The organism is Gaetbulibacter sp. S0825 (genome assembly GCF_011777505.1).
GTDB lineage: Bacteria > Bacteroidota > Bacteroidia > Flavobacteriales > Flavobacteriaceae > Pontimicrobium.
Genome location: NZ_JAATJT010000001.1, coordinates 1 through 57,671 on the forward strand (window position 1 = coordinate 1; position 57,671 = coordinate 57,671).

A 57,671-nucleotide genomic window follows, 5' to 3' on the forward strand; every position below is an offset into this window, starting at 1 on the left:
AAATCCCATACCAATCCAAATCGAATACTCAAATCCCGATGAATACTATTGGGGGAAGTGTAATAATTGTAACCTGTAAATGGAGCATTGAAATGCTCTAACTTAAAAAAGATACGTGTTTGCTTAACTTTAGCATTTATAAAGAAGCCTAATCTAGGGAAACCACCTAGTTGCTTTTCGTTTTGAACGTAGAATTCTGCTAAAACTGGATCGTACGCATTCATATTATATTTGGAGAAGTAATTAAAAGTTATTCCTGTTTGAAGAAATAAGGCTTTATCAAAAAAATGACTAGTGTAATAAAAGGTATTCCTTGTAATAAAATCTGGAACATTTAAAACGTCAGCTCCATCTATAACTGTTTGGTAAAGCAATGTATTATTAAGAGCGAATTTCCCAAACTTCAACTCTTTTTCTAATCTTGCTCTAAAATAATTGACCGTACCATTATATTGATTCGCTTTCAAAAGCGGTTCGACTCCAGATTTATCGAAATAAGTATAGTTATTAATTGTAGTATAGTCCAAATCAACATTAATCAACCTTTTTGATTTGAATTTAAAACCTAGTTGCTTTGTTTGGACATTATCAAACGAGTTTTGCCAATTGTAATTTATATAGTCACTCTGATATAATAGATAGTTATAATTGGGTGCTTTGGAACTTATATTAACTGTGGCACCAACTTTAGAATCCTCATTAATGCTATACTTTGCTTTTCCATTTAAAAAATTTCCATCAAAATCTCCTGAAATATTCAATCCAAAATCTCCTTGAATTAGAAATTTACCAATGGTGTTTTTATATCCTCCCCCAACAGAAACCACATTCCCTTTTAAACGGTTAGTAATATCATTACCATTTATAGATACTAAGGTGTTATAACCATAATTATATTGATTATAAGCGACATTAAACTTTAACTCTCCAAGAGTATTACTTCTATATCTTGTGTTGGCTTCAACATACACATTCTCTAAAGTAGTTTTATCATTTAAATTGGAGCTTGAAAAAGCATCACCAAAGTAATCGGTATAAGGCGAAGTTTGTTCGTATTGATAATACTTGCTTTCGTAAGACACTATATTTCCAAGGCTTAATGTGTTTTGGCTTGATGAGTCTTTTTGCTGGATAAGATTATAATAATGGTCAAAATGGAATCTTTTTCCTTTTAAAACATTTTCGGCATCTTCAAAAGCTGGATCAAAAACCGAACGATCCAAAAATCTAGGATTTCCTGATTCAAATTCATCAAGATCCTTATCTAAAATACCTCCATTTTCTTCATTCATTAGGTCTTGAATTACAGAATGTGCCCTAACATTATACTTGCCATTTTTGGTTTTATAATTAGTTGTAAATCTAAAATTTCCAGTACTTGTTAATATATGCTGATACTTACCTAACGACCTAAGTCCTTTATAAGCTATTGAAAAGTTAAATTGCGGCGTCGTATTTACAGTAAAAAAAGCATCCAATAACTGACCTTGCTCAAAAGCTGTTTTAAACATTAGCTCGGTAAAAGGTGTAGGCACATAATAATAATTAACATCCTCTATCTCCATAAAATTGAAATGTCTTGCACGAGCTCCAAAAACTGGCATTAATGAATTGTTTTCAAAATTATAACTTAAAGTGTTATAGGTTTGTCCAATATTTGAAAATGGTAAGACATTAAAATTATCTCTTCTTAAATAGTTGAATTTATAGTCTTTGTATATAGTAAGAGTTGTATCTACAAAAATTGTATCATGCTCTTTAGAAATAATTTTATAAAGGTCAATAGTTGCGTTTTCGTTTTTACGAATTCTCTTGGAATCATCTAAACTCAATGAATCTTTTTGTAGCGTGAAATTCCCACCTCCTTCTGCACGTTTTAAAGGTGGTTTAGTTTGAGCGCTCATAGCAGCTATACTAAAAAAAGAAAACAACAATAAAACTATACGATTCATAAATATTTTATAATCTTGTAAATACAAGTTTTGTGACGTAAAAACTTCGTGCAAAAATAGTAATTATCAAATGTAATCACTTTTTTTATACGAGAAAGAAAATTACTAAATACCATAACGGTTTTAACAATGATTTATTAAAATGCTTGGACTAAAATATTCGGAATTTGAATTTGAATGCGGCACAGATGAAGCTGGTCGAGGATGTCTTGCTGGTCCAGTTACTGCTGCTGCTGTCATTTTACCAATAGATTTTGAGAATGATATATTGAACGATTCCAAGCAACTATCACATAAAAAAAGAGACGTTTTAAAACCTATTATTGAAAGCGCAGCAGTAAGTTTTGGAGTAACACATATTTTTGAAAAAGAAATTGACAACATCAACATATTGAATGCTTCTATTTTGGCGATGCATCAATCAATTGAAAAACTATCAACTATAACAGAATTTATTGCTGTGGATGGTAACAAATTTAAGCCTTTTAAAGACATACCTCATAAAACTATTATTAAAGGTGATGGTAAATATTTAAATATTGCTGCTGCTTCAGTTTTAGCAAAAACGTATCGTGATACTTATATGCTAAAAATTCACGAAGAATTCCCTATGTATAATTGGAAACAAAACAAAGGTTATCCTACTGCGGAGCATCGCGAAGCTATAAAAAAACATGGCATAACTAAATATCATCGAAAATCCTTCAAGCTCTTGCCAGAGCAATTAACTTTTGAATTTTAAGTTATACCTTTGCATGAAATTGCATTAATTAGTCCTAATGAAAAAGTTTTTTGTTTCCCTTATTATTCTATCAATATGCTTTAGTTGTAATAATTCTAGAGGAAACAAAACCAGTATTACTCAGCTTATTCCAGATTCAACTTCGGTTATTCTAAAAATAAATACGCTCGAAACATTTAAAAGCGACATTAAAAACAGTGCCTTCATAAAAGGACTATCATCAACAGATTTTTACGAAAACTTCAACTCTTCTTTAGAAAGCTTAGAAAGTTTTAACACAAATAATGAAATACTAGTTTGCTATAATAATTCAGGCGATTCTTTAAACTATACTTTCATCACTAAATATCATGATAGTTTATTACAAAAAAACGATTCGCTTAAACTATATAACACAATATTAGATAGTGTTTTTGTAGCCTCAAACTCAAATAGTATTATTACTAATTTAAGTGTTCAAAAAAGCAATAGCTTTAATACTTTCAGTAAAGCTCTAAGTACCGATAAGTCCTTCTCATTGTTACTTAATAACAAGAGCGTTAACAACTTTGGGAAAGGTGCTTTTGGCCTTCCAAATAATAATTTCGCAAACACTATTGCTTTTGATGCTGAAATTACTCCAGACCAACTTATACTTAATGGCGTAAGTATTAATAATGATTCTGTTAGAAAATTTATTGACGTTTTTAAAAACACCATACCTCAAGAAAACACCATCCAAAACATCACCCCTTTAACAAGTGATGGCTTTTTAAGTTTTACTTATAACGATTTTCAAACACTGCATCAAAACTTAGCGACTTACAAGAAACAAATAGTTGACAGCACACAACATTTTGAACTTTTAGAAACGCTAACCGAAGTTGGGTTGATTTATTTAGACGATAAAAAAGTCTTAGCACTTAAATCTATAGATGCTTTTAGTACAAACGCCATTTTAAATAGCGAAGAAAACAAAACAGGAAGTTTTAGAAATACAGACATCTTCTCTTTTAATAGTCCAAGCTACTTCAAAAACATATTTGCTCCTATTGTTTCATTTAAAGATGCTTTAAAATACATTAACATCGATGACTTTTTTGTATTTGCCAATGACGAAGAGCTACTTAAGACTATTATAACCAATATCCAAAACGGAAGCACTTACAACACCGATACTAATTACTCGAACTTACAAAAATCATTAAGTGACGAAGCATCATTATTAGTAATTGCAAATTCCAAACAATTAGAATCCATTTTAGAAAGCACTTTTAATGAAACGGCAATAAGCCTAAATCTAAGCAATCATAAATTTTCTGGATTTCAAATAGTGCAAGATGATGGTTTTGTGCATATTAATACTGCTATAAAAAAGAACAAATCTAGGAGACAACAAAATACCATAAGCGAAGAGTTTAATGTGTCTTTAGAATCTGATATTTTAACCAATCCGCAATTTGTAATTAACCATCGTACTAAACAAAAAGACATTGTTGTACAAGATATAAACAACAACTTATATTTAATTTCTAATAAAGGAAAAGTCCTTTGGAAAAAGCAACTACAAGGCACAATTCTCGGTAGCATTGCGCAAGTAGACCTTTATAAAAATGGCCGCTTGCAACTTGCCTTTGCAACACCAAATCGTGTTTATATTTTAGATAGAAATGGAAAAGATGTGAGTCCTTTCCCATTAAAATTCAATAACGAAATTACCCAACCATTGAGCGTTTTCGATTATGACAACAACAAAAATTATCGCTTTATTGTAGCGCAAAACAATGTGCTTATTATGTACAATAAAAATGGTAAACGGGTTAATGGTTTTAAATATCAAAATACTTCAAACGATATTCTAACCCAACCAAAACATTTTAGAATAAACAATAGAGATTATATTGTATTTGCTGCTGGAAAAACATTAAAAGTTTTAAACCGTCGTGGACAATCTAGAATAAACGTTAACGAGAACATCGATTTTTCAGGCAACGATATTTACAAGTATAATGACGTATTTACAACCACTACCAAAAGTGGCGAGTTAGTACAAATAAACCTTAGTGGTGCTGTTAGCAAACAAGCGTTAAACCTAAGTAGCAACCATTATATTACAACTACAAGCAAAACTTTAGCTTCTGTCGATGAAAATAAATTAACTATTAAGCAACGTACTCAAGAATTGGATTTTGGTAATTACACAGCACCAAAAATATTTTACATAAACGATAAAATTTATATCACGCTTACCGATTTACAAGCTCAAAAAATCTATATGTTCGACAGTCAATCTAAACCCATTAATAATTTTCCAGTCTATGGTACTTCTATAATTGACTTTGCAAATATTGATGGAGACAGCAACTTAGAGTTTGTAACAAAGGGCGAATCAAACTCAATAATAATTTATCAAAAAAATTAAGCTAATTATTTAATTTATAACGGTTTAATTTTGTAGATTTGACCTATTCCCAAGAGAATATTTATTATTAGCACTTTTAGCCATTAGTTTTTGGTTTTTGCCCCACATTTTTAATTTATAAAATTTACAACTAGCAACGATAACCAAATCGAAAGCCGAATCTATTATGAGGTGCCAAGGTAGAAATACCTTGGCATTTTTTATTGAATTCTATTTGTAATTTACTAGTATTGCACTTCTAAATTTTACACATGATTAAACGTACAAAAGCCTCGATTTCAAAATGTATTTTGCATAAAGTTGGCAACAAATTTAACGACACCAAAAACGCTTTTTCGGAGCAACCTATAGATTTTGATGAAGCTAGTTACGATTTAATACTACCATATTTGTTACGTGCTTTTGGTAGCGTTGCAGAGAGCTACAGGTTTAACCATCACGCAAACATAGATCTTAATGAAATTAATAGTTATGCTAGTCAATTATTAAACGACGATACCAATTTTGTTGATGTTTCAAAGCACATAGTGATGCATTTATTTGAGCAATCAAATTCTGCACAAATAAAAACTGGTGATGTTATTGTGTGTATGTTTCATGATATTCAATACGAAGATTACCTTACCGATGCCATTGGCATTTTTAAAATTGAAAACAAGTCGCATTTTTTTCAAACGCATTTAGAAAATAATAGCTACGATTTGTATGTACAAAAAGGAGTTCAGACCAAAAAAGTAGATAAAGGCTGTTTAATTTTAAATGCTGCCGATGGTGAAGGCAAGATTGTATTGAGTGTCGATAATAATAATTACGATGCGCAATATTGGATTAAAAGCTTCTTAAATATAAAGTATCCTGACGACTCCAACCAACACACCAAAAACTATATTGAGATGTGTAGAGAGTTTTCTAAAGAAGTGATGCAACCACAATTTGGCATGCAAGAGCAAAGTAGTTTTTTAGCAAAAACAGTAGATTTTTTCAAGGAAAATGAGGTGGTAAATATTGAAACCTTTAAAGACGATGTTTTTGAAGAGGAAGACCAAATACAACTATTTGAGGACTACAAAAAAACGTTTGAAAGCGATAACAACGTCCTCATCAGAAATCAGTTTGATGTTTCGGAAGTTGTGCTAAAAAAGCAAAAACAGAAAATAAAAACAGAAATAAAACTCGATACCAACATTCAAATAAAATTAGATGTCGATGCACCTGATGCCTCCGCCGAATATCTAGAACGTGGTTACGACGAGGATAAAAAAATGCACTACTACAAAGTGTATTTTAATGCGGAAGGGTAAACTTCTAAAACTCAGCTTCAAAAAGTTGAGAGAAATGCTTCAAGAGCCAACAATTTAATGCAAGGAGGAACTAGATTGCTCGATAATGCATATAACTCTGATCAAAATGCTACTTAAATAAGTTTCGTAATCAATTCTCTTTCATCAACAAATATTGATTTAGAATACACTTTTACAAGAGAGGGTGGTGTAATAATTAATGGAAATTATTCTGAAGAATATATTAATGTTAGTGAATAATAACTACTTTTTTTTACATTGTTTTAACAACGTTCTGGAGCAGTCTAATAATGCCTTATTAATAGGAATAAGTATTGATTAATTGTAATAACTACTATCTTTGTTTTGTCACAAACTACTTAAAGAATGAAAAAAATAATACTTATACTATTAATTATCACTCAAGTTTCATGTAATACAGATGACAGCAATAATGATGATTCATGCGTTTTTGAAGGAGATGTTACTTTAACCACGCAAGAAGAAATCAACACTTTTATTCTAAATGATTATTGCGAAATAAATGGTGATTTAATAATTGGCGATCTATTTCTTAATGACGAAATAAATGATTTAACAGGTTTTATTGGGCTTACAAAAATAAATGGGAGATTAAGAATAGTTGGTAATTCTGTTTTAACTAACCTTAATGGGCTACAAAACATTAAAGAAATTGAAAAGTCTCTTCTAATAGATCGCAACAATTCACTACAAAACATAGATGCACTTTCAGAACTAAAAACCATTGGACAAGACCTTGCTATAGCGTATAATAATTCTTTAAACAATATAAACGTTTTTCATAACATCACCTCTTTAGGAAATGTTAGCATTGTAAACAATCCTTCTATATCTAATTTGTTAGGTTTAAACAATTTAATTTCAGTAAATAGTATTGAAATTAAAGTTAATGAATCTTTAGTTACTCTTGAAGGACTTAATAGCTTAGTTAGTACTGAAAGATATATAGTTATAAGAGACAATATTTCATTAACTACAATACAAGCTTTTGAAAACCTAAGTGTTATTGGGGGAGATTTAGGTATATTGAATAATCCTTTATTAACCTCTTTACATGGACTGGAAGGTGTTAGCTCATTAGTTGGTTTTGAATTATTTAATAATAATTCACTTGAATCATTATCTGGCTTAGAGAATGTGCAATTCATGAGGAAGCTAATAATTAGAAATAACAACTCCCTATTGTCTTTATCAAATTTAGCCAACTTATCATCTATTGGTGACAATATTAGTGGTCGAATTGAGATCCTTTCTAATAATTCGCTGAATTCCTTAGTTGGATTACAAAACGTTGAATCGTTTATAGGAAATATTTGGGTTACAGACAACGATAGTCTAGTGAATCTTTGTAATCTGCAAAATATCTTGGCAAATGGAGTTTATGATTCTGTGAATATCCATTCTAACAATTATAATCCATCAGTAGAAGATATTATTAATGGAACTAATTGTAGTATTTGATTTCATATTTTACAAAACGTCATGAAAGTAATTACTAAACTTGTTTACTTACATAATTTCAAATATCAGCCTCAAAAAGCACTCTAAAGTGTTTAAGAAGTTTTTCTTTCACTTCAGCTTCATCTACCTCTTTTTTACCAAGTTCCACATTAAGAGACGTAACTGCTTTACCTCTAATGCCACAAGGAATCATCAAATCGAAATAACCCAAATTGGCATTCACATTTAATGCAAAACCATGCATCGTTACCCAGCGACTTGCACGAACTCCCATAGCACATATTTTACGTGCAAAAGGGGTTCCTACATCCAACCAGACACCTGTTTCGCCTTTACTACGTTCAGCTTTTAAACCATATTCGGCAAGGGTTAAAATAATCATTTCTTCTAGTAAGCGTAAGTACTTATGAATATCTGTAAAGAAATTATCTAAGTCTAAAATAGGATAACCAACAATTTGCCCAGGACCATGATAAGTGATGTCACCTCCACGATTTACTTTATAAAACGACGCACCTTTTTCTGCAAGTTGCACTTCATCAACCAGTAAGTTACTCATATCGCCACTTTTACCTAAAGTATAAACGTGCGGATGTTCTACGAATAAAAAATAATTGTTTGTGTCTAGATTAGCATCTTCCCTTCTATTCTTAATTTTAGTATCGACAATACTTTTAAACAAGACTTCTTGGTAATCCCAAGTGTCTTTGTAATCTTTAAGTCCTAAATCTTGAAGTTCTATTTTCTTATTCATAGAGCGCAAAATTACGACTTATTTGGAATATACTTCAACTTTGACTAACTGGAAACTTAATACTACGACTGCAAACTATCTTTCAGGATTATTTAAAATAACTAAGGCAGCAATAACACCAGGAACCCAGCCACAAAGCCACAATAAAAAGACGATAAAAATTGAACCACATCCTTTATCTAAGACTGCTAGAGGTGGGCAAAAAATAGAAAGTAAGACTCTCCAAATACTCATAAGATTGATTTTTTTAATTGATGATTACCTATTTGACGCATTTCAAACAGTTTTGTTACATCAACATAAACCATAATTGAAGAGCTTTATTGTTTACTCAACCTATTTACAAACAGCCTTTAAAGCATCTTTAATATCTCCAGGTGTGCTCATTATTTTCATAAATGTTCCCATGGTTAAATCTGGCCAATGCAGTGCTATTCTATACCTACCATGTAACATTGTTGCTTCATTACCTTGTAAAATTATTTCGTACGGCAACGCTGCAGCATGAGATTCTCCAATTTTATGTAAAAAATTAGCTTCTCCTTTTTCTGCACTTTGCAAGCCTACTCCAAAAACAGCTACCTTTTTATTTGGATATACCAATTTGTAGACTTCTATAGAATTTCCTTTTTTAGCTTTTAAATTAGCCTCTATAGTTTTAAGCCCTTCTTCAAAAGAGGCATATTCGTTTAACTCAACTGGATCGGTAAAATATGGCATTGCTATTTTGTAGTGATACTTTTTTAATTTATCTGCTTTAACCGTTCCCCCAAATGGCGCAAATTCTTTTCCAATTGATGAAAAAGTTGTTTTAACATCTGCACTAAACTTTTCAAAAGTAGATTGAAAAGTCACATAATTATCTCTTAAATATGCTCTGAATATATAATCTGGATTCGTATATGAAACCACTACTTTCCCGTCTAATTTAACCAAGCCAACTTTAAAAGCAGCAGCTAAAGCACCTCTATCGGCAATTTGAACTACTTTGTTTTTAATATCGCTTCTAGTAAATACAACTACTTTTAGAGATGATTTATTTGAAGGGTTATAAGTTCCTAAAATTGTAAAATTATCGCCTTCTAAAGTAGAAATCACCTTATCATAAGCACTTTGTATAGATTCTGTTAATTCGCCAACTTTTATATAAGGCGATAGTTCTTGTGAAAATGAATAATACCCAATTACTAGGGTTGCTACTAAACTTAAAATTACTTTTTTCATTTCTTTATAATTTATTTATATGCTATCTCATGTTTATTTCTCAATAATGCACCTAAATGAGGTTTAAATTTGAATAATTAAGCAAAATAACAACCGAAATGGTTTTTAATCTATGACTATAGTCATAATTATTAAAAAGATGCTTTCCCTTTTTTCTAAATAGTTTAATTTTGGCGTTTTAAAACCTTAATTATCATGCAGCTTTCTGAACAAGAAATAGTACGACGCGAAAAGCTTAAAAATTTAAGAGCTTTAGGTATCGACCCTTATCCAGCAAATTTATATCCAGTAGACCATACATCTAAACAGATAAAACAGGATTTCACTGAAGGGAAACAGGTTGTTATTGCTGGTAGATTAATGTCTAGACGTATTCAAGGAAAGGCGTCGTTTGCTGAGCTACAGGATAGCGAAGGTCGTATACAAGTCTATTTTAATCGCGACGAAATTTGCACTGGAGAAGACAAAACATTATACAATGATGTCTACAAAAAACTACTAGATATTGGTGATTTTATTGGTATTGAAGGTGAATTGTTCACAACACAAGTAGGTGAAAAAACAGTGATGGTTAAAAACTTTATCGTGTTAAGTAAATCGCTAAAACCATTGCCATTACCAAAAACAGATGCCGAAGGAAACACGCATGATGAGTTCAACGACCCTGAAATGCGTTACAGACAACGCTATGCCGATTTAGTAGTGAACCCAAAAGTAAAAGACACGTTTGTAAAACGTACGCAAATAACCAATACCATTCGTGAGTTTTATAACGACATGGGCTTTTTGGAAGTAGAAACACCTATTTTACAACCCATTCCTGGTGGCGCAGCTGCAAGACCTTTTATGACGCATCACAATGCATTAAATATTCCTTTATACTTACGAATTGCTAACGAACTATATTTAAAACGATTGATTGTTGGTGGTTTTGATGGTGTATATGAGTTTGCCAAAGATTTCAGAAATGAAGGCATGGACAGAACGCATAACCCAGAATTTACGGTTATGGAAATGTATGCTGCTTACAAAGATTATAACTGGATGATGGACACCACAGAAGAGCTTCTAGAAAAGATTGCTATGAAATTACATGGCACTACTGAAGTGGAGTTCAATGGTAAAATGATTGACTATAAAGCACCTTATAAGCGTATTGGAATTCTGGACGCCATAAAAGAGCATACAGGTTTTGATTTATATCAAAAATCGGAAGATGAGATACGCAACGCTTGTAAAGCATTAGACATTGAAGTAGATGAAACATTTGGTATTGGTAAAATGATTGATGAAATTTTTGGAGAAAAATGTGAACCACATTACATTCAACCAACATTTATTATTGATTACCCAACCGAAATGAGTCCGCTGACTAAAAAGCATCGCTCTAAAGAAGGTTTAACCGAGCGCTTTGAGCTAATGGTAAATGGAAAAGAATTAGCGAATGCTTATTCTGAGTTAAATGACCCAATTGAGCAGCGCGAACGTTTTGAAGACCAATTAAAACTCTCTGAAAAAGGTGATGATGAAGCTATGTTTATAGACCACGACTTTTTACGTGCTTTAGAATACGGAATGCCTCCAACATCTGGTATTGGTATTGGTATTGACAGACTAACAATGTTTATGACAAATAACCCATCAATACAAGAAGTGTTGTTTTTTCCTCAAATGAAACCTGAGAAAAAAGCTATTGAGATGAGCGATAACGAAAAAGCTATTTTCGAGATTTTAAAAACTCAAAAAAGCATGAACCTCAACGATCTTAAAACACAATCTGGTTTAAGTAATAAAGGTTGGGATAAAGGCATAAAAGGGTTGGCAAAACATGGACTTACTAAAGTCACTAAAACGGATGATGCTTTAATTGTGGAGTTACAAGATTAAGTGCTTATTATAGCATTCGTTGCATTATCTCATTATATAAAAAAAAGGAATCACACATTGGTGATTCCTTTTTTTTTCTCTCTTAAATTGATGTTTAGTGGTTTACAACAACTTCAATAGTTTCCTTTGACATGCCTTTATAAGGATCAAATCCTTCAGGTAAATAAGCCTTAACATCAAAATTAATTTCTATGTCTTCTTCTATCTCAATTAACTCAATAGTATTCCAGTCCAAATCGTTTTTCCCTTTTAAGGCATTAAAGTTTTTTGGAAGGTACTTTGAAGTATCAAAACCTATCTCCACTTCTTCTTCAATTTCTATTAATTCAATAGTACTCCAATCTAAATCGTTTTTCCCTTCTAAGGCGTTAAAGTTATCTGGCAGATACATTGTAGTATCAAAATCTAATTGTACTTCCTCCTCTACTTCAACAACTTCAATCTCATTAACTTCTAGATTTTCAGTATTTGTATATTCCTCATTAGTGAAAATTCGTTTTTCTAATTTGTGCATTTCAGTACTCAAATTATCATTTATTGTGTCACCTGTTATATTAATCTTAGCAGATATATTTACTGTAAATAATACACTAAGTAAAAGAGTTAATAGGTTTTTATTAAAACTTTTTATGCGGTTTGTTTTTGGTTCAATTGTTTTCATTTTTTTGGTGTTTTTGATTTGATTGATACTTAATAGACGACTCAAAATCAAATCTGTTACAGTACTATGTATTACACAATAGTAAATTAACAAATTTTAACTATTTAAAAGCATATACTAAGGCCAAAACAACAAATAATTAAATCACATTAAGATTATAGAATTACATAATTATCATCCTAAACTTGTTTCAATACCACATCGCATATAAAAAAGGAAGCGCCATGTTGCTTCCTTTTTTTGTATTTTTAAGCATCTATCACTAAAACAATCATTATGCGTAAAATTTCTCTATTATTAATCTTATTTGTTATACTCTTTACTTGTAAAGAAGAACCACAAGAAAATAATGATAAGGACATAACTATTATAGAAAATGGTCTATTAAAAGGCATACAGGTAAAAGGAGCAACTCCTGAAACTTTCAATATAGAAGAACGCATGAAAGCTCATAATGTTCCTGGAGTAAGTATTGCAGTTATAGAAAATGGTAAGTTAAAATGGGCAAAAGGTTATGGTTATGCAAATACAAACACCAATCAAAAAGTGGATGTGCATACTTTGTTTCAAGCAGGTTCTATTAGTAAGCCAGTTGCTGCATTAGCTGCTTTAAAACTTGTTGACGAAGGTATATTGGATTTAGATGCAGATGTAAGCACTTATCTTAAAAGCTGGAAATTACCAGATTCAAAATTTACAGAAATTGAAAAAGTGACTCTTAGACGTTTACTTACGCATACTGCTGGCATGACCGTACATGGGTTTCCTGGTTACACTCAAAAAGATTCATTTCCAAGTATTAATGCCGTTTTAAATGGAAAAGGGAATACTCCTGTTATTTATGTTGATACCATACCAGGTAGTATATGGAGATATTCTGGAGGTGGTTATACCGTTATGGAAAAAATAGTAGAAGATGTGAGTGGATTACCTTTAGAAGACTTCATGGCTAAAAATATTTTACCACAAATGAATATGACCAATAGTACATATAGCCAACCAATAAAAGAAAGCATGCAAAATAATATAAGTGCTGCTTATTATGGTGACGGAAAAATTATTGAAGGGCTTTGGCATAATTATCCTGAGCAAGCGGCGGCTGGATTATGGACCACACCTTCCGATTTATCAAAATATCTTATTGAAATACATAATATATATGAAAATGGAACTAAAGGAATTCTTTCAAAACACATGGTTACTCAAATGCTAACAAAGGACAAAAATAATTGGGGACTTGGACCCTCTTTACGCGAAAATGATAATGCCTTAATTTTTGGACATGGAGGTAAAAACGCAGGCTTTACAAACGATATGATGGCTTTTGCCAAAAGTGGCGATGGCGTTATAGTAATGACAAGCGCTGACAATGGCGGAAGGCTTATTGGTGAAATTCTCCGTTCGGTTTCTAGATATTATGATTGGGGAACACACAACCCAAGAGAAGTTAACATCGTAAAAATACCTAACGATGAACTTGAAAAATATACAGGAAAATATCTTTTAGACTTTCAAGTACCAAACATTGGAGATTATATTATTGATGTAACAATAGTAGATGGTAAAATTCGTGCTATAGACCCAGATAATGAAGTGAATTTATTTACACCAACTGAAAAAACAAAATTTATAGATTTAGATAAAGGTGATCGCATTGAGGCAAAAACCGACGACTCAGGAAACATTAGTTTTCTATTAAATGGTCAATATAATTTTAATAAAATAAATGAGTAAAAAACTAATAGTTGTTATTTCTATTTTATCCTCAATATATGGGTGTGCTCAGCAAAATAAAATAGCTAAAAACAATGACTCAAAATTAATTAGTGCTGCAAAAGAAATAATGCAGAGCGCTAAAACTTGTGCGCTGGTTACAATAGATGATAAAGGAAGTCCAAGGGTAAGAACTATGGATCCATTTACTCCTGAAGACGGTTTAATCGTTTGGTTTGGGACCAACAGCAGTTCAAGAAAAGTAAAGCAAATACAAGAAAATCCTAATGTGACTTTATACTACGAAGACGTCGATAAAAAAGGTTATGTAATGATACATGGCATTGCAAACATAGTAAATGATAATACCGAAAAAGAAAAACATTGGAAACCAAAATGGAAAGATTTTTATCCTAATTATCCAGATGATTACTTATTAATTAAAGTATCGCCTAATTGGATGGAAATTGTTAGTGAAACACGAGGCATTTTAGGAAACCCTAAAACTTGGGAACCACAAAGAGTTACATTTTAATCCTCAAAGGCAATTCAATAAACATGATACAATCGTACAAACAAAATCCAACTCTTGAAGAAAAGTATGACACAATAATCATAGGTTCAGGGATGGGAAGTTTAACTTGTGGTGCCATTCTAGCAAAAGAAGGTCAAAAAGTATTAGTCCTAGAGCAGCATTATACGGCTGGTGGTTTTACTCATGTTTTTAAGCGTAAAGGATACGAATGGGATGTTGGTATTCATTATATTGGCGAAGTAGGTCGCCCAAAAAGTGCTGTGAAAAAATTATTTGACTATATCACGAATGCAGAATTGAAATGGGCTGATATGGGAGATGTATATGATCGAATTATAATTGGTGATAAATCTTATGATTTTGTAAAAGGTACTGCCAATTTTAAAGCTAAACTTATCTCCTATTTCCCAGAAGAAGAAAATGCTATTACTGAATACATTAAACTCGCATTTGAAGCAAATAAAGCAAGTAGAAAGTTTTTTATGGAAAAAGCAGCTCCTAAATGGATAAGTAATCTTTTTGGTGGCTTCATGCGTAAATCATATCTAAAATATGCTAACCAAACCACGCATCAAGTTTTAAGTTCCTTAACCACCAATCAAGAACTAATAAAAGTGCTTTCAGGGCAATATGGCGATTATGGCTTACCTCCTAAACAAAGTAGTTTTGTGATGCATGCAAGCGTAGTAAGACATTATTTAAGTGGTGGTAATTTCCCTGTTGGAGGCTCTTCTCGAATTGTTGCAACTATAGATCCAGTAATTGAATCTGCTGGCGGAATCATATTAGTTAAAGCTGAGGTTGATGAAATTATCATAAAAAACAATACTGCTATTGGTGTGAAAATGACTGATGGAAAAGTTATAAATGCCAATAATATAATTAGTGGTGCAGGAATAATAACTACCTATAATAAACTCTTGCCCAAACAAGAATTATTAAAACATAATCTTAAAAATAAACTACAAAAAGTAACCCCTTCAGTAGCTCATATATGTTTATACATTGGATTAAATGGCACGCCAGAAGAACTAAATTTATCAAAAACTAATTTATGGATTTACCCTGATGATGGTGATCATGATTTATGTGTTGAGCGCTATTTAAATGACAATGATGCTCCTTTTCCGTTAGTTTATATTTCATTTCCTGCTGCTAAAGATCCAGATTGGAACAATCGCTATCCAGGGAAAAGCACCATTGATGTGCTTACACTAATGCCTTATGAGTTAGTTGAAAAATGGGAAAATAGTAAATGGATGAAACGTGGTAATGAATATGATATTTTTAAAGAAAAATTATCACAGCGGCTTTTAAAGATTCTTTTTGAGCATGAACCTCAACTGGTTGATAAAATTGATCATTACGAACTTTCCACGCCATTAACCACAAAACATTTTGTGAATTACGACAAAGGAGAAATTTATGGTTTAGATCATACACCAAAACGTTATCATCAACGGTTTCTTCAGCCAAGAACACCTATTAAAAATTTATACCTTACTGGACAAGATATTGTAACCGCTGGAGTTGCAGCTGCATTATTTTCGGGTGTTTTAACTACGTCTGCGATGATAGGAAAAAATTTAATAAAAAAGATTATGGCTAAAAATTAATCTCTGATTATGAAAAAATCTGTAAAAATTTTAATCATCTTCGTTCTTCTCATTGTTATTTTTGTTGCTTATACTTTTATTTCAACAGGTTATTTTAGAACTATTGAAAACACTTTTAATGGTAGCATTGTTAAACAAATTAACCTTCCAGGAGCTGAAGACATAACTATTAGCCACCAAGATAGTTTTGCAATCATATCATCAACAAAAAGAGGCATGTATCCTCCCAAAGAAAACGAAATTGGTGGCTTATATTTTATGGATTTAAAGAATCAAGAATTCAACGTTATTCCATTAACATCTTCTTTTAATAAACCGTTTGCACCTCATGGTATTTCATTAAAAAAACTTAATAGCTCCTATAAAATTATGGCAATTAACCATACGTTGTCTGGGCATTCTATTGAGGTGTTCAATCTTAAAAACAAAACTTTAACACATGAAGAAACTTTGAAAGATGAGTCAATGATAAGTCCAAATGATGTTGTTATGATTAACGATAATACGTTTTATTTTACCAACGACCACAAGTACGCTGAAGGTTTTGGGAGGCTTACCGAAGATTATATAGGACGCTCTTTATCCAACGTTATCTATTTCGATGGAACATCTTATAGAGAAGTTGCTAATGGAATTGCATATGCCAATGGTATTAATTATGATGCAAAACGCAATTTGCTTTTTGTTGCTTCACCTAGAAAATTTCTAATCAAAGTTTACAATGTGTTAACTGATGGTTCATTAGAGTTTATTGAAGATATTGATTGTGGAACTGGAGTCGATAATATTGAATTCGATAAAGAAGGACAATTGTGGGTTGGAGCTCATCCTAACTTGTTGAGATTTACGTCTTATGCTAAAGGAAAAAAGGAGTATTCTCCTTCAGAAATTATTAAAATTGATTATAGAGGAACAAATGATTATTCAGTAGAAATCATTTACCTTGAAGATGGTAAAACCATGTCTGGCTCAACTGTGGCTGCTCCGTTTGACAAATATATACTTACGGGAAATGTAATGGATGATACTTTCTTACTGCTTAAACAAAAATAAAAAAGCCAGCACAATGTGCTGGCCTGGGATCTTTATTAATAATCTTTGGCAAAATTAATAAAGACTCACTACTATATTTTCTTTTTCACATTTCATTCCTCTATAAGGATTAAATCCTCTTGGTAAATATTTACTTGTGTCAAATCCAAGTTCAATCTCCTCTTCAATTTCTACTATTTCAATTTTTGACCAATCAATATCATTTTTTCCTTCTAATGCATTAAAATTTTCAGGTAGATATTGCGCTGTATCAAAATCTATTTCAATAGTTTCTTCAATCTCAACTAATTCAATTGTAGACCAATCGATATCGTTTTTCCCTTCTAAAGGATTAAAATCTTCTGGCAAATACTTTTTTGTATCAAAATCGATATATACTTCTTCTTCAATTTCATAAACCTCAAAAAGACTTTCGTCTGTGTCACTTTCAAAAAGTGTAGCTTCAAGGTTTATTTGTACTAACGTTTTATAATTTTTTTTAGTATTATCGGGACTCATTCCAGATAATGCACTAGCATTGGTTGCTATAAATACTGCTAATAATAAGATTAATCGGTTCATAATATTTTTGGTTTTTTTGTTTTGTTTTTATACTCTATTGACGTTTAAAAAACCAAAACGTTACTGGTATTTAGAAATGTTTAACACATTTAAATCCTTTTTAATTCTTTTTTAAGAATAGTAGTTTGAAATGTTAATTTTTTAAGACAATTATTGTAGAATCTCTTTGATAAGTTTATGATACTCATCAAACTCATTTAGGTTATTGTGACCTCCGTTTTCTATAACTGTAAAGGTCGTTTTGTCTTTTGGTGATTCTTTGTGCAATTTTTCTCCACTGCTAAAAGGCACAACAAAATCATTTGTACCATGAATTATTGAAATGGGACATTTAGCATGTTTAATATGTTGGTTGTTTTGCAACCTGTATTTAAGCAGATTCTTAATAGGAAATATTGGAAACCGTTTTTTGGCAACATCTTCAATATTATAAAAGGGAGATTCTAAAATTAGTTTTTTTGGATTTTTTATTGATGCCATTTTCGTCGCCATTGCAGACCCTAATGAACGTCCATAAACAATAATATGTTCTTCGTTCCAAAATTGTTCTAAATGCTCATAGCATACTTTTGCATCATTATATAATGCTTCTTCACTCAAAACACCCTTGCTTTTCCCATAAGTTCTATAGTCCATAACATAAACATCATAATCCATGGCCACTAAGTACTCAACAATCTTACTCCATCGTTGTAAACTTCCAGCGTTTCCATGAAAATATAATATTGCTCCTTTCGGATTGTTTGCCTTTATGTGCAAAGTATTTATAACACCATTATTTGGTGTGTCTAGAAAATACTCGTCATACTCATAAGCTAATTCATACGTATAATCTAGAGGCAACGTTTCTGGTAAAAACAAAAATTTCTCTTGTAATACATAAAGGGCAGTTCCAACCATAATATAAAGCCCTAAAAGAATTAGAGCGAATTTTTTAAGCTTTTGCTTTAGATTTTTTGGACGAGTGTATGACATTTATACTTGTTGTTGAAAAATCGATATCTACTGGTTTCGAATTAATGATTTCTTCAATCATTTTATGGTAAGACTCAAAATTATTCAAATTTTTATGCCCTCCACCAATTACTGTGTGTAATTTAGTTTGTTTGGGATTAACTTGAGATAGCTTAACACTAGATTTATAAGGAATTAACTTATCATGAGTACCGTGAATAATATGAATTGGACACTGTACGTATTTTAACCATTTGTAAGTTGGTAAAGGATATTTCATTAACAATGACAAAGGCATAAAAGGCATATAACGCCCAGTAACTTTAGTTAAACTGTAATATGGCGCATCCAATATTAAAAGTCTGGGATTATTAATGGACGCTAACTTAGCTGCGAAGCCTGAACCTAACGAACGACCATACAAAATAATATGCTCCTCTGGAGTTCGCTCTTTTAACTTATTATAAACTTCTTGCAAATCTCTTTTAATCGCTTTTTGCGAACGTCTTCCTGTGCTTTTACCAAATCCTCGATAGTCAACCATAAACACACTGTAATCATGTCGTGTAAAATCTACAGCAAATTTCCCCCAACCTTTAATACTTTTAGAATTTCCTTTTAAATACAGTACAATACCTTTTGGCTGATTTTTACTTTTAAATAGCAGCCCATTTATTTTGGCGCCATCACGTGTTTCTAGAAAGTATTCTTTAGTGTCTTGGTTTTCGTAAGCGAATTGAAAATCCTTATCTAGCTTTTCTGGTTTAAACAACAAATAATCTTGTAAATAATACAAGGCTATACTTATCACGATATACGCAACAAGAATAATCAAAACAATTTGCAACCAATAAGGCATTTTTAATAATTTCTATACAATATATGAAATTTCAATCTATGATATGATTAATACACCACTACTCATTAAACATAAGGTTTGAGTCAAAACAAAGTAGATTTACAGTAAATATTGACAGCATATCGGTTTTTTTAGGGCTTTTTATGGCATTTTTATTATTTTCCGCATCTATTATTAAAACCCAAATTAATGAAACGCCTTATTATTGCCTTAGTGGTAACTTCACTTTTTACGTCATGTTTAAATGATTCGGATGATTATGTAGTATTACAAGATGATCCAATTATTGCTGAGTTTTTACCAAACCTTTCTCAATTAAACCTGTTTATAGGAGATTTAAACACATTAACCGTAAACTCCAATATGTTTAAATATGAGTTAAATACTGAGTTATTTACGGATTACGCACATAAATTAAGAATTATTGGACTTCCAGATGGTACTGCATTGCAGTATGAAGATGATGGGTTTCCAATATTTCCAACAGGAACACTTATTGCAAAAACGTTTTATTATAATTTAGATGAAACCAACCCAGGCTCTGAACAACAAATTATTGAAACACGTGTACTTATTAAAGAAGAAACTGAGTGGACTATTGGAAACTATGTATGGAACGAAGAGCAAACCGATGCTGTTTTAGATACAAATGAGCATCAAGTGAAAGTGGATTTTGTAAATAGTGAAGGTGAAGATGTTGAAGTAAACTATATTGTTCCTAGTGCAAACGATTGTATAAAATGCCATAGCAACAATAATAATGTAACCCCAATTGGCCCAAAATTGCGCACTATGAATTTTAACATAAATAGCATTAACCAATTACAGCAGTTTATAGACAATGGCCAACTAATAAATGCTCCTAACCCTGCAGAAATTGTTGCGTTACCAAACTGGAAAGATGACGTGAATTATAGCTTAGAAGAACGTTCACGTGCTTATTTTGATATTAATTGTGCGCACTGCCATACAGCTGGAGGTTTTTGTGAATTTCAATCTACTTTAGATTTAGCTTTTGAAACCGATTTTAATGACACGAATATCTTTCAAAGACGCTTTAGTATTTCTAATAGAATGAGCAATTATACTCCAGGAACTAGCATGCCTCTTATTGGCACAACCATGGTACATAGTCAAGGCTACAATTTAATTCAAGAGTATTTAGATTCTTTAGATTAATTCCCTTAAGGTAATACATCAATTTTTTAGTTAAATAAATACTAATATTTGTTAACAAAAAACAAGGATTTGTTTAGTATTTGCTATTTTCACCTACTAAACCAAAAATCTAGATAAATTGAAACATTCTATTAAAGTGTTACTATTAGCTTTAACGCTAATTGTATCTTCATGTAACACATCAAAAAAAGCAGCTGAAGCTGAAGCTGCAAAAAAGGCAGCAGCAGCGAAAAAAGCAGCTTCAACACCAAAACCTAAAAAAGGCGATATTCAGCCTTATAGTAAAGTAGTTACCAAAGACGCTAAAACAGACGATGGTCTTTTTAAAGTCCATAAAATTGATGGAAAATATCTATATGAAATTCCAGACTCTCTCTTAGGAAGAGAAATGTTGGTTGTTTCTAGAATTGCTAAGAACACATCTAATAATAGAAATTTTGGCGGGCAAAAAGCAAATACGCAAGTATTGCGTTGGCAAAAAAAGGATAAGCAAATTGTTGTTCGTATAGTATCGCACAGTATTGTTGCAGATGAAGACAAACCTGTTCACGAAGCTGTTGTAAACTCCAATTTCGAGCCTGTTTTGTATACCTTCCCAATTAAAGCTTTTAACGACGATAAAACAGCTACAGTTATTGATGTAACAGAATTATATAGTACTGATGTTAAGGCTTTAGGATTACCACAGTACCTTAGAACTAGCTACAAAATAAGTAGATTAGACTCCAAAAAATCTTTCATTGAAAGTGTGAAAAGTTATCCTATTAACATTGAAGCTAGACATGTAAAAACATATGTAGCTAATGCCGCACCTTCAAATAGTTCTACAGGAACAGTATCTGTAGAAATGAATACTTCTATGCTATTATTACCAAAAGAGCAAATGAAAAGACGCCACTTTGATGAGCGTGTTGGATGGTTTGCTAGATCTCAAGTCGATTATGGTCTTGAAGATCAAAAAAGCAAAAGAGTGACCTATTTGAATCGTTGGAGACTAGAAGTAAAAGATGAAGATATTGAAAAATTTAAGCGTGGCGAACTAGTTGAGCCTAAAAAACAAATTGTTTATTATATAGACAGAGCGACACCAAAAAAGTGGCGTAAATACATCAAGCAAGGTATTGACGACTGGCAAGTAGCTTTTGAAGCCGCTGGATTTAAAAATGCCATTATTGGAAAATATCCTCCAACCGTTGAGGAAGATCCTGAGTGGACACCTGAAGATGCTCGTTATTCAGTAGTGCGATATTTGGCATCTCCAATTCCTAATGCCAATGGACCTCACGTTGCAGATCCTCGTTCGGGCGAAATATTAGAGTCAGATATTAACTGGTATCATAATGTTATGAGTTTATTACAAGGTTGGTTCTTTGTTCAAACGGCGGCTATAAATCCAGAGGCACAAATGGTTGGATTTAAAGACGAAGTAATGGGTGAGCTTATCAAGTTTGTATCTTCACATGAAGTTGGACATACTTTAGGATTGCCTCATAACATGGGAAGTAGTAGTGCTTACAAAGTAGACGATTTACGTGATCCAGCCTTTACACAAAAATATGGTACAGCGCCATCTATAATGGATTATGCACGTTTTAATTACGTAGCACAACCAGGAGACGAAGGCGTTGCATTAATGCCAAATATTGGTGTTTATGACAAACATGCAATTCGATGGGGATATCGTCCAATTTTAGATGCAAAAACACCTTACGATGAAAAAGCAACTTTAGATAAGTGGATTTTAGACCATGCTGATGACCCAATGTATCGTTTTGGTCAATTAAATGGTATTGATCCATCCGCTCAAACAGAAGATTTAGGGGACGACGCTATTAAAGCGAGTAATTATGGTATTGCTAACTTAAAACGTATTGTTCCTAAATTAATAGAATGGACTTCTAAAGATGGTGAAACTTTTGGAGATTTATCTGAAATGTATGGTCATGTTGTATCTCAATACAATCGTTACATGGGACATGTAACTACAAATATTGGTGGTGTTTATAAACATACAAAGACTGCTGATCAAGCTGGAGATGTATTTACACAAGTAGATAAGGGATATCAAAAGGATGCATTGGCATTTTTAAATAACGAGTTGTTTAAGACACCAACTTGGTTAATTGATGAAGCTATTATCAAGAAAACTGAATTTAATGGTGTTACAGAACGTATTAGAGGTATTCAAGCAAGAACATTAAACAACGTACTAAACCTGACTAGAATGATGCGTATGATTGATAATGAAACGCTAAATGGTTCTGATGCTTACACGTTAACATCATTGATGACAGATTTACGTAATGGTATTTGGTCAGAAGTACGTTCAGGAAGAAATATAGACACTTACAGAAGAAATCTACAACGTGCTCATGTTGAAAGATTGGCAACATTAATGAATTCTAATGACATAAGAGGTTTTAGAGGAACCGTTACTGTAAAGCAATCTGATATTCTTCCAGTAGTTCGTGGTGAACTAAATAGAATTAAGCGTCTAGCTCAAAGTGGGGTTAATAGAGGAAGTACCTTAACTAGATATCATTTACAGGATATCGTTGAGCGTATTGATGCAATTTTAGATCCTAAATAGTTTTTATATAATACATAATCATAAAAAGGCTTCCATATTGGAAGCCTTTTTTATTTCTGTTAATACATAGTTAAAAATAAATGTTCTATTAAACCATTTAGAATCATCTAGGTCTTAACAGTATAACATCAATAATTAAAAAAATGAAAAAGATAATTTTAATTGCAATTGCACTTGTAAGTTTACAAGGCATAGCACAAGAAAGACAAAGAGAGCAAAGAAAGGATTTTAAAAAGCAACGTTCACAAGCTCTAAAAGACTTAACGCCTGAACAAGCAGCAACACTTCAAACCAAAAAAATGACGCTGCATTTAGATTTGTCCGAAGCACAACAAAAAGATATTTACAAGTTAAATTTTGCGAATGCTAAAGAACGTCAGGCTAAAATGAAAGCTGCAGAGAAGATGAGGGAAAGTGGTGAAAAGCCATCAAAAGAAGCTCGTTATGGTTTAATGAATGAGCGATTGGATAAGCAAATAGCTCAGAAAAAACAGATAAAATCTATACTTACTAAAGAGCAATTTGAAAAGTTTGAAAAAGGTTCTAAACAGAAGAAAATGAAACAACGCAAACAGCAAAAACAGCGTGGAAAGTCTAAACAAAGATTCAAAAAATCTTAGTTTATTTGATTGGTTAGTTAGAAAAGCACTGCTTTAGGCAGTGCTTTTTTTTATGTTTTATTTCAATTGCCTTCTTTAGATAGAACATTTAGCACTTGACCAACATTCAATTCTGTTCCATTTAAATTATTAAGTGATTGAAGTTCTTTAACACTTATGTTGTGCTTTTTTGAAATGGAATACAACGTGTCTCCTTTTACCACTGTGTATGTAGCTATTATATATTCTTTCTTAGCTTTTCTATGTCGCTTTGAAGCTTTATCATCAAATTTATAAAGCTGGTAACGTTCTATAAGGCTTATGAGTTTTTCTGGATACTTTCTATCTGTTGCATAACCTGCTTTTCTTAATTCTTTTGCCCAACCTTTATAATCGTCTTTGTCTAATTCGAATAATTTAGCATAACGTTTTCGATTTGCTAAAAACTCTGAATGGTCTCTAAATGAGGTATTAGCATCTCTATATTTTCTGAAGCATTCTTGAGCTCTATCGTCGTCATGAAAAATTTTAGCACCTTCCCAGTCATGACATTTTATTCCAAAATGATTATTTGCCTTTACTGCCAAACGACCTCTCCCAGATCCAGACTCCAAAATACCTTGAGCCAATGTAATACTTGCTGGAATGCCATATTGCTTCATTTCGGCAATAGCAATATCTTTGTAAAAAGCAATGTAATCATCGGTAGATTTAATAACTGGAGCTTTAGTAATTGTTTTAGGTTCAGTGACAATTTCTTTTTCCTTTTTTGGTATTGATCTAATATCGGTCTTTTTAATTCTAGTATCTACATTCCTAGCCGATTTTTTCCTCGAACCACAGCTTACTATAAAAATACTTAGAGCGAGTATTAATATTATTCTATTCATTAATCAATGGTAATTCTTTGTCTATTAATCTTTTATTCATTCCAGAAATGCCTTGTAAACCTCCTGTGTGAATTACTAATATCTTAGAGTTTTTCTTAAAATAATTAGCTTCAATCATTTTAATAACGCCAAACATTAGCTTTCCAGTATAAACAGGATCTAAAGGAATGTTATACTCTTGGTTAAATTGATTTATAAAATCAATTAACTCCTTATTAACTTTGGCATAACCTCCAAAATGATAATCGGTAATTAATTCCCAATTATTCTTGGTTACAAATTTACTAATATTGGTTGATAAAAAATCACCTTTTAAGGCTGGAAATCCTAAAATTTTCTGGTGAGATTTAGATACATTTATAAGCCCTGAAATAGTACCTCCAGTACCAACTGCACAGCATATATAATCAAATGCCAAATCCTCTTCGTTTAATATTTCTTCGCAACCTTTAACGGCTAATAGGTTTGTACCTCCTTCAGGAACCAAGTAAAAATCATTAAATTCTTCTTTTAAAACTTCTAAAAACCTTTCATTTTCTTTGTCTCTATAAGAACTCCTAGAGACAAACTTGAACTGCATACCTTGAGCTTTAGCAAAACGCAACGTTGGATTTTCGTTTATTTTATCTGCCAATTCTTCACCTCTTATTATGCCTATGGTTTTAAAACCAAATTCATTTCCAGCGGTAGCAACAGCTGCTATATGGTTTGAATATGCGCCTCCAAAAGTGAGTAACGTATCATATTCTAACTTTCGAGCTTCTTCTAGATTGTATTTTAGCTTTCGGTACTTATTTCCAGAAATAAATGGATGAATTTTGTCTTCCCTTTTTATGAATAACTCAACATCATATTCATTAGGGAATTCATTTTTTTGATTGACACTGAGCTCTAAATCAAAACTCATTGGTTCTAAAATAGGTTATAAAAGCCCAGAGCTTTCTAGTTTTTAGATAGTCTAAATTGGTTTCGTTAAGATAGCATTCGCGCTCAAAAGAAATGTTTCTATAAGCAGTTTTCCAATCTCTATATTGTAATAATCTCATTAAAAACTCAATAACATAAATAATATAAAAAGGAATTACCAATAACTCAAGTTGCTGTCGTAAATGGATACGTTCATGATTAATTAACGTCATATCTGTTTTCAATCTTCGGTATTTTAAAAACACAAAAGGATAAATAGTAAGTCCTGTATATCCTTTTGGAACTAAGTATTTCGAGATTAAAATCATAGATATTGCACTAAAAAATCAATCAAATTTACGTTATCTTTGTGACTTATGAAGGAGTTTGTCCCAATTGAAGAAGGAGATTACTATTTAACACCAGAAGGCTACCGTTGTTTTACTGAACAATACCACCTTAAAAGAGGATATTGTTGCGAAAGTGGATGCCGACATTGTCCTTATGGTTTTAACAAAAAAACAGGAACAATAAAAAAAAAGTAAAGTCAGAAACATCTATGACATTTAGCGACCAAATATTAGAAGGAATTCCTAAGGTTTTACCTCAGCCAAAACCGTATGACAGCTCAATAAATCATGCGCCTAAACGAAAAGATATTCTTTTGGTAGATGAAAAAAAATTAGCCATTAGAAATGCACTTCGTTATTTCGAAAAAAAACATCATGCTACACTTATTCCTGAATTTAAAAACGAACTAGAGACCTATGGTCGTATTTATATGTATCGTTTGCGTCCAGATTATAAGATGTATGCAAGGCCAATTGATGAGTATCCTGCTAAATCTAAACAAGCTGCGGCCATTATGTTAATGATTCAGAATAATCTAGATTATGCGGTGGCACAACATCCACACGAACTTATTACGTATGGTGGTAATGGTGCTGTATTCCAGAATTGGGCACAATACAGATTGACTATGAAGTATTTGGCTGAAATGAATGATGAGCAAACATTAGTCATGTATTCGGGTCACCCAATGGGGTTATTCCCTTCACATAAAGATGCACCAAGAGTAGTGGTTACTAATGGTATGATGATTCCTAACTATTCAAAACAAGATGATTGGGAAAAATTCAATGCGTTAGGTGTGACACAATATGGGCAAATGACAGCAGGAAGCTATATGTATATTGGCCCACAAGGGATTGTTCATGGTACAACGATTACTGTGTTAAATGGCTTTAGAAAAATTAAAAAAGAACCTAAAGGCAATCTGTTTGTGACTTCTGGACTAGGTGGAATGTCTGGAGCACAACCAAAAGCAGGAAATATTGCAGGATGCATAACCGTTTGCGCTGAAGTTAATCCAAAAATTACGCAAGTACGATTAGACCAAGGTTGGATTGATGAAAAAATAACAGATTTAGATGAGCTGGTTGCTCGCGTAAATAAGGCTAAGGAGAATAAAGAAACCATTTCGTTGGCTTATTTAGGAAACGTTGTTGATGTCTGGGAGAAATTTGATGAAACCAATATTTACATCGATTTAGGAAGCGATCAAACTTCACTACACAATCCTTGGGCTGGTGGTTATTATCCAGTTAGTTTATCATTTGAGGAGGCCAATGAAATGATGGCAAATAATCCTGAATTGTTTAAAGAAAAAGTTCAAGAATCTTTACGTCGTCATGCAGTTGCTATTAATAAGCATACAGTAAAAGGCACTTATTTCTTTGATTATGGAAATGCCTTCTTATTGGAAGCTTCTCGTGCTGGAGCAGATATTATGGCCGAAAACGGTATAGATTTTAAATACCCTAGCTACGTTCAGGACATTATGGGGCCAATGTGCTTTGACTATGGCTTTGGACCATTCCGATGGGTTTGTGCCTCAGGAAAACCTGAAGATTTAGAAAAAACAGATGCGATTGCCTGTGAGGTTTTAGAAGAAATTAAAAAGGATTCTCCTAATGAAATTCAACAGCAAATGGCTGATAATATCCAATGGATTAAAGGTGCTCAAGAAAACAAACTAGTAGTAGGTTCACAAGCAAGAATATTGTATGCTGATGCTGAAGGACGCATGAAAATAGCAACTGCTTTTAATAATGCTATTGCAAAAGGTGAGATAGGTTACGTGGTTTTAGGTCGTGATCACCATGATGTATCAGGAACAGATTCGCCATACAGAGAAACATCCAACATTTATGATGGCTCACAGTTTACAGCAGATATGGCTATACACAATGTAATAGGTGATAGCTTTAGAGGTGCTACTTGGGTAAGTATACACAATGGAGGTGGTGTAGGTTGGGGAGAAGTAATAAATGGAGGATTTGGTATGGTTCTTGATGGTACTAAAGATGCCGAAAGGCGTTTAAAATCAATGTTATTCTGGGATGTAAACAACGGTATTTCCAGACGAAGTTGGGCAAGAAATGAGGAAGCTGTGTTTGCGATAAAACGAGCTATGGAAATGGAGCCTAATTTAAAAGTCACACTTCCAAATAATGTTGATGATAATTTGTTGAATACATTTTAACCATTAAGCCCAAGTGGGCATTTAAAATATTTGCTATGGTATTTTTTACGCTCACAATAGTTATTATTAATGGTTATTGATATATAAACTAAAAAAATTGAACAAATGAAAAAGTTAATCAAAGTATTACCAGTATTGATGATTGCTTTTCTGATGACATCTTGTACATCAGTAAGAGTAGCATCTGACTATGACCGAAATGCAAATTTCAATACGTATAAGACATTTGCGTTTTTTAAGGATGGTATTGACAAAGCCGAAATTAGCGATCTCGATAAGCGAAGAATCCTAAGAGCTGTAGAAGCTGAGTTATTAGCCAAAGGGTTTACAAAATCTGAAAATCCAGATTTATTAGTCAGTATTTTTACTAAATCGAGAGATAAAGTAAATGTTTATAACAATGGTTGGGGTCATTATGGTTATGGCTGGAACTGGAGTCCTTGGTATTGGAATAGCTATAGAGGCACTACAGTTTCAAGATCCACAGAGGGCACTTTGTTTGTGGATTTAATAGATGCTAATAAGAAAGAGCTCGTTTGGCAAGGTATGGGAACTGGAAATATTTCGCAAAACATGAAGCATAAAGAAGAGCGTATTAAAGAATTTGTTGCTAAAATCATGGAGAAGTACCCTCCTGAAATGGAACAATAAATATTATAAAAAAGCACCCTTTTTGGGTGTTTTTTATTTTAACTTTTCACATCCAAAGCATCACGTAATGTATTACCAATAAGCATAAACGCCATAACCAAACTCATAATACATAATCCTGGGATTAGAGCTAAATAGGGTTTACCAAGAATAATATAATTATAGTGGTCTTTAATCATAGCTCCCCAACTTGCCATAGGCGGTTGTGCACCAATACCTAAAAAACTCAAACCACTTTCAATTAAAATAGCAGCGGCGAAATTAGCTGCCGAAATCACAATAACTGGCGCCATAATATTAGGCAGAATATGTTTGGTAATAATCCTAAAATCATTATACCCTAAAGCTCTTGCTGCCGTAACATATTGCATTTCCTTAACACCAATTATTTGCCCTCTTACGACTCTTGCTACTTCTACCCACATGGTGAGTCCAACAGCAATAAATACTTGCCAAAACCCTTTGCCAAGTACTAAAGTAATGGCTATCACCAAAAGCAGTGTTGGTATAGACCATGTTACATTGATAAGCCACATAATAATAGCATCAACTTTTCCACCAAAGTAGCCTGCAAGACTCCCTAGTAAAATCCCTATGACTAACGATATAAACACAGCTACAAAACCTATAAAGAAAGAAATTCTAGCACCAACTAGAATACGACTAAAATAATCACGCCCATATTTATCTGTTCCAAAAACAAATGTTTTCTCCTTAATATAATCTTCAACATTACCTTTTGGGAATATGTTTAGTGGTAAGGTTTTTATTTGACCTACTAAACCATCAGATGCATATTTGGTATAATTTAAAACGTTGTTTTCAATGTTAAAATTAGATATTGGAATTTCTTCAATTTGATTTATTTCACCAAAGAATAGTTTATCCAAGAAAGATTGTTTCGATATGTTTTCTAAAGTCAAGGATAACATAGTCACTTTAAAACCAGGCTTTTTTGAGTGAATGGATAAATGCATTTGGTTGGCATTTTGAGAACTATCGGGCGCAATTACATAGGCGAACACTGAAATTAAACCCACCAAAACTATAAACCAAAAACTTAAAACGCCCCAAAAGTTTTTTTTAAACTTTTGGAGCGCTAAACTGGTTAATGAGTTACTGGTTTTACCCATTAAATTAATTTTTTATAGTCGTAGCTAATTTAGTTTTTACTTCGTAAGACATTTTTAAATCATTAAGTACATTAAGTGCTTCTTCGATATAAACGTCGCTACTTAAACTTTGATGCCAACGATCTCGCTTCATTTTAAGTGTAGAATCTTGTGCCATTAAGGCTAATTCGTAAGGCAATGAATTAAAGGTTAGGTTAGTTTTATAATCAGCTAACTTATTAAAACGTTTTGCCTCATTCTCATTGGTGTCTAGTTGAGCCTTATAGTCTTGGTAATTTAATGGATAATAGTCATTGTCTCTTATTTTCTTGATCCATTTGGCATTTTCGTCAATTAACTTGAGTTGTTCACTTTGTGCCATACGTTCTTTACTTCTTTTAATGGTGTCATCATAATCAAAGTAATTACCCCAAGTATCGTAAGTAGCTGCTTGAATTTTATCCCAAGGTAATGGGTTGTCTTGATCCTTTTCACCTATGTCAATATAACTATAACGATCTGGTACTACCACATCGCTTTCAACACCCTTTAATTGTACCGAACCACCATTAATACGATAGTATTTTTGAATGGTAAGCTTGATAGCTCCCATATCGCCATTGGTATTGTTTCTAACAAACCTATTTAAATCAACAACTCTCTGTACAGATCCTTTACCAAAAGTATGTTTGCTACCAATAACTATGGCACGCTTATAATCTTGTAATGCAGCGGCCATAATCTCTGATGCAGATGCTGAATTCTCATTTACCAAAATTACTAATGGCCCATCCCAAGCTATAGATCGATCACGGTCACTTAAAACCTCAGCAGGCTCACCAGTAGTACGTACTTGCACAACAGGACCTTCTTTAATAAAAAGTCCAACCATATCTATTACAGCTCTTAAAGATCCTCCTCCGTTATTTCTTAAATCGATTACAAGGCCTTGCATACCCTCAGCTTTCAAACGTTCTACTTCTTTCTTAATATCACTTGCTGAATTTCTCGCATTCTTGTCATTAAAATTATCATAAAATCCAGGTAAATTAATGACTCCAAAGGTTTTGTTATTCTTTTTTACAGTAGAAGATTTTGCATAAGTTTCTTCTAGCTCTATAACATCTCTTGGAATTGATAAATCTTCAATCGTACCATCAACTTTTTTCAATGTTAAAATAACGTTAGTTCCTTTTGGGCCTTTTATATACTTTACAGCATCTCCAGACCTCATTCCTACAACGTTTACACCTTCTTCCTCATCTTCTTGTCTAACTTTTAAAATGGCATCACCAACTTCTAGTTTGTTTTGCCTCCAGGCCGAGCCTCCTGATATAAGCTCGGTAATCGTGATGTAATCACCTTTTTGTATTAATCTTGCTCCAATACCTTCGTATTTCCCCGTCATTCTTACATCAAAATCTTCTCTCTCTTCAGGTGCTAAATAATAAGTATGTGGGTCAAACTCTCTTGCTATAGTATTAATATAAACTGTGAAATAATCATTACGCTCTCTTTCACCAATAAAAACATAAAGTTCATCAAGTAAACGTAAAGTTGTTTCACGTGCTTCTTGCTCTAATTCAGTATCAGATTTGACAACAAATTTTTTATCACTGTCTTCATTAAAAAACTTTTCTAACTCAACATCAGTTAAAGTTTTAATTTCTTCTTCACTTAAATCGCTTATTTCTTTTTTTCTTTTGATACCAGCTTCTTGTTCTAAAACAAGGTCATGGTAATTAGCAATGGTCGAAAACTTTAATTGATGTCTCCATCGCTCTTTCATTTCTTTTTTAGAGGATACATAGCTCAAATCTTCGTAATCGGCTTTAAAAACTTTATCTTCATTGAAATCAAAAGGGTTTTTTAAAACTTCTTGGTAAAGTTCTTGTGATTCAGCCATACGTTTTAATAAACGCTCGTGAGTTAAATTGAAAAACGAAACATCGTAAGCCATGATTTGATCGTCAAGTTGTGTTTTGAATTTTTCAAACTCCTTTATGTCAGACTCATAAAAATAACGCTTAAAGGGATCTATTTGATTTATGTATTCATCAAAAATTGCTTCCGAAAAATTATCATTTATATCTTTGGGTTGAAAATGACCTTGCTCTAATACCATGGTAATTAATTCCATAAGAGCTTTGTCCTTATCGGTATCATCATCTATAGTTTTTGTAGTAAAACTGCATGACGCAAAAGCCAATAGTAACGTAAGTAGTAAAATATTATAATTCCTTTTCATTTTTCTTTCTTTTTGGGTGAAATTTTTATCTAAATTAAAGAAAAAATTATGCCAATATTGTGTTCTGGTACTAATTTTTTGTTAAACAGTATAAAATAAGATATTTCGAGCGAATTTATTTACTTTTGTAAATCAAAATTACGCAGCTAAAAATATGCAAAAAAAACCACTTATTCTTGTTACAAACGATGATGGTATTACGGCTCCAGGTATTAGAACTTTAATTAAAGTTATGAATACTATTGGCGACGTTGTTGTTGTGGCGCCAGATAGTCCGCAAAGTGGAATGGGTCATGCCATAACTGTTGATGCTACTTTACATTGCAGAAAAGAACATATTGATGATGGTCCACAAATAGAATATAGCACTTCTGGAACGCCAGCTGATTGCATAAAACTAGCAAGACACGAAATTTTAGATAGAGTGCCTGATATTTGTGTTTCAGGGATTAATCATGGCTCAAACTCTTCAATAAATGTAATTTACTCAGGAACTATGAGTGCTGCAATAGAAGCTGGAATAGAAGGCATTCCTGCTATTGGCTTTTCGTTGTTAGATTATAATTATGATGCAAGTTTTGCGCCTAGCGAAGATTTTATTAAAACAATTACGCTTAATGTATTGAACAATGGTTTGCCAAAAGGTGTGGTTTTAAATGTAAATATTCCCAATTTATCTAAAAAGGCAATTAAAGGAATTAAAATTTGCAGACAAGCTAAAGCGAATTGGGTAGAAAAGTTTGATAAACGCCAAAACCCTCAAGGTAAAGATTATTATTGGTTAACTGGAGAATTTGTAAATTTAGACAAAGGTGAAGATACTGATGAGTGGGCTTTAAAAGAAGGCTATATTTCGGTAGTTCCTGTACAATTTGACATGACAGCTCACCATTTCATACAACAATTAAACTCATGGTCTTTTAATGAAGAATAAAGATATTATTATTGGCATACTAGTTGGACTAGCTGCTAACGCTATTGGCTTATATTTTGCAGCAATGTTTTTAGGAAAAGGAGACGATCCTTTTACAGTTATTAAAGCTGCAAATACTGAAGGGTTTTTAGGCAAATTAGTGAGTCTTGGTGCTATTGTAAACCTTGGAGCTTTTTTTGTTTTTATAAAAAAGAAACAAGACCATCGTGCTAAAGGTGTGCTTTTAGCCACTGTTTTAATTGCTGTTTTTACGTTTGTGATTAAATTGTAAATACATGAAGTACTACATTATTGCAGGAGAAGCTTCGGGAGACTTACATGGAGCTAATCTAATGAAAGCAATCCAACACCAAGATGTGAACGCTGAGTTCAGGTTTTGGGGAGGAGATTTAATGCAAAATGTTGGAGGTACTTTAATTAAGCATTACAAAGAATTGGCTTTTATGGGTTTTATCGAGGTTATTATGAACCTTAGAACCATCACTAAAAATCTTAGATTCTGTAAGCAAGATGTTGAAAGCTATAATCCTGATGTGATTATATTTATTGATTATCCTGGATTTAATTTGCGTATAGCTAAATGGGCAAAAGCCAAAGGTTTTAAAACACATTATTATATTTCGCCACAAATTTGGGCATGGAAAGAGAATAGGATACATCCCATAAAAAGAGATATTGATAAAATGTATGTGATTCTTCCGTTTGAAAAATCATTTTATGAAGACAAACACAACTTTCCTGTAGAATTTGTTGGTCATCCATTAATTGATGCAATTTCGGATAGAGCTCAAGTTGATTTATATGATTTTAGAGCAGAGCATGGATTAAGCAACAAACCAATTATCGCTTTATTACCAGGAAGTAGAAAACAAGAAATTACAAAAATGCTTTCTATAATGCTGAGTGTGGTTGAAAATTTTAAAGATTACCAATTTGTTATCGCTGGTGCACCTAGTCAAGATTATAGTTTCTACCAACAATTTATTAAAAAAGCTAATGTCCATTTTATAAGTAATAAAACGTATGATTTACTTAGTGTGTCCAAGGCTGCTTTGGTAACTTCTGGGACAGCAACCCTAGAAACGGCTTTGTTTAAAGTTCCTCAAGTAGTGTGTTATAAAGGCTCATGGCTGTCTTATCAAATAGGAAAACGTTTAGTGAAGCATATTAAATATATTTCACTGGTGAATTTAATTATGGACAAGGAAGTTGTTACTGAGCTTATCCAAAATGAATGTAATACAAATCGCTTAAATAAGGAGCTACAAAAAATCCTAGATGATTATGAACGCTCTAAGTTTTTTATAAGCTATTACGAACTTGAAAAAAAGCTTGGAGGAAAAGGTGCGAGCGAGAAGGTTGCACAATTAATTTTTAATTCTTTAAATTAACTTACTATTATTGAAAGCATATAATTTTAAACAAAAAAAAATCATCTCAGCACTAATTATTTGTTTTGCTGCTTTTTTGAGTTTAATTAGCATTCATAAAGGACATAACTGGGGAGGTGATTTTTCTTTATATATTTCGCAAGCAATTTCTTTAACAAATGGAGAAACAACTAGTCTTTATTTTGAAAATAAGGCGTCTATGGATGCTTCTGAGGCCATTTTAGGACCTTATCTTTATCCTCAGGGCTTTCCAATTTTATTAAGTTTTGTGTATTTAATTTTTGGATTAAATTTTGTTGCTTTCAAGTTACTATGCGCCTCATTTTTTATAGCTTCTTTAATCATTATAATTAAAATTTTCAAAGCTTCTAAAACACCTTTTATATACTTGTTTATTTTAATTGCTATAGGTTTTAATTACAAATACTTAACCTTTTCAGATAATGTCTTATCTGATTTTCCATTTATGTTCTTTTCTTTATTAAGTATATATCTAATAGACAAAAAAAGCACTTCAATTCGTTATCAATTAATTCTGGGAAGTACAATTCTTTTTGCTTACATGATTCGTGATATAGGTATATTATTACTGTTTACTCTATTTTTTCACCAATTATCTAAAGGCATATTTAATAAAAGAACAAAATGGATTACGTTGTTTCCATATTTTATTTTCATTACCGGATTTGTTTTATTAAAACTAAACTCGCCCAACATTTCAGACAATCTTTTAAGCTATTTGATTGAAGGGATGTCTTTAAAATCTTTACAAATCAACAGTATTTATTATGCCGAATTATTAGGGCATTTTATCTTTCCGTTAAAGATAAGCTTCCATCTATATATTGGCATGGTTTTTATTATACTTACTGCAATAGGAATGTATATATATAGAAAAAAATACGTGCATTTTATTGTTTATAGTCTAATAACTATAGGAATTTATATTATTTGGCCATCTCAACAAGGACTTAGATTTTTATTTCCAGTTTTGCCTTTTTTGTTGTTTTTCTTTTTTGAATGTTTAGTTGAGATATTTAAAAAATTACGTCTTTTAAAATACCTAACTCCAATATGCTTAATATATCTAGTTATACTTTCAATTGGGAATATTAATAAAACTTTAGAGCTATCTAAACCTCATCCAAAAAATTATGCATTAAATGCAGCAAGTAGCGAAATGATGGATTTTTACAATTACATTAAGCAAAACACCGATAAGCAAGACTTAATTGTTTTTTTTAGACCGAGGGTTTTACGTTTATTTACAGGCAGGAATGCTATATTTACCACATCATATCATGGTGTATTAGCCTCTAATGCCAATTATGTTATAGAAAATAAAAATGATCCAATTAGTAATAAACCAAAGAATAACAACAAACTCGAATTAGTTTGTGACACACAATTTCTCAACTTTTATTTAGTAAATAAAAATTAAATTTTGAACAAAACACTTTCAATAATAATACCAGCATATAACGAAGAACATACCATTTCTGAAATTATATCGAGATTAAATGATGTTGAACTCATTGGAGGTATCAAAAAAGAAGTAGTTATTATAGATGACTGTTCTACTGACAGAACCCAGTATTTTATTTTAGAAAACATTAAAAAACATCCTCATTTACGAATACAATTTTATAAAAAAGATAAAAATCAAGGAAAAGGATCTGCGTTACATTTAGGGTTTGAAAAGGCGTCTGGAGATTTTATAGTAGTTCAAGATGCTGATCTAGAATATGATCCAAACGAATACAATTTATTATTAAAACCGCTTCTAGATAACTTAGCCGATGTTGTATATGGCTCGAGATTTATTGGAGGAAATCCTCATAGAATTCTTTTTTTCTGGCACTCAATAGGCAACAAATTCTTAACAACAATATCAAACATGTTTAACAATTTAAACTTAACCGATATGGAAACGTGTTATAAAATGTTCCGCTCAGATATTATTAAGAATTTAACTCTTAAAGAAGAACGCTTTGGTTTTGAACCCGAAGTTACAGCAAAAATAAGTAAGATTAAAGGGATAAGAATTTATGAGATTGGAATATCTTATTATGGTAGAACCTACGAAGAAGGAAAAAAAATAGGTTGGAAAGATGGTTTTAGAACATTGTATTGTATCTTAAAATACAGCTTTTAACTTTCAAAAATTATGATAGATAACTCAATGTTCTTTGAAAGGTTTTTACAGAACTATCGATTTAAAAAAGTTAAAAAATATCTTATAGGTGATGTTTTGGATTTTGGCGGTAATGAAGGGGAGCTTAAAAAATTTGTGAAAGGAAAATATCTTGCTATAAATTATGACCATTCAAAAATGGAAGCTACAAAATGGGACACTATTACTAGCTTAGCTGTTATAGAGCATATAGAATATGAAGAAGTGTTTGAGATTCATCAAAAATTTAAAACATTATTGAAACCTAAAGGAAGAATTTTTCTTACAACTCCAACAAAAATAGCCAAACCAGTTTTAGAGTTATTAGCATTTTTAAATGTCATTGATAAAACAAACATTGGCGAACACAAACATTACTGGAATAAAAAAGAAATATATTATCTCGCTGAAAAAACAGGATTTACGGTTTCTAAATATAGAAAATTCCAGTTTGGCTTTAACCAATTTGCTATTCTAACACACAAATAGTTATTCTATAGAAAACGGTTTTAGTTAATTATAATTCTTTAAATTAGCATCGATTACATATAGTGTTTATGCGATTTTTGCCCCTAATTTTAATACTTCTTATAGGTTTTACATCTTGTAAATCTTCAAAACTTGCGACTAAAAACAAGAGCGAGTCCATTGCAAAAACGCATCAGCCAAAAAAAAGTAAGAGAGCTACTAACACAAGTTTAGAAAGCGTAAAAGCAGAAAACATTGTTGATTATGCTCAGCAATTTGAAGGTGTTAGGTATAAGTACGGAGGCACTACAAAAAGAGGAATGGATTGTTCTGGGCTTATTCAAACTTCATATAAAAGCGAATCTATATTACTACCAAGAACAACTAATGATTTAGCTAAAACTGGTGATTGGATAGATTTAAAAGAAGTAAAAAAAGGTGATTTACTCTTTTTTGCAACCAAGAAAAACAGCAGAAAAGTGAATCATGTTGGTATAGTAACCTATGTGAATAAGGATGATATAGAATTTATTCATGCCTCTACTAGTAAAGGCGTTATTAACTCAAAATTAAAAGAACATTATTGGTATTTTGCCTTTGTGCAGGCAAGACGTGTTTTGTAAGATTTTTATTATCTTGCATAGATGCAATTGCTTAATTTCAAGGTAATTAAACTGACTATCTGTTTAATCATAGGTATTCTTCTTGGATATTTCTTTGATGTAAACATAGTTTATCTTATAAGTTTAAGTGTAACTTTTTTGTTATTGCTAGTTGCTGATTTATTTGTCTCTAAATACACTCGTAAAAAGCACTATTGGGTAGCTATTGTTATTTATTTAGCTACTATTTGTATTGGTTTTTTAAGCATATCAACTCATAATGAGTCTAATTTTAAAAACCACTACACCAAGCTTAACTTAAAACACAAAGACTCAACACAACTCATCAATTTTAGAGTTAGAGAGGTTTTAAAACCAGGAAATTTTTATAATAAATATGTTATAGACATTTTGAGTGTTGACAGTATAAACACTTCTGGTAGTTCGCTACTTAATGTTGCTAAAGATTCAATTATCGAGCCTCTAAAGGTTGATAATGTTTTATTAACCGAAACCCAGTTTAAGGAATTGATTCCACCTTTAAATCCGCATCAGTTTGATTATAAAACCTATTTAAAAAAACAACATATTTATCACCAGCTATTTGTTTCTAATTCGGAGCTACATATTATTAGTAATGACAAGCATACGCTTTTTGGCTATGCAAGCTTATTAAGGGAGACTATAAATAATAAACTTGAAACTTATAATTTCAAACCTGAAGAGCTTGCTATAATAAATGCATTACTGTTAGGACAAAGGCAAGATATATCTAAAGATATCTATGATAGTTATACACAAGCTGGAGCCATACATATACTGGCGGTTTCTGGTTTGCATGTTGGGATTATTCTTATTCTTTTGAACATCTTGTTTAAACCAATGGAATATTTTAAACATGGTTTATTTTTTAAAACTCTACTGCTAATTGTTGTTTTATGGAGCTTCGCAGTAATAGCTGGCTTATCTGCATCGGTTGTTAGAGCCGTAAGTATGTTTACAGTAGTTGCAATTGCTTTAAATTTAAAGCGACCAACCAATGTTTACAACACCTTAACCATATCCATATTTATACTTTTGCTGTGGAAACCAACCTTTTTATTTGATGTAGGTTTTCAACTAAGTTATCTGGCTGTTTTCGCTATTGTAGCCATACAACCTATGTTAGATAAGCTATGGCGACCTAAACATAAATTAGTGAGAATTTTTTGGAATATTTTTACGGTTACGCTTGCTGCACAGTTTGGTGTTATACCAATAAGTCTTTACTATTTTCATCAGTTTCCTGGATTGTTTTTTATTTCTAATTTGGCTATAATTCCTTTTTTAGGTGTGATTTTAGGTTTGGGCATAGTCGTTATTGCACTGTCGCTAATAAATTTACTTCCTTCGTTTCTTGCAAGTGCATACGGTACTATTATTTCAAAAATGAATGAGCTTGTTGGTTGGGTTGCAGCTCAAGAATCTTTTTTATTCAGAAATATTTCTTTTGATATTATACATGTGCTCATTAGTTATGCAATTATTATTAGTATTCTAATTTATTTAAAAACTAAAACCTTTAAAAGTGTTGTTTCTTTACTGTTCATCATTATTATTAGCCAAAGTGCTTTAATATTTGACAAAAGGGAAAAGGCTAAAAACTCCTTTGTTGTATTTCACAAATCAAGGCACAGTATTATTGGGCATAAATTAAACCAAAAGCTACATCTTTATTCAAATAGTAATGATAGTATTTTAAATAATGATAAAACTATTACCAACTACAAAGTTGGTATTAACACAAAGACCACAATTATTGATTCTATAAAAAACATTTATACTTTTAATAATTATAAATTATTGGTAATAGATAGTTTAGGTGTTTATAAAACCAAAAACTTCAAACCTACAATAGTGTTATTGCAACACTCTCCAAAAATTAACTTGGAACGATTAATAGAACAGCTACAACCAGAATTAATAATAAGTGATGGAAGCAATTATAAAAGCTACCAAGAACGATGGAGAGCAACTTGCGAAGCAAAAAAAATACCTTTTCATCAAACGAGTAAAAAGGGAGCGTTTATTTATAATTATTAGAGAGTTAATCTTTTACTCTAACATAATTCTCAGAAAAAATACGATTACCTTCAGGACCAAGGTCTATTTGAGTAAATGTGTCTTTTCCAACTATTAACTCAAAATTAAAAATATGCATCGTATCTATTACTTTAAGCATGGCGATCGAACCATATTCTAAATACTCAGTTAATGTCGAATCTGTTGTTTCATAAGAACCATATCCAAAATAATCAATCTTATCGGCTGGTGCTCTGCGCGACCACATGACTTTACCATCTTTAAATATTTTAACCTGCCTATTATTTACATTATTTAATATCGTATCTTTTATGTTATTGCCTTCGTAATTATAAAAGCTAATAAGTTCCCAAACACCATCAAGAGATGGGTTTTTAACATCTTCAATAATGTCTTCTACAATCATTTCCTCTTTAGTTGCATTTTGTTGCTTGCAAGAAAACAGGAAAAGAAACAAGCCTAAAAATAAGATTAGATTTTTCATAATTCCAGTATTTAATAATCGTAAGTTAATTAATTCAAAGAGCGAAATTGACGGCAGTGGCAAATAGCACACCATACAATTTACGATTTTTTTATGAATTTTTTAACATTTACACTTTTGTAAACAACATAAAGAAGAATGAAAATTCATTTTAGACGAAAAAAACCTTTTCACTAATTTCGTAAAAAGGTTTTTTTAATATGTGTAATATAAATTATTTCTCTGTAAACTCAGGCTTAAACGCTTTATAATACTCGGTAAAAGCATCTTGAGATTTAATGTTTTTATGGTCGTTATTCTTAAACATTTTTAAATATAACTCCAATTCTTGAGGTTTCTTAACACCTCTTAAAGGTACTAACATTTTTAAATCTTCATCAATAAAAACAACTGTTGGATAAGCTTGAACACCAAAGTACCTTGTTAGTTGGTGTGGAGAGTTTCTAGTTTTTGCCCTTCCAGAATTGTAATTGGGATTAATGAATGGTTTACCATTAAAAACCACCTCATCATTCCCTTCTGCATTGAATTTCACAGCATAATAATGTTTGTTAACATAATCAACTACATTTTTGTTTTGGAAGGTAATTCTATCCATCAATTTACATGGTCCACACCAAACGGTGTACATGTCAATCATGATTTTTTTTGGTGTTTTCTTTTGAAGTTCTTGTGCTTCTTCAAGCGATACCCAATTAATGTCTTGTGCCGATATTAGGTTTACGGCAAAGACTAGTACGAAGGTTATTACTATCTTTTTCATAATTCGATTTGTTGCAAAATATGTGCCTAACTTACAAAAAATGCTCCTAAAAAGGAGCATTTTACGTTTATTTTAACGGTTTTTACGATTAATGGACGTTACCCATTAGCTTTTTCATTAGTGGTCCAAATACCAATACAATTAAACCTGCTCCAATGGAATACTGTGCAATTAAGCTAAATCCATCAGTATAAACACTCAGCGTATCAAAACCTCCAATATTGGCATCTGTACTTTCAATAGCCAATTTTTTCCCGATAAATCCAACTATTTGAAATGCAAAAGCGGAAGACAAAAACCATATACCCATCATAAAGGCTACAATTCGTTTTGGTGATAAATCAGTAATTTTTGATAACCCAACAGGTGACATAAATAACTCACCAACAGATATAATAAAATACATTGCTAATAGATACCACATTGGTACCATACCATTTTCATTAGCACTTCCTCCACTTAACGCTAACACATAAAAACTGATACCAGCTAGCACTAATCCCAAACCAAACTTATAGGGCGTTCTTGGGTTTAATCCTCTTTTAGATAAGTAACCCCATAATAGTGAAATTGGAATAGCTAATATGATTATGAACATTGAGTTAAGTGCATTTGTTTGACCAGCATTTATTAATGACAAATCAACATTTCTAGATGCAAATAAGGTAATTACACTACCTGACAGCTCATGGAAGCCCCAAAAAAGCGTCATAAAAAATGTAATTAAAACTGCCATAAATAATTTTTTTCGCTCATCTAAAGTCGCTTTAATCATGATATTCGCCATAAAAGCAACAACAGCAACCAAAATAATTTTGAATAATAATCCCACCACAGTTTCATCTCCTAAAAAAGATTCTCCATTTGCTATGGATTTATAAGAAGATAATAAATATGCTATTACTGGTGCACTTAGGAAAGCAACAATCGGAACAAACGTTTTTTGAGGTATTCCAAATATTTTCTTTTCATAAACTTCTGGGTTTGGCGGCATTCCCTTATCTCCAAAAACATTCTTTTTAATTCCACTCCAAAAGAAAAGCAGTCCTGTTAACATCCCTATGCCTGCCAATCCAAATCCATAATGATATCCGTATTTCACTGCTAACCATGCACATAATAAAGGTGCTACAAAGCCTCCAATATTAATTCCCATATAAAAAATGGTAAATCCTGAATCCTTTCTAGTATCACCATCTGGATATAATGCACCAACAAAAGTGGATATATTAGGCTTGAAAAATCCATTCCCAACAATAATAAAAGATAAGGCTAAAAAGAAAGCTACATTATTTTCTATTGCAAGGACAAAATGACCTAAAGCCATCAAAATACCTCCTAAAAATATTGAGCTTCGCATCCCTAATATTTTATCAGAAATTCTTCCACCAATTACTGTTGAAGCATACACCAAAGATCCGTACGATGAATATACAACTGCTGTAGCAAAATCACGTTCCACTAAGGCTTCAAATATTACTTCAACCATATAAAGCGTTAACAACGCTCTCATCCCATAGAAACTGAAACGCTCCCATAATTCTGCGAAGAATAAATAAAATAAACCTCTTGGATGCCCAAATAAATCAGGTTGATTATTGTTTTCTACTGTATCTGCCATAATTAAATAATTAGTATAGTTAGTTTATTAGTATGCCAAGTTTAATAAAAAATAAGCAAAAACACCTAATATTAGCAGTTAAATAAATGAATGCTTCGCTGAAGCAACCATATTTTAGGTAAGAATAGTATCTTTGCGAATATAATTTTTGATTAAATGAGTAAGTCTATTTCTGGTTTTTCTAAACTATCTAAATCTAAAAAAATTGATTGGGTTGTCGATACTTATTTTTCTAATAAAGAAGAAGCTAAAACCATAATAAAACAGTATTGGAATGCCAACGACAAGTTGCAACAATTACATGACGAATTTATTGAAAACACTATTACTAATTACTACTTGCCATTAGGTATTGCGCCAAATTTCCTTGTAAACAATAATTTATATACCATCCCTATGGCTATCGAAGAAAGCTCGGTAGTTGCTGCTGCTAGTAAAGCTGCAAAATTTTGGTTAAATCGTGGAGGTTTTAAAACTGAGGTAATTTCAACTACTAAGATAGGGCAAGTTCATTTTACTTTCAACGGAGATTATAATATCCTAAAAAAATATTTCCAGCATATAAAACCTCAATTAATTGCCAATGCTAAACCTATTACCAAAAACATGGAAAAGCGTGGTGGTGGTATTTTGGATATAAAATTAATTGATAAAACAAATTCGATTGCTAATTATTACCAATTGCATGCAACTTTCGAGACCTTGGATGCCATGGGAGCTAATTTCATTAATTCGTGCTTAGAAAGTTTTGCGAATACTTTTAAGACTGAAGCAATATATTTTGATGGTATAAAAGATTCAGACATTGATATAGTAATGAGTATTCTTTCCAATTATGTTCCTGAATGTTTAGTTAGAGCTGAAGTAAGTTGTAAAGTAGAAGAGTTAAATGAAGATCCAAATGTTTCACCAGAAGACTTTGCTCATAAATTTATTCAAGCAGTGCAAATAGCTGAAGTAGAACCATACAGAGCAGTTACTCACAATAAAGGCATCATGAATGGTATTGATGCTGTTGTATTAGCCACAGGAAACGATTTTAGAGCTGTTGAAGCTGGTGTACACGCTTATGCATCAAGAAACGGCAGTTATTCCAGTTTAACCCACGCTAAAGTAGATAATGGTATTTTTAAGTTTTGGATTGAAATCCCTTTAGCTTTAGGAACGGTTGGTGGATTAACTGGTTTGCATCCTTTAGTAAAGTTATCTTTAGAAATGCTTAACAAACCTTCTGCCAAAGAACTTATGATGATTGTGGCAGTAGCTGGATTAGCACAAAACTTTGCTGCTCTTAGGTCGTTAACAACAACTGGAATACAACAAGGTCATATGAAAATGCATTTAATGAATATATTAAATCAGTTTAATGCAAATGATAATGAGAAAACAACACTTATTGAACATTTTAAAACTAATGTAGTAACCCATAGTGCTGTTGTGGAGGCTATTGAAAACCTAAGACGTTAATGAGTCATTATTATAGCAACGGAAAATTATTAATTACTGGTGAATATACTGTTCTAGATGGAGCATTAGCTTTGGCAGTTCCAACTAAGTATGGACAATCTTTAACAGTTGCCCAAATTCCTGAAAATAATATTATATGGAAAAGTATTGATAGCGAAAACAACGTTTGGTTTGAAGATAGTTTCCCAATTGAGAAAATCGCTTCAGATTCCCTAAACCCTCTCAATGACGTTTCGAAAAGAATCGTTCAAATATTAAATGCAGCAAAACAACTAAATCCTAGTTTTTTGAATATAAAAACTGGTTTCAGTGTTACTACTAAGCTCGATTTTCCAAAAAACTGGGGACTTGGTAGTTCTTCTACACTTATAAACAATATAGCCAATTGGGCAAAAGTTGATGCTTACAGGTTATTAGAAATGACATTTGGAGGTAGTGGTTACGATATTGCTTGTGCTCAACACAGTAATTCCATTACGTATCAATTAAAAGATTCTCACAGAGACGTTAATGATGTAGTGTTTAATCCAGAGTTTAAAGGTAATCTGTATTTTGTCCATTTAAATAAAAAACAAAATAGTCGTGAAGGAATTATTCAATATCATAAAAGCAAAGACGCAATCTCTTCTAAAATCAGTGATATAAATGATATCACAAATAAAATTATTGATTGTACATCATTAGGGGATTTTAATAAACTTATAGATTTGCATGAAACGATTGTAAGTTCCATTGTAAACCAACCAACAGTTAAAGATTTTCTTTTTAAAGACTTTAAAGGCTCTATTAAAAGTCTAGGTGCTTGGGGAGGTGATTTTATTTTAGTGAGTGCTTTAGATAATCCAAGTGCTTATTTTAAAGAAAAAGGTTATCCTACAATTATTCATTATAAAGATATGGTATTAAACTAAAAAGAGCTTCACATTGTGAAGCTCTTTTTTATTAATTATTGCAGCTATTTCTTAATAGAAAGTAGCTCTGTTATCCTCAATTTTAGCAGCCTTTTTTAATGCTTCTAATAATGCTGTATCTACAGTTGTAGCCTTAGCGGTTCCAATTCTATTTGCAGCAGCTTGATAATTTGGCAACTCAGGAGCTGGTGTTAATTTTGTTACTTGAACAATAAATACACCTGTGTTTCCTTGAATTGGTTTAGATACTGTTCCTTCACCTAATCCAAAAGCAGTTCCAACGACCATAGGTTCATTTCCAGCTCCAGATACTGTTGGGCTTTTCATAGTAACTGCTAATGCAGTTTGAACTGTTTGACTTTCACTAGCAGCTATGTCTTCTAAAGTAGCTCCAGAAATACGTGCTTTTATAAGTTCTGCTTTCTTTTGTTTTCTAATTTCTGGTAAAGCAGTAATAGATGCCTTTTCAGTACTCATTAACCCTTCTTCATTAATTCCTGCTAATTGTACAATTGCATAACCTCCAGGTATATTAAATCTTTTAATGTCTCCAACTTTAATACCATCTTCATAAGCCCATCTTACAATAGCTCTTTGGCTACCCAAACCTGGAATAGCTTCGTCTAGTTCTTTAACAGCGCTTACTGGTTTTACAGTATAATCGCTTTCGCTTGCTACTTCTGCAAAATTTCTATCTGCAACTGCTATTTCAAATTTTGATGTCTCGTTAAATACTCTATCAACCGTTGCATCAGAAGGTTCGATTTCTTTTGCTAAGTTACCAACCTTAATCGCTTTTTGTTTTTCTCCTTGACTTAATATTTCGATAACGTGATATCCAAAATCAGTTTTAACTACGTCTAAGGCTCTTACATTATTGTCGAATGCAAATGCTTTAAACTCTGGAGCCATTCCTGCAGTATATGCAAATTCAATTTCTCCATCATTTTGATTACTAACTAAATCTGACGATAATGTAAGTAAATCTTGAAATTTAGAACGATTGGATTTTACAACTCCTAAAATACTATCAGCAGTTGCTTTTGCTTCATCTTCTGTTTTTACAACATCTGGAGCAGCTTGTACAGCACCTGCAAACGGAATTAAGATATGTCTTACTTTAACCGAGTCTGCTATTTGTTTAACATCTACAATCTTACTAATCATAAACATATTGTTATTCTTATAAGGACCGTAAGTTTCACCTTTGTTTAAGTTCCAAATGCTATCGGCGTGTTCAACTGGTAAATCTGATTTAAAGATAAAATCATTGTATAATTTAACTGCTGAATTTGCTGCTAAGAAACCTTCGTCATCAGTAGCGTTTTTAAATCCTATGACAGTTTCATCAACTTCTGGTGTTGTTGGGTTGTCTTCTTTTCCGTTTAAAACCTCAATCAATTCATTCTGAATTGCTGTTTCATCCTCTAAAGAAGGTTCTTCCATAAATTGCACAAAACGAATATCTCTAGATTCATCTACTTCGTATTGGCTTTTGTTTTTACTTATATAGCTAGAAATATCAGACTTAGTAACTGTTATTGTACTATCTGCAATAGATGTGTAAGGGATTCTAACATATTTAAAATCTACTTTGTCGTTTTCTAGTTTGTAATCTAATTCTCCTTCGGCTAGTGTTCCAGAAATACCAGCTTTAACCATGTTAAAGTATGTTTGTTGTTTTCCAGAAACTGCCATATTATTTTCATAATTGGTCCAAGCTTCATAGTTTATTGGAGAACCTCCTAATATAGCTGTTTGAGGAGAAATAGCTTTTAAGTTGGCAATAAATTCGTTTAATTTATTTTCATCATAAATACCATCTTCATTTTTAAACTCTTCAAAATTAGTTAAACCTAATTTTAACAAGTCTCTCATTTGGTCACGCTCTACAGTTAGCCCTAAAGCATCGTATTGCGCATTCATTACTGCATCGTTCACTTCTTGATCCCAAACTCTATTCATTGCTTGAGTAGCTGTTAGCGATCCTCCAAATTGACGTTGAGCATTTTCAACTTTAAGTTGAAAATCGGCACGGTCAATATCTTTACCATTAACGGTAGCGATTACGTTTTGTGACTTACTATTAAAGCCATCGGTATTTTTAAATAAATCGGCTAGGACAAAAGAGAAAAGTGCCATAGCGATTACTAAGATTAAAAATAACGATCGTTGTCTAATTTTATTTAAAATTGCCATAAATACTATAAATTTTAAGTAACCTTTTTTGGGGTTTAACATATAGATCAACACATACGAAAAATAGGTAAGTGATGATCTTTAATTAACTTCGATAAAATATCGTGCGCGAAAATACCATTTTCTGCTTAATAATAAAAGCAGAACAACGTATTAATTGCGCTGTTGTAAGATTTTTAATCGTCTTTGATAATGCGAAGGGAGACAATTTCTATTTTAGTATTGGAGACCTCTAAAATTGTAAACAAATAGTTGTCTATGGCTACTTTTTCGTTTTGCTGCGGAATTTCCTCTGTGCTATTAACAATTAAGCCTCCAAGGGTTTCATAATTTTCGTTTTCCGGCAAATCAAGTTTATAGGTCTCGTTAATGTAGTCTACATCCAATCTTGCAGAAAAATTAAATTCTGTATCGCTAATTTTTTCTTCTAGTAGTTCAATCGTATCATGTTCGTCTTCTATTTCGCCAAATAGTTCTTCAACAATGTCTTCAATGGTCATGATTCCTGAAGTCCCTCCATATTCATCTAGCACCACCGAAACACTCTTGCGTTTTTTAGTAAGTACATTTAAAACATCCTTAATTAACATGGTTTCTGGAACAAATTCTACTGGTATAATAATAGATTTTATAGTTTTAGGATTTTTAAAAAGATCGAAAGAATGTACATACCCCAAAATATCATCAATGGTATCTTTGTATACTAGAATTTTGGAATGTCCTGTGGATGTAAAAAGCTCGTTTAGGGTCTGTATTTTATCATGAATCTCTACTGCAACTAACTCAGTACGTGGGATCATTACCTCTCGAGATTTTACTTCGGAAAACTCCAAAGCATTTTGGAAAATTTGAATTTCACTATCTACATCGTCATCATCTTCAACCGATTCCATCTGTTCACTAATGTAATGTCCTAATTCTACTTTTGTAAATGCTAATTGTACTTGATCACCATCTGTTTTAAAAAAGGTTTTTAATACCATATCCGAAATCCAAATAACAAAATCAGAAATTAATGAAAACAGTAAGAAAAACACATATGCTGGAATAGAAAACAGCTTTAATAGCAAGTTAGAATATATTTGAAAGAAGACTTTTGGTAAAAACTCAGCGGTAATTAGTATTATTAAAGTGGAGATTATGGTTTGCGTAAATAGACTAAAATCTGTAATTAATGCACTAAGAAAAGCATTGCTAAGTGTCATGTCTTGAAACCACGCCATTAACATATCTCCCATATAAAAGCCATAAATAACCAATGCAATATTGTTTCCAATAAGCATGGTGGCAATAAATTTTGAAGGTTTTGCTGTAAGTCTTGTAAGTATTTTGGCTAGAAAACCACTTTGTTTTTTTTCTATTTCAATATGAATCTTGTTTGAAGATACATAGGCTATTTCCATTCCTGAAAAAAATGCTGAAAACAGCAGAGAGATAATAATAATTAGGATTTCGGAACTCATTTTTTAAAGCTTTCCTCTATCCTCGAAACGCTTTCTGAATTTCTTTCTAAAAAAGAACATAAAAATTGCTAAAGTTGCAAGAGCCAATGATAAATATGGGCTTTTTTCTTCTACATTCCAGTTGCTTATAGCATCGTATATAAACAATACTGCGAAAATTAAATATGCATATTGGAAAAGCTGTAATACTTTCATTACTAATAATGAGTTAGTGATTGTTGTAAATTATAACAACACAAAGATAACAATTATTCGTCTAAATAAATGGTGCCAGAATACTCTAAAACGTTGGCAATTGTAAAATCTTTATTTGCATCGAAACCTGTTCCCAAATCAATAGCGTCTTTTCTACGAAACCTTACAGGCTTGTTTGTAAACATCCATTCACGTTTTTGATCATAAAACAATTGCTCGGTAAATAAGGTGTCATTACTCTGAGTTGCTACCACAACATTTCCTTGAAGATCTATTAAATCGGTGTCATTATATATCATAGCAAAATCTGCTACCACATTATTTTTATTGCCTTTTTCATCGTAAATAGTGAAGTTGATACCTTGTGGGAATTCGACAAAAGAAAACGCTCTGTTTGAGAAATCTAACATTTTAGGACTTATTAAATGTGATTTAAGTCTTCCTGAATCAGTATATTTTGTATTGATGTTTTCTGCTTCGGTTATTGGTTTATCACTTAAAAGCCCAATTTTTTGTACCTCTTTAAAGTTGTCTTTACATGAAAAAAACATGGTCACAGTTAAAACTGTGACCATGCAAATAATACTATTTTTTACTATTGAATCCATTAAAGGTTTGGCACTTTTACACTTCTACCAATCCAACATCCAATTTTAATTGTTTCTCCAGCATTACCTTTAGTGAATATTTCACTCTTAGTAGGTGCTTTAGCAATGTAATTTGCAACATTTTGAGACGCCGCTTTCTTTAAGTTAGGATCTACTCTACCAGCTTTTCTTGCTTCTTGAGCAGCTAACCAATACACAGCTCTTTTACTAAAGTTGTCTGTACCACAACTATTAGCACTTGCAGCGTACATTTGTGCTATAGCTAAATGTGCTCTACCCATTGATGGGTTTGCAGCAAGTACTTTTTGGTAATACGTTCTTGCTTGACCATAGCTTCCTTTTTTCTTGAATCCAGCAGCAATTCTGTATAAAATCTTTGCTTTTTCAAAGTTATCTGCTTCTAAATCTACCGCTTGATTGTAAAATGTTAAAGCGGCAGCACTATCACCTTCTTTATCTTTTAAGATCCCTAAATAATATGCAGTAGAAGCATTAGGCTCTAAGTTGTTTTTTTGCTCTACAATTTTAACAAATAATGGATCGTCTGTACACTCCTTAGTATACAACCTGTTCATAGCTCTTTGTAACCATAAACCATCATTTTTATTCTCTTCATAGTTTCTATTATAAAGAGGAATTAAGTTCTCGCAGTTAGCACGGTCACCTAAATCTCTATCCATTCCAGAAGCAATTTGATCGTAAGCTCTTAAAAAGCTGGTATATGACCTAACCTTTTTAGCATCACTTGAGCTTAATTTTGGAGGATCTGCATCTGTATCATCATCAGCAGGTACATACTTATTTAATAGATTAGTATAGTGTTTAATCTCTGCTTCAATTTTCTCAGAAACTTCATCGTACTTAGTAAATAATACTTCTGCAGGTTTTTTACCATCATCATATAAATTTACCATTAACTTAAAATACGTGTATAAAGACTTTGGGTTTTTAAATGTTTCGGCATCTGTTTTGAAAGCATTGTCAAAGCAATCGTACAATTGACTATCAGTCATTTGCAATTCATCTTTGTAATCATATTGTAATTGGCAAGCTTTTGCTAAAAACTCTCCTTCAGGCGTTTTGTTGGCAAAGTGCTCACGTCTTTCATCCCACATTTTAACTAGGTCTTTAATAAAGCCTACTTTTTCTGCTCCAGAAGATTTTTCAATTTTATAATCTAGGATACGTTCACCATAGGTGAAAATTGCTCTGTTAAACTTTGGGTTTCTTTGTCTTAATTCCATCCATGGACCATAAGCAGCATCATAATTTTTAGCTTTTGCATATTCACTAAAAATTGACAATGTGTTCATGTCTTCCTCTTGACTTTGCGCATTAATTGCGTTAAACCCAAGAAAAAGCATTGCTATTAACAGTGTAATTTTCGTCTTCATAATTCTAGTTATTAATTAGTTATACTTTCTTTTTTCAAACCACCTATCGTTTAATGATAGGCTAAGCTGGAAATTTACAAAATTTTCTTTTACTAAATTTTGGTTTATTGTTCCTCTTTGTCCAACTTCAATTCCGATGTTTACATTAGAGAATACATTTCCAACTGGTAATCCTACTCCAAAAGACATGCCAAACTCATCTATTGATTCATTCTCTATTTTTAATCCAGTGTTTTCAAATCTAAATCCAGCTCTGTAAACGACTCTTTTCCAGTAAGTAAAAGAGTTGAACTGTGGTATTAAAAAGCCACCAACAGATATTGTAGAGGCGTCTTGATAAGTAGCATTATCAAAAGTAAATATCTCGCTTGAGAATTCACTGGTTTTCAACATTGTGTATTCTGCACCTAAAAACCATTTTCTTGGCTGTCCTATACCAACTCCTAAAGCAGTTTTGGTTGGCAATGATAGTACTGTTTTGTCTAACCCTAGTGCTCCAAGGTCTGTTTCAATTTCATTTACGGGAAATTCTTGTCCAGTAGAACTCACTAAAACACTTGCAAACGTTCTTTGATTTGTAGAAGTTAAATCTGCTTTTGGAGAAAAAGTAATAGACGATGTTAATTGCAATTTCTCTGAGACCATTGGTGTGTATGTAAGTCCGAAATTAAAATTCAATCCGCTTAAATCTGATCTGTTTACCTCTCTACTGTGATATTGCAATGGGTTTCCTTCATCATCATATCTAAAATTAACAACGCTATTTTGAAGGTTCCCAAAATTATAGCTAGCATCAACACCAACGCTTAAATCTTTTGTAAGTAAATAACCAACTCCTAGAAACGCTTTGTTTACACCTCCTTCGCCTCTATATTTATATTCTAAAAAATCCTCATCATTTATAGATTCCAGCTTATACCCAACGGATGTGTAAGGCATTAACCCAATACCAATACCTAATCTTCCCATCGGAATTGATAATGCTAAATAATCGAAAGTTGCGGCGTTAGCTTTATCGGATGCTGTATTGGTTTTTAAAGTCGTGTTTGAGCTGCTCCCTCCAACAGCAAATTTCACAATGTGACCTTCGCCTGTTGACTTTATAAACCTTCCAGCATAGGACGCTGGATTACGTAAATTAACATGAATGCTATCAGTAAAAATACTTAAACCTCCCATACTCACATTTTCGACAGTACCTTTAAATTTTAAACTTCCTAATCCATAAAATGAATATGGAGAGGTTGTTCCTTCTTGAGCATGACTATTTATTGCTAAAAATGCAATACATACTAAACAGATTTTTTTAATCATTCGTTTAAGTTAAATTCTAATATGAAATTCAAACCTTCTAAAAGAAAATTAGAGTTCGCAAATATGCTACTTTTTAATCGCTTTGACAAGAAATCTGAGTCTCCTCCTGTTAAAATAACTGTTAAATCTTTATATTTTTTTCGGTATTTATTAACAATTCCATCAATTTCCATTGAAATCCCATTAATAACTCCCGAATGAATTGATTCTTTTGAAGAATTGCCAATTAATTTTTTTGGTGCTTTTCTTTTCAATAACGGCAAGTTAGCCGTTAAATTATTTAAAGATTTGTATCGTGTTGAAATCCCAGGAGAAATAGCGCCTCCTAAATACTCGTTTTTCACATTGATAAAGTCGTAGGTTATGCAAGTTCCAGCATCTATAACTAGTACATTTTTTTTAGGGTAATTTAATACTGAAGCACTCACCAGAGCAATTCTATCAACACCCAATGTGTGTGGTGTTTTGTACTTGTTTTTAAAAGGAACTTTAACATCATGATCTAAAACGATGGTTTCAAGGTGTTTGGCAATATTTGCAAGCTGTTTTTGGCTTAAATTACCAACCGAAGACAATATTGTTTTACTTAAAAGTGGATGTTTTTTTATGAGTTCTTGAATTTTAATTTCAATCACATCTAAGTCAATAGTCTCTTTATGGACTATTGCACTATCTTGAAAAACAGCAAGTTTCACACTGGTATTACCTACATCAACAATTAAATTCATAAGCAAAATAAAAGATGTAAATTTACAAAACCATTTTTTATCTTTTTATTTTGCGGAATAATAAAATAGGATATATATTTGCATCCGCTTTAGCGAGGTACCTTAGCTCAGTTGGTAGAGCAACGGACTGAAAATCCGTGTGTCCCTGGTTCGATTCCTGGAGGTACCACTTAAAAACCCTGAAACATTTGTCTTCAGGGTTTTTATTTTTGTTATCCTTTTGAAACACCTAAATTGAGACTCTCTTTGTATTTTCTTTAAAGGTACTAACCAAAATATCCTTAAATTGCTATAACTTAAATAGTAATAAATTCCATTCTTTGACCAATCAAAATAGTATCTATCATGCAATCTTTACAAACTAAATTTATAGTATTCGCCTTTTTAATTTTAGGTCAAACCATTTTAATCGCTCAAGAAAAACATTATTTCCAGACAGATTTCTCAATTGAAGAATTTGAAACTCGGAGAACCAGAATATTTAATGAAATTGGCAACAATGCCATTGCACTAATACAAAGTGCACCTAGTGTTGCTGGTTTTAAAGTTTTTAGACAGTCTAACACCTTTTACTATTTGTGTGGTCTTGAAGAAGGACATGCCTATTTACTCCTAAATGGAAAAAACAGAAGTACCTCTCTTTATTTACCTCATAGAGAAGAAGGCAGAGAAAAAAGTCAAGGAAAAATATTATCCGCCGAAGATGCCGACTTAATTATGAAATTAACTGGTGTAAATCGAGTTCGCCCAGTAGAATTTCTTGGAAATGATTTGGTTGGAACTGGGCTCATTAAAGGAAACACGCCAACGTTATACACACCTTTTAGTCCTGCAGAAACTGGAAATGATAGCAGAGACGAAATACTACATGGTCATGCGCGTGCAGCTGCTGACCCTTGGGATTCACAAACAACAAGAGAAGCAAGATTTATTAAGCTAATAAATGAACGATTTCCTGAATTTGAAGTTAAAGATTTGTCACCGCTTTTAGATTCGATGAGATTAATAAAAAGTGAAAAAGAAATTGAAATTATTAGAAAAGCTACCGAAATAGCTGGTCTTGCTATTATGGAAGCAATGAGGTCGACTCAACCTGGTGTTTACGAATATCAATTAGATGCAGCTGCAAAGTATGTATTTTATCAGCATGGTTCACAAGGTGATGGTTATCCTGCAATAATAGGAGGTGGTACTAATGCCTTTATGGGACATTATTTTAGAAAAACCGATGTCTTAAATGATGGTGATTTAGTACTTATGGATTATGCTCCAGATTATCATAATTATACAAGCGATGTGACTCGTATTTGGCCAGTAAATGGGAAATTCAATAAGGAGCAAACAGCATTATACGAGTATATTCTTGCATACAGTGATGCCTTATTTAAATATATAAAACCAGGGACAACAGCTAATGAAGTCATGGATAAGGCAGCGGCAGATATGAAACAATATCTTGTTGGAAAAACATTTATAAAGCCTGCTCATTTAAAAGCTGTGGAAAAGGGTATTACATTTAGAGGTCATTTTCAGCATCCTGTTGGTATGGCTGTTCATGATGTTGGACAAGTAAGGGGAAATGTCAAACTTCAACCTGGAATGGTATTTACCATCGACCCGATGATATGGATTCCTGAGGAACGTTTATACATTCGTATTGAAGATGTAGCAGTGGTGACTGAAACTGGAGTTGAAAATTTAAGCGCTTTTGTACCATCGCTAATAAGCGATGTTGAAAAAACTATAAAAGAAAAGGGGTTGACCGAGTTTAGACCAGCCGAATCATTACCACTAAAGAAAAACTAAGATATTGCTTTCTCTTTTAATTGTAACAACATTTCATTTGTAATAGCTTCCAAGTCATAGGAATGATTCCAATTCCAGTCTTGTCTTGCTGAGCTATCATCAATGGAATTTGGCCAAGAATCTGCTATTTTTTGTCTGAAATCAGGTGTATAACTAATGGTAAATTCTGGTATTTGTTTGGCGATTTCATCTGCTAATTCTTGAGGTGTAAAACTTATAGCCGATAAATTATAAGAAGATCTAATTTTTACATCATTAGTATTGGCTTTCATAATGTCCAATGTTGCTTTAACTGCGTCTTCCATAAACATCATTGGCAGAGCTGTGCTCTTAGTTAAAAAACAATCATAATGTCCATCACTTATAGCTTTATGAAAAATATCAATAGCATAATCAGTTGTGCCACCTCCAGGTAAGGTTTTCCAGCTAATAATTCCAGGATATCTAATACTTCGCACATCAACACCATAGTTGTTAAAATAATATTCACACCAACGCTCACCAACTTGTTTGGTAATCCCATATACAGTTGTCGGCTCCATAACGGTTTGTTGAGGTGTGTTAATTTTAGGTGTAGATGGACCAAAAACGGCAATACTTGAAGGCCAAAATACTTTTTTTACAGTATTTTCTTTAGCTAAATTAAGTACATTAAATAAAGATGACATGTTTAAATCCCATGCTTTTTCTGGATATTTTTCACCAGTAGCACTCAACATTGCTGCCATGAGATATATAGTATCTACATTATACTTAAGGACATTTTTCTTAATATCTTCAAAATCTTTAGCATCAATAATTTCAAACGGTCCAGAAGCAACAAGAGCTTCATTACTTTCTCTAATATCACTTGCTATTACATTATCAACTCCTAATTGGATTCTTAATGTATTAGTTAACTCTGAACCTATTTGTCCACAGGCTCCAATAATTAAAACTCTTGATACCATTATTTAGTTTTATTCGTTTTCAAAAATAATAAGATTTTGAGCATTGCATGAAAATAACACAAAAACTTTTTACAATGCTGCATTAACAATATATTTGTGTGATTTAAGTTTTGCTTTTATGTCTAAATTACATTTAGTTATTTTTCGTTTTTTTTTGGTAGCAATACTGCTTTCAAATATTCATTGCAGAAATACTGAAGACGAAACATTGGCTACAAAACAAGAAACACAAACCGAGCTCACAAGAATTACACCTCAAGATATAACAGATATCAAGTATACGGAATATGTTTTAAGTGATTTAGCACAAAAAGAAGTTGATACTTGGACAAAATTTAAAGAACTAAGTGTAGAAGTTGAAAATCTTAAAAATGGAAATCTCTCATTTTTTAAAGATGACAAGACTATTCTTCAAGCGCTTATTGCCGATATTAAAAATGAAATACCAGAAAGTATAAATAGTTCGTCAATCATTGTACGTCTTTCAGTACTTGAAACAGCAATGTATAAATTTGATGAAACCATAAATCTTCAAAGTTCTTCAAAAGAGGCTATTATTAAAGATATAGAAAACCTTTTATTAGCTTACAACAACTGTGTTTATCAAATTAATAAGGTTATAGAAAGAAAATCTCAAAAAGACTATAGAAACCTAAATTAATTAATTTTTTAGGTGAAAATTTAAAATTAAATTCTTGCTTGGTGTAACAAAAAAAGTTTTTAGGCTTCTAAATAATAAGTAAATTGTACACTAAATAAATACTATACAAAATGAAAATCAATTCAAAAAGCCTATCGTTATTAAGTCTTTTTGCCTTTTTGGCAATTTTGGCTTGTAAAGAAGATACTAGCAAAGACACTGCTGAAGTGGAAAAAATTCCAGGAATTATCCTTGAAAACATGGATCCTGATGTAAGCCCTAAAGATGATTTTTACAATTACGTAAACGGTAATTGGATGAAAACAAATGTAATTCCAGACGATAGAACTCGTTGGGGTGGGTTTGGAGTATTAAGTAAATCAACCGATGAAGATGTACTTGAGATTATCAAAACATCTAAAGAACTTGGTAAATATGCTGAAGGAACAGACCAAAAGAAAGCGTTATTAATCTTTGAAACAAAACTCGATACAGTTGCAAGAGATGAAGCAGGGATTAAACCACTCCAGCCGCTACTTGATGCAATTAATGGCATCAATAATCTTAGTGATATGCAAACTGTATTTGCTACAACACTTGGTGTTGATGCACCATTTACAGGAATGGGTGCAGGTCCAGATATGAATAATAGCACCATGAATATGGCATGGGTAGTTTCTGGAGGACTTGGTTTACAAAGAGACTATTATTTAGAGAACGACGATAATTCTAAGAAAATAAGAACTCAATATGTTGATTTTGTATCAAAAATGCTTCAGTTTATAAATTATGACGAAGCAACTTCAAAAGCTGCTGCTGAAAAAATTCTAGCATTAGAAACAAAATTAGCAGAGCCAAGATTAGATAAAGTAGCTAGAAGAGATGCTCGTAATATCACTAATCCTATGTCTGTTGAAGAACTACAAGAACTAACACCAGTAATAGATTGGAATAAGTTTATTACAGATATGGGAATAACCAAAACCATATCAAGAGTAAACGTTCAGGAGCCAAAATACATGAAATATCTTAATGAATTCTTAACTTCTACATCTATTGAAGA

Annotated in this window: 52 protein-coding genes and 1 tRNA gene (1 of these 53 running past the window's edge); 29 read left to right on the top strand and 24 right to left on the bottom strand. The window is 32.1% G+C overall.

Features of this window, described 5'->3' with window-relative positions; translation table 11 throughout:
* On the bottom strand, positions 1 to 1,952 hold a 1,952-nt coding region (locus HB672_RS00005), incomplete at its 3' end, for a putative porin (RefSeq protein ID WP_167605663.1).
* Between the two features lie 142 nt (positions 1,953 to 2,094).
* On the opposite strand from HB672_RS00005, the gene HB672_RS00010 reads away from it, so the two are divergent.
* From HB672_RS00010 to HB672_RS00025, 4 genes are all read left to right on the top strand, one after another.
* A complete protein-coding gene (locus HB672_RS00010) occupies positions 2,095 to 2,694 on the top strand; it encodes a ribonuclease HII (RefSeq protein WP_167605666.1) in 600 nt (199 codons plus the stop codon).
* A gap of 37 nt (positions 2,695 to 2,731) precedes the next feature.
* Complete coding sequence (locus HB672_RS00015; protein ID WP_167605669.1) at positions 2,732 to 5,095, top strand: ribonuclease HII; 2,364 nt, start codon at positions 2,732 to 2,734, stop codon at positions 5,093 to 5,095.
* Between the two features lie 251 nt (positions 5,096 to 5,346).
* Entirely contained in the window at positions 5,347 to 6,396 is a 1,050-nt protein-coding gene (locus tag HB672_RS00020; RefSeq protein WP_167605671.1) for a nucleoid-associated protein, read from the top strand.
* Positions 6,397 to 6,762: 366 nt separating this feature from the next.
* Entirely contained in the window at positions 6,763 to 7,878 is a 1,116-nt protein-coding gene (locus HB672_RS00025; protein WP_167605674.1) for a hypothetical protein, read from the top strand.
* A 58-nt stretch (positions 7,879 to 7,936) separates the two neighbouring features.
* On the opposite strand, the gene lipB is transcribed toward HB672_RS00025, so the two are convergent.
* From lipB to HB672_RS00040, 3 genes are all read right to left on the bottom strand, one after another.
* Entirely contained in the window at positions 7,937 to 8,632 is a 696-nt protein-coding gene (gene lipB / locus HB672_RS00030; protein WP_167605677.1) for a lipoyl(octanoyl) transferase LipB, read from the bottom strand.
* Between the two features lie 75 nt (positions 8,633 to 8,707).
* Positions 8,708 to 8,866 carry a YqaE/Pmp3 family membrane protein gene (locus tag HB672_RS00035; RefSeq protein WP_136844972.1) on the bottom strand — a complete coding sequence of 53 codons (159 nt, stop codon included), beginning with the start codon at positions 8,864 to 8,866 and terminating at the stop codon, positions 8,708 to 8,710.
* A 102-nt stretch (positions 8,867 to 8,968) separates the two neighbouring features.
* Positions 8,969 to 9,856, bottom strand: coding sequence for a hypothetical protein (locus HB672_RS00040; RefSeq protein WP_167605680.1), 888 nt, complete (start codon positions 9,854 to 9,856; stop codon positions 8,969 to 8,971).
* A 195-nt stretch (positions 9,857 to 10,051) separates the two neighbouring features.
* Between HB672_RS00040 and lysS the strand changes: the two genes are divergently transcribed.
* Positions 10,052 to 11,743 (top strand): lysine--tRNA ligase, encoded by a 1,692-nt coding sequence (gene lysS, locus HB672_RS00045; RefSeq protein WP_167605683.1) that lies wholly within the window; start codon positions 10,052 to 10,054, stop codon positions 11,741 to 11,743.
* Between the two features lie 94 nt (positions 11,744 to 11,837).
* Here lysS and HB672_RS00050 read toward each other — a convergent pair whose 3' ends face one another.
* Complete coding sequence (locus HB672_RS00050; protein ID WP_167605686.1) at positions 11,838 to 12,404, bottom strand: hypothetical protein; 567 nt, start codon at positions 12,402 to 12,404, stop codon at positions 11,838 to 11,840.
* 276 nt (positions 12,405 to 12,680) lie between these two features.
* Between HB672_RS00050 and HB672_RS00055 the strand changes: the two genes are divergently transcribed.
* The 4 genes from HB672_RS00055 to HB672_RS00070 are packed head-to-tail and all read left to right on the top strand — an operon-like array spanning position 12,681 to position 17,321.
* The gene (locus tag HB672_RS00055; protein WP_167605689.1) at positions 12,681 to 14,138 is read left to right on the top strand and encodes a serine hydrolase domain-containing protein; all 1,458 of its coding nucleotides are present in this window, start codon (positions 12,681 to 12,683) and stop codon (positions 14,136 to 14,138) included.
* Entirely contained in the window at positions 14,131 to 14,652 is a 522-nt protein-coding gene (locus HB672_RS00060) for a pyridoxamine 5'-phosphate oxidase family protein (protein ID WP_167605692.1), read from the top strand. The genes HB672_RS00055 and HB672_RS00060 overlap by 8 nt, the downstream gene beginning before the upstream one ends.
* Positions 14,653 to 14,675: 23 nt before the next feature.
* A complete protein-coding gene (locus HB672_RS00065; RefSeq protein WP_167605695.1) occupies positions 14,676 to 16,268 on the top strand; it encodes an NAD(P)/FAD-dependent oxidoreductase in 1,593 nt (530 codons plus the stop codon).
* Positions 16,269 to 16,277: 9 nt separating this feature from the next.
* Positions 16,278 to 17,321, top strand: a complete 1,044-nt coding sequence (locus tag HB672_RS00070) for an SMP-30/gluconolactonase/LRE family protein (protein WP_167605698.1) — start codon at positions 16,278 to 16,280, stop codon at positions 17,319 to 17,321.
* Positions 17,322 to 17,375: 54 nt separating this feature from the next.
* On the opposite strand, the gene HB672_RS00075 is transcribed toward HB672_RS00070, so the two are convergent.
* The 3 genes from HB672_RS00075 to HB672_RS00085 all read right to left on the bottom strand — a co-directional run bounded on the left by HB672_RS00075 (position 17,376) and on the right by HB672_RS00085 (position 19,695).
* Positions 17,376 to 17,882 (bottom strand): hypothetical protein, encoded by a 507-nt coding sequence (locus HB672_RS00075; protein ID WP_167605701.1) that lies wholly within the window; start codon positions 17,880 to 17,882, stop codon positions 17,376 to 17,378.
* Between the two features lie 150 nt (positions 17,883 to 18,032).
* Complete coding sequence (locus HB672_RS00080; protein WP_167605704.1) at positions 18,033 to 18,857, bottom strand: alpha/beta fold hydrolase; 825 nt, start codon at positions 18,855 to 18,857, stop codon at positions 18,033 to 18,035.
* Complete coding sequence (locus HB672_RS00085; RefSeq protein ID WP_167605707.1) at positions 18,817 to 19,695, bottom strand: alpha/beta fold hydrolase; 879 nt, start codon at positions 19,693 to 19,695, stop codon at positions 18,817 to 18,819. The genes HB672_RS00080 and HB672_RS00085 overlap by 41 nt, the downstream gene beginning before the upstream one ends.
* Positions 19,696 to 19,884: 189 nt before the next feature.
* Between HB672_RS00085 and HB672_RS00090 the strand changes: the two genes are divergently transcribed.
* From HB672_RS00090 to HB672_RS00100, 3 genes are all read left to right on the top strand, one after another.
* Positions 19,885 to 20,874: a hypothetical protein gene (locus tag HB672_RS00090; RefSeq protein WP_167605710.1), complete on the top strand. Its 990-nt coding sequence runs from the start codon at positions 19,885 to 19,887 to the stop codon at positions 20,872 to 20,874.
* Between the two features lie 118 nt (positions 20,875 to 20,992).
* Positions 20,993 to 23,464, top strand: a complete 2,472-nt coding sequence (locus tag HB672_RS00095) for a zinc-dependent metalloprotease (RefSeq protein ID WP_167605713.1) — start codon at positions 20,993 to 20,995, stop codon at positions 23,462 to 23,464.
* A gap of 143 nt (positions 23,465 to 23,607) precedes the next feature.
* A complete protein-coding gene (locus HB672_RS00100; RefSeq protein ID WP_167605716.1) occupies positions 23,608 to 24,084 on the top strand; it encodes a hypothetical protein in 477 nt (158 codons plus the stop codon).
* A 62-nt stretch (positions 24,085 to 24,146) separates the two neighbouring features.
* On the opposite strand, the gene HB672_RS00105 is transcribed toward HB672_RS00100, so the two are convergent.
* From HB672_RS00105 to HB672_RS00115, 3 genes are read right to left on the bottom strand one after another with little or no spacing between them, the layout of a single operon-like run.
* The gene (locus HB672_RS00105; RefSeq protein ID WP_167605719.1) at positions 24,147 to 24,953 is read right to left on the bottom strand and encodes a glucosaminidase domain-containing protein; all 807 of its coding nucleotides are present in this window, start codon (positions 24,951 to 24,953) and stop codon (positions 24,147 to 24,149) included.
* Entirely contained in the window at positions 24,946 to 25,860 is a 915-nt protein-coding gene (locus HB672_RS00110) for a pyridoxal-phosphate dependent enzyme (RefSeq protein ID WP_167605722.1), read from the bottom strand. Before HB672_RS00110 ends, HB672_RS00105 begins: the two co-directional genes overlap by 8 nt.
* Positions 25,850 to 26,188, bottom strand: coding sequence for a hypothetical protein (locus HB672_RS00115; RefSeq protein WP_167605725.1), 339 nt, complete (start codon positions 26,186 to 26,188; stop codon positions 25,850 to 25,852). The genes HB672_RS00110 and HB672_RS00115 overlap by 11 nt, the downstream gene beginning before the upstream one ends.
* A 48-nt stretch (positions 26,189 to 26,236) precedes the next feature.
* Here HB672_RS00115 and HB672_RS00120 point away from each other — a divergent pair, with 48 nt between their 5' ends.
* From HB672_RS00120 to HB672_RS00130, 3 genes are all read left to right on the top strand, one after another.
* Entirely contained in the window at positions 26,237 to 26,404 is a 168-nt protein-coding gene (locus tag HB672_RS00120; protein WP_167605728.1) for a DUF5522 domain-containing protein, read from the top strand.
* A 14-nt stretch (positions 26,405 to 26,418) separates the two neighbouring features.
* The gene (locus HB672_RS00125) at positions 26,419 to 28,404 is read left to right on the top strand and encodes a urocanate hydratase (RefSeq protein WP_167605731.1); all 1,986 of its coding nucleotides are present in this window, start codon (positions 26,419 to 26,421) and stop codon (positions 28,402 to 28,404) included.
* 105 nt (positions 28,405 to 28,509) lie between these two features.
* Entirely contained in the window at positions 28,510 to 29,055 is a 546-nt protein-coding gene (locus HB672_RS00130; RefSeq protein ID WP_167605734.1) for a DUF4136 domain-containing protein, read from the top strand.
* A gap of 38 nt (positions 29,056 to 29,093) precedes the next feature.
* Here the strand turns inward: HB672_RS00130 and HB672_RS00135 are convergent, their stop codons facing one another.
* Both HB672_RS00135 and HB672_RS00140 read right to left on the bottom strand, forming a co-directional pair.
* Entirely contained in the window at positions 29,094 to 30,188 is a 1,095-nt protein-coding gene (locus HB672_RS00135) for an ABC transporter permease (protein ID WP_167605737.1), read from the bottom strand.
* A gap of 4 nt (positions 30,189 to 30,192) precedes the next feature.
* Positions 30,193 to 32,415 carry a carboxy terminal-processing peptidase gene (locus HB672_RS00140; RefSeq protein ID WP_167605740.1) on the bottom strand — a complete coding sequence of 741 codons (2,223 nt, stop codon included), beginning with the start codon at positions 32,413 to 32,415 and terminating at the stop codon, positions 30,193 to 30,195.
* Between the two features lie 154 nt (positions 32,416 to 32,569).
* On the opposite strand from HB672_RS00140, the gene surE reads away from it, so the two are divergent.
* From surE to HB672_RS00180, 8 genes are all read left to right on the top strand, one after another.
* A complete protein-coding gene (surE, locus tag HB672_RS00145) occupies positions 32,570 to 33,349 on the top strand; it encodes a 5'/3'-nucleotidase SurE (protein WP_167605743.1) in 780 nt (259 codons plus the stop codon).
* The gene (locus tag HB672_RS00150) at positions 33,339 to 33,620 is read left to right on the top strand and encodes a hypothetical protein (RefSeq protein WP_167605746.1); all 282 of its coding nucleotides are present in this window, start codon (positions 33,339 to 33,341) and stop codon (positions 33,618 to 33,620) included. The genes surE and HB672_RS00150 overlap by 11 nt, the downstream gene beginning before the upstream one ends.
* Before the next feature lie 4 nt (positions 33,621 to 33,624).
* A complete protein-coding gene (lpxB, locus tag HB672_RS00155) occupies positions 33,625 to 34,740 on the top strand; it encodes a lipid-A-disaccharide synthase (protein WP_167605749.1) in 1,116 nt (371 codons plus the stop codon).
* Between the two features lie 10 nt (positions 34,741 to 34,750).
* Positions 34,751 to 36,181: a hypothetical protein gene (locus HB672_RS00160; protein ID WP_167605752.1), complete on the top strand. Its 1,431-nt coding sequence runs from the start codon at positions 34,751 to 34,753 to the stop codon at positions 36,179 to 36,181.
* Positions 36,182 to 36,184: 3 nt separating this feature from the next.
* Positions 36,185 to 36,895: a glycosyltransferase family 2 protein gene (locus HB672_RS00165; RefSeq protein WP_167605755.1), complete on the top strand. Its 711-nt coding sequence runs from the start codon at positions 36,185 to 36,187 to the stop codon at positions 36,893 to 36,895.
* Between the two features lie 12 nt (positions 36,896 to 36,907).
* Positions 36,908 to 37,402, top strand: coding sequence for a methyltransferase domain-containing protein (locus tag HB672_RS00170; protein ID WP_167605758.1), 495 nt, complete (start codon positions 36,908 to 36,910; stop codon positions 37,400 to 37,402).
* Positions 37,403 to 37,470: 68 nt separating this feature from the next.
* Positions 37,471 to 38,004: a C40 family peptidase gene (locus HB672_RS00175; protein WP_167605761.1), complete on the top strand. Its 534-nt coding sequence runs from the start codon at positions 37,471 to 37,473 to the stop codon at positions 38,002 to 38,004.
* Positions 38,005 to 38,148: 144 nt separating this feature from the next.
* Positions 38,149 to 40,065 (top strand): ComEC/Rec2 family competence protein, encoded by a 1,917-nt coding sequence (locus tag HB672_RS00180; protein ID WP_244306551.1) that lies wholly within the window; start codon positions 38,149 to 38,151, stop codon positions 40,063 to 40,065.
* 4 nt (positions 40,066 to 40,069) lie between these two features.
* Here the strand turns inward: HB672_RS00180 and HB672_RS00185 are convergent, their stop codons facing one another.
* From HB672_RS00185 to HB672_RS00195, 3 genes are all read right to left on the bottom strand, one after another.
* Entirely contained in the window at positions 40,070 to 40,549 is a 480-nt protein-coding gene (locus tag HB672_RS00185) for a hypothetical protein (protein ID WP_167605767.1), read from the bottom strand.
* A gap of 214 nt (positions 40,550 to 40,763) precedes the next feature.
* Positions 40,764 to 41,312 (bottom strand): thioredoxin fold domain-containing protein, encoded by a 549-nt coding sequence (locus tag HB672_RS00190; protein ID WP_167605770.1) that lies wholly within the window; start codon positions 41,310 to 41,312, stop codon positions 40,764 to 40,766.
* 88 nt (positions 41,313 to 41,400) lie between these two features.
* Positions 41,401 to 42,933 carry an oligopeptide:H+ symporter gene (locus HB672_RS00195; RefSeq protein WP_167605773.1) on the bottom strand — a complete coding sequence of 511 codons (1,533 nt, stop codon included), beginning with the start codon at positions 42,931 to 42,933 and terminating at the stop codon, positions 41,401 to 41,403.
* Positions 42,934 to 43,089: 156 nt separating this feature from the next.
* On the opposite strand from HB672_RS00195, the gene HB672_RS00200 reads away from it, so the two are divergent.
* Together HB672_RS00200 and HB672_RS00205 are read left to right on the top strand one after the other, a co-directional pair.
* Positions 43,090 to 44,400 (top strand): hydroxymethylglutaryl-CoA reductase, degradative, encoded by a 1,311-nt coding sequence (locus tag HB672_RS00200; RefSeq protein WP_167605776.1) that lies wholly within the window; start codon positions 43,090 to 43,092, stop codon positions 44,398 to 44,400.
* Complete coding sequence (locus HB672_RS00205) at positions 44,400 to 45,311, top strand: GYDIA family GHMP kinase (RefSeq protein ID WP_167605779.1); 912 nt, start codon at positions 44,400 to 44,402, stop codon at positions 45,309 to 45,311. Before HB672_RS00200 ends, HB672_RS00205 begins: the two co-directional genes overlap by 1 nt.
* Before the next feature lie 51 nt (positions 45,312 to 45,362).
* On the opposite strand, the gene HB672_RS00210 is transcribed toward HB672_RS00205, so the two are convergent.
* The 7 genes from HB672_RS00210 to HB672_RS00240 all read right to left on the bottom strand — a co-directional run bounded on the left by HB672_RS00210 (position 45,363) and on the right by HB672_RS00240 (position 53,212).
* Positions 45,363 to 47,552, bottom strand: a complete 2,190-nt coding sequence (locus HB672_RS00210; RefSeq protein ID WP_348272532.1) for a SurA N-terminal domain-containing protein — start codon at positions 47,550 to 47,552, stop codon at positions 45,363 to 45,365.
* A 134-nt stretch (positions 47,553 to 47,686) separates the two neighbouring features.
* Positions 47,687 to 48,973: a hemolysin family protein gene (locus HB672_RS00215; RefSeq protein WP_167605785.1), complete on the bottom strand. Its 1,287-nt coding sequence runs from the start codon at positions 48,971 to 48,973 to the stop codon at positions 47,687 to 47,689.
* A gap of 3 nt (positions 48,974 to 48,976) precedes the next feature.
* Positions 48,977 to 49,168: a hypothetical protein gene (locus HB672_RS00220; protein ID WP_167605788.1), complete on the bottom strand. Its 192-nt coding sequence runs from the start codon at positions 49,166 to 49,168 to the stop codon at positions 48,977 to 48,979.
* Between the two features lie 53 nt (positions 49,169 to 49,221).
* Complete coding sequence (gene lptC / locus HB672_RS00225; protein ID WP_167605791.1) at positions 49,222 to 49,776, bottom strand: LPS export ABC transporter periplasmic protein LptC; 555 nt, start codon at positions 49,774 to 49,776, stop codon at positions 49,222 to 49,224.
* The gene (locus HB672_RS00230) at positions 49,776 to 51,170 is read right to left on the bottom strand and encodes a hypothetical protein (protein ID WP_167605794.1); all 1,395 of its coding nucleotides are present in this window, start codon (positions 51,168 to 51,170) and stop codon (positions 49,776 to 49,778) included. Before HB672_RS00230 ends, lptC begins: the two co-directional genes overlap by 1 nt.
* Before the next feature lie 15 nt (positions 51,171 to 51,185).
* Positions 51,186 to 52,484, bottom strand: a complete 1,299-nt coding sequence (locus HB672_RS00235) for a hypothetical protein (protein WP_167605797.1) — start codon at positions 52,482 to 52,484, stop codon at positions 51,186 to 51,188.
* A complete protein-coding gene (locus HB672_RS00240) occupies positions 52,481 to 53,212 on the bottom strand; it encodes a type III pantothenate kinase (protein ID WP_167605800.1) in 732 nt (243 codons plus the stop codon). The genes HB672_RS00235 and HB672_RS00240 overlap by 4 nt, the downstream gene beginning before the upstream one ends.
* A 96-nt stretch (positions 53,213 to 53,308) precedes the next feature.
* On the opposite strand from HB672_RS00240, the gene HB672_RS00245 reads away from it, so the two are divergent.
* Positions 53,309 to 53,381: transfer RNA gene (locus tag HB672_RS00245), tRNA-Phe, on the top strand.
* A gap of 176 nt (positions 53,382 to 53,557) precedes the next feature.
* Positions 53,558 to 55,018, top strand: coding sequence for a Xaa-Pro peptidase family protein (locus tag HB672_RS00250; RefSeq protein WP_167605803.1), 1,461 nt, complete (start codon positions 53,558 to 53,560; stop codon positions 55,016 to 55,018).
* Here the strand turns inward: HB672_RS00250 and HB672_RS00255 are convergent.
* Positions 55,015 to 55,968 (bottom strand): NAD-dependent epimerase/dehydratase family protein, encoded by a 954-nt coding sequence (locus HB672_RS00255; protein WP_167605806.1) that lies wholly within the window; start codon positions 55,966 to 55,968, stop codon positions 55,015 to 55,017. The genes HB672_RS00250 and HB672_RS00255 overlap by 4 nt on opposite strands.
* A gap of 118 nt (positions 55,969 to 56,086) precedes the next feature.
* On the opposite strand from HB672_RS00255, the gene HB672_RS00260 reads away from it, so the two are divergent.
* Positions 56,087 to 56,629, top strand: coding sequence for a hypothetical protein (locus HB672_RS00260; RefSeq protein WP_167605809.1), 543 nt, complete (start codon positions 56,087 to 56,089; stop codon positions 56,627 to 56,629).
* Between the two features lie 110 nt (positions 56,630 to 56,739).
* Positions 56,740 to 57,671, top strand: the start of a protein-coding gene (locus HB672_RS00265) for a M13 family metallopeptidase (protein ID WP_167605812.1). 1,132 nt of this gene lie beyond the right edge of the window; only the first 932 of its 2,064 coding nucleotides appear in the window; the start codon lies at positions 56,740 to 56,742; the stop codon falls past the right edge of the window.

Coding starts and splice junctions, on each gene's coding strand:
- HB672_RS00010 (WP_167605666.1), top strand. CDS start 2,095: ATGCTTGGACTAAAATATTCGGAATTTGAATTTGAATGCGGCACAGAT.
- HB672_RS00015 (WP_167605669.1), top strand. CDS start 2,732: ATGAAAAAGTTTTTTGTTTCCCTTATTATTCTATCAATATGCTTTAGT.
- HB672_RS00020 (WP_167605671.1), top strand. CDS start 5,347: ATGATTAAACGTACAAAAGCCTCGATTTCAAAATGTATTTTGCATAAA.
- HB672_RS00025 (WP_167605674.1), top strand. CDS start 6,763: ATGAAAAAAATAATACTTATACTATTAATTATCACTCAAGTTTCATGT.
- lipB (WP_167605677.1), bottom strand. CDS start 8,632: ATGAATAAGAAAATAGAACTTCAAGATTTAGGACTTAAAGATTACAAA.
- HB672_RS00035 (WP_136844972.1), bottom strand. CDS start 8,866: ATGAGTATTTGGAGAGTCTTACTTTCTATTTTTTGCCCACCTCTAGCA.
- HB672_RS00040 (WP_167605680.1), bottom strand. CDS start 9,856: ATGAAAAAAGTAATTTTAAGTTTAGTAGCAACCCTAGTAATTGGGTAT.
- lysS (WP_167605683.1), top strand. CDS start 10,052: ATGCAGCTTTCTGAACAAGAAATAGTACGACGCGAAAAGCTTAAAAAT.
- HB672_RS00050 (WP_167605686.1), bottom strand. CDS start 12,404: ATGAAAACAATTGAACCAAAAACAAACCGCATAAAAAGTTTTAATAAA.
- HB672_RS00055 (WP_167605689.1), top strand. CDS start 12,681: ATGCGTAAAATTTCTCTATTATTAATCTTATTTGTTATACTCTTTACT.
- HB672_RS00060 (WP_167605692.1), top strand. CDS start 14,131: ATGAGTAAAAAACTAATAGTTGTTATTTCTATTTTATCCTCAATATAT.
- HB672_RS00065 (WP_167605695.1), top strand. CDS start 14,676: ATGATACAATCGTACAAACAAAATCCAACTCTTGAAGAAAAGTATGAC.
- HB672_RS00070 (WP_167605698.1), top strand. CDS start 16,278: ATGAAAAAATCTGTAAAAATTTTAATCATCTTCGTTCTTCTCATTGTT.
- HB672_RS00075 (WP_167605701.1), bottom strand. CDS start 17,882: ATGAACCGATTAATCTTATTATTAGCAGTATTTATAGCAACCAATGCT.
- HB672_RS00080 (WP_167605704.1), bottom strand. CDS start 18,857: ATGTCATACACTCGTCCAAAAAATCTAAAGCAAAAGCTTAAAAAATTC.
- HB672_RS00085 (WP_167605707.1), bottom strand. CDS start 19,695: ATGCCTTATTGGTTGCAAATTGTTTTGATTATTCTTGTTGCGTATATC.
- HB672_RS00090 (WP_167605710.1), top strand. CDS start 19,885: ATGAAACGCCTTATTATTGCCTTAGTGGTAACTTCACTTTTTACGTCA.
- HB672_RS00100 (WP_167605716.1), top strand. CDS start 23,608: ATGAAAAAGATAATTTTAATTGCAATTGCACTTGTAAGTTTACAAGGC.
- HB672_RS00105 (WP_167605719.1), bottom strand. CDS start 24,953: ATGAATAGAATAATATTAATACTCGCTCTAAGTATTTTTATAGTAAGC.
- HB672_RS00110 (WP_167605722.1), bottom strand. CDS start 25,860: ATGAGTTTTGATTTAGAGCTCAGTGTCAATCAAAAAAATGAATTCCCT.
- HB672_RS00115 (WP_167605725.1), bottom strand. CDS start 26,188: ATGATTTTAATCTCGAAATACTTAGTTCCAAAAGGATATACAGGACTT.
- HB672_RS00120 (WP_167605728.1), top strand. CDS start 26,237: ATGAAGGAGTTTGTCCCAATTGAAGAAGGAGATTACTATTTAACACCA.
- HB672_RS00125 (WP_167605731.1), top strand. CDS start 26,419: ATGACATTTAGCGACCAAATATTAGAAGGAATTCCTAAGGTTTTACCT.
- HB672_RS00130 (WP_167605734.1), top strand. CDS start 28,510: ATGAAAAAGTTAATCAAAGTATTACCAGTATTGATGATTGCTTTTCTG.
- HB672_RS00135 (WP_167605737.1), bottom strand. CDS start 30,188: ATGGGTAAAACCAGTAACTCATTAACCAGTTTAGCGCTCCAAAAGTTT.
- HB672_RS00140 (WP_167605740.1), bottom strand. CDS start 32,415: ATGAAAAGGAATTATAATATTTTACTACTTACGTTACTATTGGCTTTT.
- surE (WP_167605743.1), top strand. CDS start 32,570: ATGCAAAAAAAACCACTTATTCTTGTTACAAACGATGATGGTATTACG.
- HB672_RS00150 (WP_167605746.1), top strand. CDS start 33,339: ATGAAGAATAAAGATATTATTATTGGCATACTAGTTGGACTAGCTGCT.
- lpxB (WP_167605749.1), top strand. CDS start 33,625: ATGAAGTACTACATTATTGCAGGAGAAGCTTCGGGAGACTTACATGGA.
- HB672_RS00170 (WP_167605758.1), top strand. CDS start 36,908: ATGATAGATAACTCAATGTTCTTTGAAAGGTTTTTACAGAACTATCGA.
- HB672_RS00175 (WP_167605761.1), top strand. CDS start 37,471: ATGCGATTTTTGCCCCTAATTTTAATACTTCTTATAGGTTTTACATCT.
- HB672_RS00185 (WP_167605767.1), bottom strand. CDS start 40,549: ATGAAAAATCTAATCTTATTTTTAGGCTTGTTTCTTTTCCTGTTTTCT.
- HB672_RS00190 (WP_167605770.1), bottom strand. CDS start 41,312: ATGAAAAAGATAGTAATAACCTTCGTACTAGTCTTTGCCGTAAACCTA.
- HB672_RS00195 (WP_167605773.1), bottom strand. CDS start 42,933: ATGGCAGATACAGTAGAAAACAATAATCAACCTGATTTATTTGGGCAT.
- HB672_RS00200 (WP_167605776.1), top strand. CDS start 43,090: ATGAGTAAGTCTATTTCTGGTTTTTCTAAACTATCTAAATCTAAAAAA.
- HB672_RS00205 (WP_167605779.1), top strand. CDS start 44,400: ATGAGTCATTATTATAGCAACGGAAAATTATTAATTACTGGTGAATAT.
- HB672_RS00210 (WP_348272532.1), bottom strand. CDS start 47,552: ATGTTAAACCCCAAAAAAGGTTACTTAAAATTTATAGTATTTATGGCA.
- HB672_RS00215 (WP_167605785.1), bottom strand. CDS start 48,973: ATGAGTTCCGAAATCCTAATTATTATTATCTCTCTGCTGTTTTCAGCA.
- HB672_RS00220 (WP_167605788.1), bottom strand. CDS start 49,168: ATGAAAGTATTACAGCTTTTCCAATATGCATATTTAATTTTCGCAGTA.
- lptC (WP_167605791.1), bottom strand. CDS start 49,776: ATGGATTCAATAGTAAAAAATAGTATTATTTGCATGGTCACAGTTTTA.
- HB672_RS00230 (WP_167605794.1), bottom strand. CDS start 51,170: ATGAAGACGAAAATTACACTGTTAATAGCAATGCTTTTTCTTGGGTTT.
- HB672_RS00235 (WP_167605797.1), bottom strand. CDS start 52,484: ATGATTAAAAAAATCTGTTTAGTATGTATTGCATTTTTAGCAATAAAT.
- HB672_RS00240 (WP_167605800.1), bottom strand. CDS start 53,212: ATGAATTTAATTGTTGATGTAGGTAATACCAGTGTGAAACTTGCTGTT.
- HB672_RS00250 (WP_167605803.1), top strand. CDS start 53,558: ATGCAATCTTTACAAACTAAATTTATAGTATTCGCCTTTTTAATTTTA.
- HB672_RS00255 (WP_167605806.1), bottom strand. CDS start 55,968: ATGGTATCAAGAGTTTTAATTATTGGAGCCTGTGGACAAATAGGTTCA.
- HB672_RS00260 (WP_167605809.1), top strand. CDS start 56,087: ATGTCTAAATTACATTTAGTTATTTTTCGTTTTTTTTTGGTAGCAATA.